Source organism: Methylomonas subterranea (assembly GCF_024505185.1).
Lineage (GTDB): Bacteria > Pseudomonadota > Gammaproteobacteria > Methylococcales > Methylomonadaceae > Methylomonas > Methylomonas subterranea.
On sequence record NZ_JANIBJ010000032.1, the window covers coordinates 1 to 49,272 of the forward strand.

At 56.1% G+C, this 49,272-nt stretch carries 41 protein-coding genes, 1 tRNA gene, 2 CRISPR repeat arrays and 1 riboswitch; of the genes, 22 read left to right on the forward strand and 20 right to left on the reverse strand.

Going from position 1 to position 49,272, the window contains the following annotated elements:
• Positions 1-10: 10 nt before the first annotated feature.
• A CRISPR array of direct repeats spans positions 11-459; the repeat unit is 28 nt; unit sequence GTTCGCCGCCGCGCAGGCGGCTTAGAAA.
• Between the two features lie 176 nt (positions 460-635).
• The 4 genes from NP590_RS15590 to NP590_RS15605 all read left to right on the forward strand — a co-directional run bounded on the left by NP590_RS15590 (position 636) and on the right by NP590_RS15605 (position 3,382).
• The gene (locus NP590_RS15590; protein WP_256603544.1) at positions 636-1,421 is read left to right on the forward strand and encodes a dienelactone hydrolase family protein; all 786 of its coding nucleotides are present in this window, start codon (positions 636-638) and stop codon (positions 1,419-1,421) included.
• 205 nt (positions 1,422-1,626) lie between these two features.
• Positions 1,627-1,995, forward strand: a complete 369-nt coding sequence (locus NP590_RS15595; RefSeq protein ID WP_256603545.1) for a DUF4186 domain-containing protein — start codon at positions 1,627-1,629, stop codon at positions 1,993-1,995.
• A 68-nt stretch (positions 1,996-2,063) separates the two neighbouring features.
• Complete coding sequence (locus NP590_RS15600) at positions 2,064-2,666, forward strand: carbonic anhydrase (RefSeq protein WP_256603546.1); 603 nt, start codon at positions 2,064-2,066, stop codon at positions 2,664-2,666.
• Positions 2,667-2,968: 302 nt separating this feature from the next.
• Complete coding sequence (locus NP590_RS15605) at positions 2,969-3,382, forward strand: hypothetical protein (protein ID WP_256603547.1); 414 nt, start codon at positions 2,969-2,971, stop codon at positions 3,380-3,382.
• Between the two features lie 54 nt (positions 3,383-3,436).
• Here the strand turns inward: NP590_RS15605 and NP590_RS15610 are convergent, their stop codons facing one another.
• Positions 3,437-4,099: a class I SAM-dependent methyltransferase gene (locus NP590_RS15610; protein WP_256603548.1), complete on the reverse strand. Its 663-nt coding sequence runs from the start codon at positions 4,097-4,099 to the stop codon at positions 3,437-3,439.
• A 259-nt stretch (positions 4,100-4,358) separates the two neighbouring features.
• Between NP590_RS15610 and NP590_RS15615 the strand changes: the two genes are divergently transcribed.
• The 4 genes from NP590_RS15615 (at position 4,359) to NP590_RS15630 (ending at position 10,266) form a co-directional block, all read left to right on the forward strand.
• Complete coding sequence (locus NP590_RS15615; RefSeq protein ID WP_256603549.1) at positions 4,359-4,937, forward strand: beta-class carbonic anhydrase; 579 nt, start codon at positions 4,359-4,361, stop codon at positions 4,935-4,937.
• Between the two features lie 150 nt (positions 4,938-5,087).
• Positions 5,088-5,174: riboswitch (cyclic di-GMP riboswitch) on the forward strand.
• A gap of 247 nt (positions 5,175-5,421) precedes the next feature.
• Positions 5,422-6,534: an SGNH/GDSL hydrolase family protein gene (locus NP590_RS15620; protein WP_256603550.1), complete on the forward strand. Its 1,113-nt coding sequence runs from the start codon at positions 5,422-5,424 to the stop codon at positions 6,532-6,534.
• A gap of 656 nt (positions 6,535-7,190) precedes the next feature.
• Positions 7,191-8,948, forward strand: coding sequence for a bifunctional alpha/beta hydrolase/class I SAM-dependent methyltransferase (locus NP590_RS15625; protein ID WP_256603551.1), 1,758 nt, complete (start codon positions 7,191-7,193; stop codon positions 8,946-8,948).
• Complete coding sequence (locus NP590_RS15630) at positions 8,941-10,266, forward strand: phosphatase PAP2/dual specificity phosphatase family protein (protein ID WP_256603552.1); 1,326 nt, start codon at positions 8,941-8,943, stop codon at positions 10,264-10,266. The genes NP590_RS15625 and NP590_RS15630 overlap by 8 nt, the downstream gene beginning before the upstream one ends.
• 19 nt (positions 10,267-10,285) lie before the next feature.
• Here NP590_RS15630 and NP590_RS15635 read toward each other — a convergent pair whose 3' ends face one another.
• The 3 genes from NP590_RS15635 to NP590_RS15645 all read right to left on the reverse strand — a co-directional run bounded on the left by NP590_RS15635 (position 10,286) and on the right by NP590_RS15645 (position 14,083).
• Positions 10,286-11,206 (reverse strand): phosphatidate cytidylyltransferase, encoded by a 921-nt coding sequence (locus tag NP590_RS15635; protein WP_256603553.1) that lies wholly within the window; start codon positions 11,204-11,206, stop codon positions 10,286-10,288.
• A gap of 82 nt (positions 11,207-11,288) precedes the next feature.
• Positions 11,289-11,549 carry a hypothetical protein gene (locus NP590_RS15640; protein WP_256603555.1) on the reverse strand — a complete coding sequence of 87 codons (261 nt, stop codon included), beginning with the start codon at positions 11,547-11,549 and terminating at the stop codon, positions 11,289-11,291.
• A gap of 11 nt (positions 11,550-11,560) precedes the next feature.
• Positions 11,561-14,083 carry an AMP-binding protein gene (locus tag NP590_RS15645; protein WP_256603556.1) on the reverse strand — a complete coding sequence of 841 codons (2,523 nt, stop codon included), beginning with the start codon at positions 14,081-14,083 and terminating at the stop codon, positions 11,561-11,563.
• A 598-nt stretch (positions 14,084-14,681) separates the two neighbouring features.
• Between NP590_RS15645 and NP590_RS15650 the strand changes: the two genes are divergently transcribed.
• Positions 14,682-15,566: a LysR family transcriptional regulator gene (locus tag NP590_RS15650; RefSeq protein ID WP_256603557.1), complete on the forward strand. Its 885-nt coding sequence runs from the start codon at positions 14,682-14,684 to the stop codon at positions 15,564-15,566.
• On the opposite strand, the gene NP590_RS15655 is transcribed toward NP590_RS15650, so the two are convergent.
• A complete protein-coding gene (locus NP590_RS15655) occupies positions 15,563-16,474 on the reverse strand; it encodes a carbohydrate kinase family protein (protein ID WP_256603559.1) in 912 nt (303 codons plus the stop codon). The two genes, NP590_RS15650 and NP590_RS15655, sit on opposite strands and share 4 nt — an antisense overlap.
• A 183-nt stretch (positions 16,475-16,657) precedes the next feature.
• Here NP590_RS15655 and NP590_RS15660 point away from each other — a divergent pair, with 183 nt between their 5' ends.
• The 3 genes from NP590_RS15660 (at position 16,658) to NP590_RS15670 (ending at position 19,995) form a co-directional block, all read left to right on the forward strand.
• Complete coding sequence (locus NP590_RS15660) at positions 16,658-16,897, forward strand: OadG family protein (protein ID WP_256603560.1); 240 nt, start codon at positions 16,658-16,660, stop codon at positions 16,895-16,897.
• Between the two features lie 94 nt (positions 16,898-16,991).
• Positions 16,992-18,809, forward strand: a complete 1,818-nt coding sequence (gene oadA, locus NP590_RS15665) for a sodium-extruding oxaloacetate decarboxylase subunit alpha (RefSeq protein ID WP_256603561.1) — start codon at positions 16,992-16,994, stop codon at positions 18,807-18,809.
• A 58-nt stretch (positions 18,810-18,867) separates the two neighbouring features.
• Positions 18,868-19,995: a sodium ion-translocating decarboxylase subunit beta gene (locus NP590_RS15670; protein WP_256603562.1), complete on the forward strand. Its 1,128-nt coding sequence runs from the start codon at positions 18,868-18,870 to the stop codon at positions 19,993-19,995.
• Between the two features lie 245 nt (positions 19,996-20,240).
• Here the strand turns inward: NP590_RS15670 and NP590_RS15675 are convergent, their stop codons facing one another.
• Positions 20,241-20,756, reverse strand: coding sequence for a DUF2062 domain-containing protein (locus NP590_RS15675; RefSeq protein ID WP_256603563.1), 516 nt, complete (start codon positions 20,754-20,756; stop codon positions 20,241-20,243).
• 106 nt (positions 20,757-20,862) lie between these two features.
• The gene (locus NP590_RS15680) at positions 20,863-22,152 is read right to left on the reverse strand and encodes a PepSY-associated TM helix domain-containing protein (RefSeq protein WP_256603564.1); all 1,290 of its coding nucleotides are present in this window, start codon (positions 22,150-22,152) and stop codon (positions 20,863-20,865) included.
• A 114-nt stretch (positions 22,153-22,266) separates the two neighbouring features.
• Here NP590_RS15680 and NP590_RS15685 point away from each other — a divergent pair, with 114 nt between their 5' ends.
• The gene (locus NP590_RS15685) at positions 22,267-24,540 is read left to right on the forward strand and encodes a DNA internalization-related competence protein ComEC/Rec2 (protein ID WP_256603565.1); all 2,274 of its coding nucleotides are present in this window, start codon (positions 22,267-22,269) and stop codon (positions 24,538-24,540) included.
• 2 nt (positions 24,541-24,542) lie between these two features.
• On the opposite strand, the gene NP590_RS15690 is transcribed toward NP590_RS15685, so the two are convergent.
• The 4 genes from NP590_RS15690 to NP590_RS15705 all read right to left on the reverse strand — a co-directional run bounded on the left by NP590_RS15690 (position 24,543) and on the right by NP590_RS15705 (position 26,931).
• Entirely contained in the window at positions 24,543-24,995 is a 453-nt protein-coding gene (locus NP590_RS15690; RefSeq protein ID WP_256603566.1) for a roadblock/LC7 domain-containing protein, read from the reverse strand.
• Between the two features lie 20 nt (positions 24,996-25,015).
• A complete protein-coding gene (locus NP590_RS15695; RefSeq protein ID WP_256603567.1) occupies positions 25,016-25,426 on the reverse strand; it encodes a roadblock/LC7 domain-containing protein in 411 nt (136 codons plus the stop codon).
• A gap of 194 nt (positions 25,427-25,620) precedes the next feature.
• Entirely contained in the window at positions 25,621-26,169 is a 549-nt protein-coding gene (locus tag NP590_RS15700; protein WP_256603568.1) for a V4R domain-containing protein, read from the reverse strand.
• 21 nt (positions 26,170-26,190) lie between these two features.
• The gene (locus NP590_RS15705) at positions 26,191-26,931 is read right to left on the reverse strand and encodes an OmpA family protein (protein ID WP_256603569.1); all 741 of its coding nucleotides are present in this window, start codon (positions 26,929-26,931) and stop codon (positions 26,191-26,193) included.
• Positions 26,932-27,358: 427 nt separating this feature from the next.
• On the opposite strand from NP590_RS15705, the gene NP590_RS15710 reads away from it, so the two are divergent.
• Positions 27,359-28,870: a methyl-accepting chemotaxis protein gene (locus NP590_RS15710; protein ID WP_256603570.1), complete on the forward strand. Its 1,512-nt coding sequence runs from the start codon at positions 27,359-27,361 to the stop codon at positions 28,868-28,870.
• 2 nt (positions 28,871-28,872) lie between these two features.
• Here NP590_RS15710 and NP590_RS15715 read toward each other — a convergent pair whose 3' ends face one another.
• The 3 genes from NP590_RS15715 to NP590_RS15725 all read right to left on the reverse strand — a co-directional run bounded on the left by NP590_RS15715 (position 28,873) and on the right by NP590_RS15725 (position 32,305).
• Entirely contained in the window at positions 28,873-29,757 is an 885-nt protein-coding gene (locus tag NP590_RS15715) for a fructosamine kinase family protein (protein WP_256603571.1), read from the reverse strand.
• Positions 29,754-30,362 (reverse strand): Uma2 family endonuclease, encoded by a 609-nt coding sequence (locus NP590_RS15720; RefSeq protein ID WP_256603572.1) that lies wholly within the window; start codon positions 30,360-30,362, stop codon positions 29,754-29,756. Before NP590_RS15720 ends, NP590_RS15715 begins: the two co-directional genes overlap by 4 nt.
• 281 nt (positions 30,363-30,643) lie before the next feature.
• Positions 30,644-32,305: a glutamine--tRNA ligase/YqeY domain fusion protein gene (locus NP590_RS15725; RefSeq protein ID WP_256603573.1), complete on the reverse strand. Its 1,662-nt coding sequence runs from the start codon at positions 32,303-32,305 to the stop codon at positions 30,644-30,646.
• Positions 32,306-32,515: 210 nt separating this feature from the next.
• Between NP590_RS15725 and rpoH the strand changes: the two genes are divergently transcribed.
• Together rpoH and NP590_RS15735 are read left to right on the forward strand one after the other, a co-directional pair.
• Positions 32,516-33,370 (forward strand): RNA polymerase sigma factor RpoH, encoded by an 855-nt coding sequence (gene rpoH / locus NP590_RS15730; protein ID WP_256603574.1) that lies wholly within the window; start codon positions 32,516-32,518, stop codon positions 33,368-33,370.
• 55 nt (positions 33,371-33,425) lie between these two features.
• Positions 33,426-33,510: transfer RNA gene (locus tag NP590_RS15735), tRNA-Leu, on the forward strand.
• Positions 33,511-33,760: 250 nt separating this feature from the next.
• Here NP590_RS15735 and NP590_RS15740 read toward each other — a convergent pair.
• Positions 33,761-35,074, reverse strand: a complete 1,314-nt coding sequence (locus NP590_RS15740) for a TRZ/ATZ family hydrolase (protein ID WP_256603575.1) — start codon at positions 35,072-35,074, stop codon at positions 33,761-33,763.
• Between the two features lie 70 nt (positions 35,075-35,144).
• Between NP590_RS15740 and mtnA the strand changes: the two genes are divergently transcribed.
• Entirely contained in the window at positions 35,145-36,182 is a 1,038-nt protein-coding gene (gene mtnA / locus NP590_RS15745; RefSeq protein ID WP_256603576.1) for an S-methyl-5-thioribose-1-phosphate isomerase, read from the forward strand.
• The gene (gene cysZ / locus NP590_RS15750; RefSeq protein ID WP_256603577.1) at positions 36,176-36,937 is read left to right on the forward strand and encodes a sulfate transporter CysZ; all 762 of its coding nucleotides are present in this window, start codon (positions 36,176-36,178) and stop codon (positions 36,935-36,937) included. The genes mtnA and cysZ overlap by 7 nt, the downstream gene beginning before the upstream one ends.
• Here cysZ and fae read toward each other — a convergent pair.
• The gene (gene fae / locus NP590_RS15755) at positions 36,934-37,482 is read right to left on the reverse strand and encodes a formaldehyde-activating enzyme (protein ID WP_256603578.1); all 549 of its coding nucleotides are present in this window, start codon (positions 37,480-37,482) and stop codon (positions 36,934-36,936) included. The two genes, cysZ and fae, sit on opposite strands and share 4 nt — an antisense overlap.
• 444 nt (positions 37,483-37,926) lie before the next feature.
• Positions 37,927-38,058: a hypothetical protein gene (locus tag NP590_RS15760; RefSeq protein WP_256603579.1), complete on the reverse strand. Its 132-nt coding sequence runs from the start codon at positions 38,056-38,058 to the stop codon at positions 37,927-37,929.
• Positions 38,059-38,359: 301 nt separating this feature from the next.
• Between NP590_RS15760 and NP590_RS15765 the strand changes: the two genes are divergently transcribed.
• Entirely contained in the window at positions 38,360-44,767 is a 6,408-nt protein-coding gene (locus NP590_RS15765; RefSeq protein ID WP_256603580.1) for an alpha-2-macroglobulin family protein, read from the forward strand.
• Between the two features lie 34 nt (positions 44,768-44,801).
• On the opposite strand, the gene NP590_RS15770 is transcribed toward NP590_RS15765, so the two are convergent.
• From NP590_RS15770 to greB, 3 genes are read right to left on the reverse strand one after another with little or no spacing between them, the layout of a single operon-like run.
• Positions 44,802-45,242, reverse strand: coding sequence for a gamma-glutamylcyclotransferase family protein (locus tag NP590_RS15770; RefSeq protein WP_256603581.1), 441 nt, complete (start codon positions 45,240-45,242; stop codon positions 44,802-44,804).
• A gap of 5 nt (positions 45,243-45,247) precedes the next feature.
• Complete coding sequence (locus tag NP590_RS15775; RefSeq protein WP_256603582.1) at positions 45,248-45,418, reverse strand: hypothetical protein; 171 nt, start codon at positions 45,416-45,418, stop codon at positions 45,248-45,250.
• A complete protein-coding gene (greB, locus tag NP590_RS15780) occupies positions 45,418-45,909 on the reverse strand; it encodes a transcription elongation factor GreB (protein WP_256603583.1) in 492 nt (163 codons plus the stop codon). The genes NP590_RS15775 and greB overlap by 1 nt, the downstream gene beginning before the upstream one ends.
• Positions 45,910-45,962: 53 nt before the next feature.
• On the opposite strand from greB, the gene NP590_RS15785 reads away from it, so the two are divergent.
• From NP590_RS15785 to hflC, 3 genes are all read left to right on the forward strand, one after another.
• Positions 45,963-46,439, forward strand: coding sequence for an FKBP-type peptidyl-prolyl cis-trans isomerase (locus tag NP590_RS15785; RefSeq protein ID WP_256603584.1), 477 nt, complete (start codon positions 45,963-45,965; stop codon positions 46,437-46,439).
• 134 nt (positions 46,440-46,573) lie between these two features.
• Complete coding sequence (gene hflK, locus NP590_RS15790; RefSeq protein WP_256603585.1) at positions 46,574-47,551, forward strand: FtsH protease activity modulator HflK; 978 nt, start codon at positions 46,574-46,576, stop codon at positions 47,549-47,551.
• Positions 47,548-48,519 (forward strand): protease modulator HflC, encoded by a 972-nt coding sequence (gene hflC / locus NP590_RS15795; protein ID WP_256603586.1) that lies wholly within the window; start codon positions 47,548-47,550, stop codon positions 48,517-48,519. The genes hflK and hflC overlap by 4 nt, the downstream gene beginning before the upstream one ends.
• Positions 48,520-48,669: 150 nt before the next feature.
• Positions 48,670-49,211: direct repeats of the CRISPR family, unit length 36 nt; unit sequence GCTTCAATGAGGCCCCGGCGTTTGGCCGGGGAATGC.
• The last annotated feature ends 61 nt before the right edge of the window (positions 49,212-49,272 follow it).

Genomic DNA, 49,272 nt, shown 5'->3' on the forward strand with positions numbered 1-49,272 from the left:
TATATCCGGCGTTCGCCGCCGCGCAGGCGGCTTAGAAAACTACCCCTAGTTACACTAAAGTTCTTGATTGGTTCGCCGCCGCGCAGGCGGCTTAGAAATAGCGAAAATATGCTATTTAATCCAGCCGCCAGTTCGCCGCCGCGCAGGCGGCTTAGAAATTATTATTGATAAACCGCTGAAGACGATCAGCGTTCGCCGCCGCGCAGGCGGCTTAGAAATCGCAGCATCGGTTGGTAAACCTTCACCGACCGTTCGCCGCCGCGCAGGCGGCTTAGAAACTTGCTAATCAAGGCTTGGAAGTTGGCCTAACGTTCGCCGCCGCGCAGGCGGCTTAGAAACAAACGGGGGGCACGTTGATGTACCGCGCGAAAGTTCGCCGCCGCGCAGGCGGCTTAGAAAATGGCCAGCAACAATGCTGTTGTCGCCACCTAGTTCGCCGCCGCGCGGGCGGCTTAAAAATTCCCGCCGCATGACATTTTACCGGGTTGATGAAGGCGGCATGCCAAGCTTATCCTTACGCCAAGCGTTAAGCTTATGTATTATGCCCGCTGTGCGGGAAGTCGTGCGGCCGTCAGCATTCTGGCCGCCGGTGTCGGTCATCCTTTTAGATTTTTAGACAAGCATTTGGAGTTGTCATGAAACTGGTTCTGTTATTGATTTCTTTTCTGGTCAGTCCGGCGTTGCTGGCGGCGTTGCATGAAGAAAACGTCGAATACCGGGCCGGCGATACGGTCATGAAGGGTTATCTGGCTTGGGACGATGCCAAGGGCGCCAAGCAGCCGGGCGTGCTGGTGGTACACGAGTGGTGGGGCTTGAACGATTACGCCCGCCAACGGGCCCGCATGCTGGCGGAACTGGGTTATACCGCGCTGGCGGTGGACATGTACGGCGATGGCAGGCACAGCGAACACGGCAAGGATGCGGCGGCTTTCATGAATGCGGTAACGGCCAAGGCCGGATTGGCGCAACAGCGTTTTGAGGCGGCCAGGGAATTGCTGGTTGGCAGGCCCAATGTGGACGCGGCAAAAATTGCCGCCATAGGCTACTGTTTCGGCGGCGCGACGGTTTTGAACATGGCTCGACAGGGCTTGGATTTAGCCGCCGTGGTCAGTTTTCACGGTAATCTGGTCACCGAAACCCCGGCCCAACCCGGTAAGGTCAAAGCCAGGGTTTTGGTGTTGAACGGGGCGGCGGATAGCTTTGTCAGCCCCGAAAGCATAGATGCATTCAAGCGGGAAATGACGGGGGCCGGCGCGAATTACCGTTTCGTCGACTATCCGGGTGTGATCCACGGCTTTACCAATCCGGATGCCGACCGGTTGGGCAAGGCCAACGGTTTGGCGGTTGCCTACGATGCGGAAGCCGACCGGAAATCCTGGGCGGCGATGCGTGAGTTGTTTGACGAGGTATTCAAACCTTGAGGATTTCGATATAGATAACCTCCCGCTTCGAAAAAGGCGGATCGCTAGGGATTGTTAAAAAGTCTCCAGCGTCTCTTGTTCAAAGGGGGGCTTTTACGACAGCCTCCGGAGGGAGAAGGGACTGATCGGCTTTTACGATAGCCTCTTGAGGGAAGGGGAACAAAATGCGAAAGTTATTGCGGACGGAATTCCAAGCGAATTTGACATGAGAGATTTGGAGCAACTGTTCGCCGCGCTGGGTAAGTCGGCTTTTCGCGGTAAATTTCATTTGCGGGCCGGGGATATGCAATATCTGCGTGCCAAGGGCCTGCCGACCATGCGCCGGCACGCGCGGGATTTCGTCGGCAAACGTCTGGCGCCGGCGCTGATTCCCAACGACGGCAAGCAGACTCCTTATCGCGGCCATCCGGTGTTTGTTGCGCAACATGCCACCGCCTGCTGTTGCCGGAGCTGTCTGCACAAATGGCACGGCATAGAGCAGGGCAGAATGTTGACCGAGCAAGAGCAACACTATATTGTCGAGGTATTGCTGCGTTGGTTTCAGCGGGAAATGCGCGGGTTGGCCGATTCGTAGTTGTTTGAGCCGCTTTTTGGAGTTTTTTCGGCGGGCTGGGTTTGTCCATAACAATCAGGAGGTCGCATATGCATCGATACAAAGCACCAGATCCGGGTTTCAGGCATGCGCCGCCGCGTAAGCATGTACTTTTGCTGAGCTGCATGGATCAGCGCCTGCTTGATGACACGGTGTCGTTTATGAATGGCTATAATTTGGCAAACCGATACGATCAAGTGATTTTTGCTGGCACCGCGCTCGGTGTGATGCACCTTGATAGCCCGCCGGCAAATTCAGCGTGGAACGACGTGTTTTTCCATCACCTCCAGGTAGCCATTGACGTGCTGGGGCGCAAAATCAAGGATATTTTTATTCTTGAGCATCGCGACTGCGGAGCCTATAAACATTTTCATCCCAGTCATAATGACTATTATGGCGATGATCCGTGCGGGCAGAACCTTGAAAGGGATCACCATTGCGAGCAGGCGTTTTTGCTGGCAAACAAAATCCGCGAGTATTGCCTTGTACAACAAGGCCAAGCGAAAAAGGCCATGGCGGATGCCACGTGCGAGGTTTATCGCCTCAAAGCCGAAGAGCGTTTGAAGGCGTGGAAAGATATTCATGTGAAGTGTTTTTTGATGGATTTGGAAGGCAAGGTCGAGCACCTTTCCGAAGCTCATTGGAAGCCATAGCGGGACGCGGAAAGGCGGCGAGGTGGCGTCGCGCATCCCGCGCGGCAAGACCAAACGGAATCGTCCGCGGCGTGATTCGATGCTCGGCTTGGCTTTATGTTAGCCGCAGACCCATAAATCAGCGATTAAGATAGAGAATTGGGTGTCGGCAATGTTGCACTGGCTTACGTGTCAATCCCAAGCTTCGACGTAGGGCTCGGCATGGCTATATCGGTAAGGCAGGTTATCAGAATGTATAGGCGCTTTGAGAGAAGCTTCTTCGTTACCGCCAACGCCTTGGCTTGTGCGCCAAGGCAAACGGTATGAGTTCGCTCAAGGACATCGCTCGGTTCAAGTCGGCGCTGTTCAGTCCGTTATTGCCGGAGCATTGTCAGGTCAATCCCGAGGTGTATGGCGCGGAATTGGCGTTTTGGTTGTGTAGCGAACTCGCGCGCCGTGGCATTGCTACCAGCTATCCCAACTCGGAAGATTGGGGTTGGTTCATCGAGTTTCTGCCTGGTAGCGGTGCAGAATTTGCCGTGCACTGTTGCAATGTGGAAGGCAGGCGCGACGAATGGCTGCTGTCCTTGCGCCGTCACGCCCGAAAGATGTTCGGACGGGACAAACCTCCCTTTGCAGAGGCGGCAACTCTGGTAGAAGGCATACGGGAACTGCTCGTTGGTAGCCCCGGCATTGCCGAACTTGAATGGTTGTATCGGGGCGAAGATGCGGCTTGACTTGGAATTCCACGGGCTCCGGCCGTTACCGCCGGTGTCGGTCCGGAAAAGTTCCTAGCGTTTTAATGCCAGTGTCAAACCGTCGGCCACCGGCAATAAGCTGATGCCGACCCTGGAATCGGCGTGTATTTTTGCATTTAGGGCCCGGATGGCCGCCGTATCCTCGTCGTCAAATGTCGGATCGGCCACTTGGCCGTTCCACAGCACGTTGTCCAGCATCAGCAAGCCGCCTCGGCGCAGCAGGCCTAGGGCCCGTTCGTAATAGCCGTCGTAATTGGCTTTGTCGGCATCGATAAAGGCCATGTCGTAGCTGGCGGCCAGTCCCTCGGCCAGCAGATTGTCCAGCGTATCCAAGGCCGGCCCCACGCGCAGGTCGATTTTGCGGCTGACGCCGGCCAGTTCCCAGTAACGCTGGGCCACGTCGGTGTGTGTTTTGCTGATGTCGCAGGCGGTGAGCTTGCCGTCCTCCGGTAGCGCCAGCGCCAGGCTGGTGGAGCTGTAGCCGGTAAATACGCCGATCTCCAAAATCTTGCGCGCGCCGGTCAGTTCGACCAGCAAGGCCATGAATTGGCCCTGTTCCGGGGCGATTTGCATGTTGGCCAGCGGATGGGCGGCGGTCTCCGCGCGCAGTTGCCGCAAGGCGGCGGGTTCTCGCAAGGAGTTGGTCAGTAGATAATCGTAAATATTGTCGGTGATCAAAGTGCGTTTAGTGGACATGGGCAAGGATATTTTTTGGGGTTAAGGACGGCGGAGACTGACCGGTAATGATAAAAGCATAGCGCCAAATGACTAAACCGGTCCACGCGGTTTGCTTGGAATCGGGGGAGTTTTTAAACCAATGGTTTATATTTTATAAACTAAACAATGTCTTTAAACCGTTGGGCGGCCTGTATACAATCGGTGGTGGAGATAGTAATCCCTACAATTACCGGCTTCGATGCGTCGAGCCGGGTTTTTTCGCACACCGAGGTTCATTATGAGCAAAATTCTAAACGAAGTACTGCTGGCTAACCGCGATTACGTTGCCGGTTTCGATAAAGGCGGTCTGGCGATGCCGCCCGCCCGCCAATTCGCTATCCTCACCTGCATGGATGCCCGCCTGGACCCGGCCAAATACGCCGGCTTGTCGGAAGGCGACGCCCATGTTATCCGCAACGCCGGCGGCCGCGCCAGCGACGACGCCATCCGCTCGCTGGTAATTTCCTACAAATTGTTGGGCACCAGGGAATGGTTCGTCATTCACCACACCGATTGCGGCATGGAAACATTCACCAACGAGATTATGGGCGACCTGCTCGCCAGCAGCCTGGAAACCGCCAGCGTCGATGCCTCGGGCTGGCATGACCACGGTGCCGGACCCGGTTCCACCGACGGCAAATTCATCAATTGGTTGACCATCAAAAATCAGGCCGAAAGCGTATTGGAAGACGTCCGCCGCATCAAGGGCCATCCGCTGGTACCGTCCAACATACCGGTGTACGGCTATGTCTACGACGTTAAAACCGGCGGTCTGATCGAAATACCGGAAGCCAGCGCGGCGGGACGCGCGGGTTAATTCAAGCTATAAAACCGGCAACCGGATCGGCGGCCCTTAAGCCCGGGGCTGCCGATTCCGGGTTGGCTAAATCTCGCGTAACGCTAGCGGTTATGCATAAAAATTGACAAAAACCCTCGGTTGAAACCCTAAAACTAATATGCTATATATCGACTTAACAGCTAAATCTATCGGAAGGTAGATGCGGAAAGTCGCGGATCCCGAATAAATGAGATTCAGGAAAGCCGGATCGCCGAATATGACGTCGTTAATGTCAAATCGGTGGTCCGGCTTTTTTTGTGTTCAATCACTTGCATCGGTTTACCATCGAATTGGCAATGCTGCGATGAAATACAAAAAAATCCGGGCTGAATTTGGCCGCTTAAGTACCATCATGCCGGTGGTGAGCTGTTCGACTGGCTTGCTCGGGACGGGATTACATCTCGCCCGCAACAATGAAGTCAGTTGTCTGAAATAAAATTACAATCGAGATATGGAGGTGGTTATGCGAGTAATCAATAAAACCAGCACGATTAAAATTTGTATGCTGGCATTGAGCTTGGTTTGTTCGTCAGCGGCTTTCGCCCAAAAATCCGCTTTTGATCGGCTGGTGGTGTTTGGTAGCAGTTTAAGCGATTCGGGGAACGCATTTGTGCTGATTAATAACCCAAGTGAGTTTGGCTTGGAGGATTGTCCTCTGGGTACGCCGTTGAATGTGCCGCCCTACGATCAAATGGATAAACTGTATTTAACGGATGATTTGTATGTTGAATTACTGGTTCCGGACGGGGTTTACGCCAGAGGCGGGCACCATGTCACAAACGGCGCTACCTGGATCGAGCAATATGCGCTCGGCCAGGGCTTGTCGGGAACCGTTAGACCCGCTCTAAGAAATCCGGGACTCCGAGCCAGCAATTACGCGGTAGGCGGCGCCAGAGCCCGTTTAGTGACAGACGAAACTCCGGTCGACGATGTGATCCGTTGCCGGTTCAACTTGTCCGATCAGGTTTCCGCGTATTTAACGGATTATCAAATAGATGCCGCTACCAATCCAATTTCCGCCAATACCTTGTTTGTAATCGAAATTGGCGGTAACGATGTCAGGGATGCTTTAAACGCGGCAAATCCTTCAGCCGTTCTTGGCGCGGCAATTGGCAATATTTCACAGACAATGCAAACGTTATACGGTTTTGGGGCGCGGAATTTTCTGTTGATGAATGTGCCGAACATAGGCATTACACCGACGGTAAGATTGCTGGATGGAATTCTTACGCCTCCACCCACACCGCTGGAGTTCACTGTTGCCTATAACGCCAATCTGTTGGCTGTGGGATTTAATACTGCACTGGGGCAGGTTCAGGAGGGGTTGTCAGCGTTGCCGGGTATCCATATCAGAACGCTAAATTTATATGGTTTGCTGGAGGAAATCGTCTTGGATCAAGAAAACAATGCCTCAAACCTATTCGGTATCACCAACGTGACCGATGCCTGCATTAACCCCAATAAACCACCATTTACCTGTAAAAAGCCGGACACCTACCTATTCTGGGACGGTATACACCCGACCAAAGCGGTTCACGGCTGGATAGCGCAAAGAGCGATTGCGGTTTTGCAATAAATTCTACTGCGCAAAAAGGTTGCTTTACTATCTGAGTAAAAAATTTTTCAAAATCCCCAGCGGATTTCAGGGGGTATATTAGCCGATGTGGTTAATTCCAGACTAAGTCTGATCTACACCATATTACAGTCTTTCTTTTCATCGTAGAGAGTAATGATTTGGATGTTCAACTTGGAAAAGCACCTCGCTGTCTGAGCACCTCGGTGTCGATTTAGCCAAGCGACCTCATTCAATGTCGTTGCTTGGGGCGAGGTCGGATGGACTCACGAAAAAAGGTCATTCGTAAAGAATTCCAAATATTCGTCGACGGGCTGGATAACCTGGGAAAACGAATCGACTTTCACGTAGGAACTTTATGTAATTTGCAATATGAATGGATTAATTCTTCTTTGTCAGATTCTTAAAGGAATTCGTCATTCCGGCAGGGATTGCCGGAATCCAGGCGCCATGGATGGACCGAAGCCTGCCATCCATGGCGCTGGATGCCCGCTTCCAAGCGGGCATGACGGCGGTTTTTTAAATGTGACAAAGAATTAAGTTCGGCCATTAGGCTGGTCAGTAAGGATACAGCTCAAAATAACTTCCCTATTTGCTAGGGGCGGAATCCTAAGTTAGATAAACGCGTATTTAATCAACGTCCACTACAGGGGGATTACATGCCAAAAACCAAACGTCCCGTAGAAGAAAAAACCTTCACCACCCACGATGGCCTCGCCTTGTTTTATCGCCATTGGCCTGCGCTAGAGGAGTCCAAAGGCGCTATCGTGTTGGTTCACCGCGGCCATGAACACTCCGGACGCATGGCCCATCTGGCCGAAGAACTTGAGTTACCGGAGTTTGCCTTTTTTGCCTGGGACGCACGCGGTTACGGGCGTTCTCCCGGCGTGCGCGGCTATAGTCCAAGTCTGGGTACATCGGTACGCGATATACAAACCTTCATCGACCATATCGCCGAGACCTATCGCTTTGCCGTCGAAAATATCGCGATTGTTGCGCAGAGTGTCGGCGCCGTAGTTGCCGCAGGTTGGGTACACGATTACGCGCCGAAGATCCGCTGCATGGTACTGGCATCGCCGGCGTTCGACGTGAAGCTTTATGTGCCTCTCGCCAAACCGTTTTTGAGGTTGATGCTGAAGCTGCGCGGTAATTTTTTCGTCAACAGCTACGTCAAAGCCAAGTTCTTGACTCACGATCCTGAACGAATTGCCAGTTACAACAGCGACCCGCTGATTACCCGGCCGATTTCGGCCAACATCTTACTGGAGTTGTATTCGACCTCGGAACGTATCGTCGCCGATGCCGAAGCCATTCACGTTCCCACGCAGTTGCTGGTTTCCGGCGACGATTGGGTCGTTAGGCCATTGCCGCAATACGAATTTCTGGCTCGAATCGACTCAAAAACCAAATCGTTGTATTTTCTGCCGGGATTCTTCCACGATACCTTCGGTGAAATCGACCGGGCATTGCCGATCAGCAAATGCCGTTCATTCATCAAAGATAATTTCGCTCGCGCTCGCCAAAATCCCCATCTGCTGAACGCCCACCACGACGGATACACGCAACGCGAAGCGGCGGCGTTGGCGGCGCCGTTGCCGGCCCATTCCTGGCGCTTACTCTATTGGAATCTGACTCGAGCACTGTTGAAATTATGCGGCTATCTCTCGGACGGTATCCGCCTGGGCCACCAAACCGGATTCGATTCCGGCGGCACCCTGGATTATGTCTACCGCAACCAGCCGTCCGGAACCACCCCGCTCGGCCGCATAATCGACTGGTTTTATTTAAACTCCATCGGCTGGCGCGGCATACGCCAGCGCAAGGTAAATATCGAAGAATTGCTGCAAAAAGCGCTGGCATTGTTGAGTCGGAACAATCAAGCAATACGCATCGTCGATATTGCTGCCGGCCATGGCCGATACGTATTGGAAGCATTAACCGCAAGCGAGATACAGGCGGACTCGATCCTGCTGCGCGATTATTCCGACATCAATGTCGAGGCAGGTAACGCCCTGATACGCGAGAAAAATTTACAACACATCGCGCGTTTCGAGATCGGCGACGCCTTCGACAAAGACGGTCTGGCGGCTCTAACACCAAAGCCGACGCTGGCTATCGTTTCCGGTCTGTACGAATTGTTTTCGGACAACGCTTTGATTCGGCGTTCGCTGGCCGGTTTGGCGGAAGCCGTGCCTCCGGGCGGTTATCTGATCTATACCTGCCAACCCTGGCATCCGCAACTGGAATTCATTGCTCGCGCCCTAACCAGCCACCGCAAAGGCGCGGCATGGGTCATGCGCAGACGGACGCAAATGGAAATGGACCAATTGGTGGAAGCCGCCGGCTTCAGCAAATTGGAACAACGGATCGACGACTGGGGGATTTTCACGGTCGCTTTAGCGCGGCGTAATGCCTGAAAATACGGCCGAGTCGGTCGCCAGCCGCCGCCCTTGGCGGCGCGGCCTGCTCTGGCTGGGGTTTCTCGGCCCGTTTTTTTTCGCCAGTTACGGTTTAAGCAATTGGCTGGCCGCCCGGCGCGACGACGTGGGATCCATCGTCTTTAACTGGGAATACCAAATACCTTTCCTGCCTTGGTCGATTCTGCCGTATTGGTCTATCGACCTGTTCTACGGGCTGTCTTTTGTGGTGGCGGGTAACCGTCAAGAACTGGACGCGCACGCCAAACGCCTGCTATTCGCGCAATTGGTTTCCTGTATCTGTTTCATCGCCTTTCCGCTGAAATTCAGTTTCGATCGCCCGCAAACCAGCGGTATTCCCGGTTGGTTGTTCGACGTATTGTTGGGTTTCGACAAACCGTTCAACCAAGCGCCTTCATTGCACATCAGCCTGCTGGTCATTCTGTGGACATTTTATGCCCGATATTTGTCGGGCATCCGGCTTTGGTTGCTCCGCGCCATTGCGATAGCGATCGGTTTGTCGGTACTGACAACCTACCAACATCACTTTATCGACATTCCTACCGGCGCTTTGGTCGGTTGCATCGCGGTCATGCTGTTTCCGTTGACGCCTCAAACCGGGCTAAAACAACGCGATCCGGCGCGATTCCGCATCGGCCTGTACTACTTCGCCGGCAGCCTGGCACTTGCCGCGACGGCTTGGACGCTGGCCGGCGCCTGGCTTTGGCTAATGTGGCCCGGATGCGCCTTGGCGGCGATGGCCGGTATTTATTGGCTGGGGAACGCTGCGCTGTTCCGCAACATTGGCGGACACATGGATGATGCGGTCAAGGTGCTGCTGGCGCCCTATTTGATTGGCGCATGGCTGAATTCACGCTTGTGGACTTACAGAAATCCGGCGCCGAGCGAAATTACCCCGGATCTATGGCTGTCCCGCTGCCCTTCGTCCGCTGACATACGGCAATTCAAACTCCAAGCGCTAGTTTCTTGCTGTCCGGAAATCGCGATCGATGCCGGAAAGGCACCGATTTACTCGATAGCGATGTTGGATTTGCTGGCACCGGAAATCCAGCAAATTGAGCAAGGCGTTGCGGCAATCGACGCAGCCGGACGCCATGGCAAAACCTTACTGTTTTGCGCCTTGGGTTATTCGCGCAGCGCCACCGTTGCCGTAGCGTGGCTGTTGGCCCATGGCCTGGCCGATTCGATCGATTCGGCGGTGGCCCGATTGCGCGGCGCACGTCCGGGGTTAGTCGTATCGCCCAAACATATCCGGCAATTGGAGTCCTGGCAGGCATGGCGGGAGTCGGCTCGTTAAAAGCCATGGCCGAACTGCCCTACAGCATTAGGCGCAAAAAATAGTAACTGAGCGGCGCCACCAGAATCAGACTGTCGATCCGGTCCAGCAAGCCGCCGAAGCCGGGCAGCCAACTGCCGGCGTCCTTGACTCCGGCTTCGCGTTTGATCGCCGACTCGAACAAATCGCCCCACACCGAACCGACCGCAATCAGCGGCGGCAAACCGATCAACAGAAGCCAGTAAAGGTGCTCCGGCAGCGCAAAGCTCATCAGCCCGGTACCGAGGTAGGCGCCGAGCAGGTTGCCGCCCACGCCTTCCCAGGTCTTGTTCGGGCTCAATGCCGTCAGTTTGTGTTTCCCGAACAGCGAACCGACCGCAAACGCCATGTTGTCGCTGAGCGCCACCGCCGCGCCAATCACCAGCAATACCCCGTCGCCGCCGGGAATATAGCGGCCGATCAACACCAGATGCGCCAACAGCCAGGCGATGTAAGCCCAACCGAACGACGACAAGGCCAATTGGTGGATGCCGGCGCTGACCGCCTGAAACGCCAGCGGTTGCGCCACGGCGACCAGCAACAACAACGGCGCCAGCAGATAAAACCCGTCCAGCGAGGCCAAGCCGACCGGCACCGCGGTAATGCCCATGATTTTCAATACCCACCGGTAATGGCTGACCAAGCCGACCATCTCGGCATATTCGCGCAAACCCTGCCAGGTCATGCCCAGCACTAGGATGCCGACCGCCAGCGGGCCGCCGAATACCGCGCCCAGATAAATCGGCGCGATGATGGCCCAGGTGCGCCATTTCAGGAACAAACCCTGGCGCAACAAGGCGCGGCCGTGCTTGCGCAGTACCCACAGAATCAATAGCAGCGACAGGCCCAGCAACAGCCCGATACGCTCGGCGGCGGGCGCGAAGAATGGGTTTAATATTGGATTAGTGACGAGCTCGGACAAAATTGCCTCTCATAAAACCAGTGTTCTGACCCATTGCTGCAAGCATTAACAGGCAAATACCGCCTAGCGCATTAACCGTAGTTCAATAACCCAAAATTTCATGGCCATCCGCGCCGAATCCGGCCTCAACCAAAATCAGCTGATCCGCTACCCGGTCCGGGGTTTCGTTGCATAGGGCGCCGACCAGCGAATCCTTGGTCCATTCGACAGCCACCATGCCGGTCAGAGAAATCGCATTGGCCGAATTATTGGCTTGTGCCAGCGGGCGAACCAATAATTCGGACCAGCCCAACTCCCTGGCGGCTAGATGGCGACGGTTGAAGTTACGGTGGACTTGGTTCATGCCAGTGCTTCCTATGCGTGGGAAAGACTGAGTTGTTGCTCGGCAATCAGGTTCGCCAAACAGGCGTGCAAGAAGTCCGTCGCTTGCTGTTTATCCATATTGGCGGCGATATGAATCGCCGCCCCGAAGTGAACCCGCACCGGACTGCGTACGGGCCAGTTTGTACCTTTCGGCAGGATTTTGTGGCCGCCGGAGATCGCAACCGGAATTACCGGCACCCCAAGCTCGGTCGCCAGATAACCGATACCGGGCTTGAACCGCAACAACTGGCCGTCGGGCGAACGTGTGCCTTCCGGGTAAATTAATAGGGACCAACCGTTGTCTATCAGTTCGCCGCAATGCTCCAGGCTGCCGCGTATCGAGCCGTCGCGACTGAACGCAAAGGCGTTGATCGATAAGCTTAGCAGGCCGGCAATCAGTTTTTTACTGAAAAAATAGTCGGCGGCCGCCGCGATACACAAGCGGCGGCGAACCGTCCAGGGCATCGCCCGTAAAATCGACAGAGTATCGACGTGGCTGGCGTGATTGGCGATGAACATGACCGGGAACCGCGCCTGCGTTAGATGCTCCAGGCCTTTGATTTCGAACGAGCTAGTGACCAGCCCTTGCAGTACCGGCAATAAAACGCCCTGGATCTGTCCGCGCAAAGCCACGGCAAGCTCGGACAACGGCCACCTCGGAAAGCGCATCTTTTTCGCCGTGCGTTCGCTACGACCAAGCAAAGCTTTCAGCTCGCCGACTTCACGGATTGCAATCAGCTCGGCGTCATCGCAAATAATGCCGAGCTGCGCTTCGATCAAGCCGGCCAGTTCGACCCGAGTCAGCGAATCGCAGCCCAAATCCAGCACCAAATCGGTTTGGTCATTGATGGATTTAATGTCCACCCGGCAGACATTCGCCAGCAATTGTTCGATGCTTGCCGAGCGAGTGCGAATCGTGACCGTATCGGCAACAGCATCCTGAGTAGATTCGGTATCGACAAACCGGGATTTGACTTTCCAGCGCTGAATTTTCAGCAAGGGCGTGCGTGGAAAATCGCCCGTCCAATACCGAATGTCGGAAATCCGTTGATGCGGCGCCAGCGCCGCGTTCGCATTGCGCACCGCTTCCTGGGCGCGGCGCTGCCGCTCTTCTTCCGGCATCGGTTCGGGAAAACACAGGATCGCGGCAATACATTGCCGGCCATGGCGGTCGAGCAGATCGGTGACCATGCAGGCACCGATGCCGGGCTGTTTGCCCAGTTCCAGTTCGATGTCTTCCGGAAATACATTCAAACCGTTGGCCAGCACGATCATATCTTTACTTCGGCCCTTGATATACAACTCGCCGCGCGCGCCAAACGCGCCCAAATCGCCGGTGCGGTATCCTTCCGCATCACTAAAAACCTGCCGCGTCGCTGCCGGATTTTGCCAATAGCCGCGGCTGACGTTGGGGCCGCGCACCAGGATTTCGTCCTGTTCCGACAAGGTCACCGTGACGCCGGCCACCGGCCAGCCGACCGATCCCGCTATCCTGTCGTCATAGCGATTAACCGAAATCACCGGCGCGCATTCGGTGGTACCGTAACCTTGAATCACCCGCACGCCGAGCAATTCCCAATGCCGCTCCAAATTGACCGGCAACGACGCGCCGCCGCTGACGAAGAACACCGGTGTGCCGGCCATCGCCGGAAACAGACCCTGCGCCAGTACCCGCCGCCAGGCGAACGGCAAGCGCTCGGCAAACCGCCGCCACAGCCGCCACCGCGTCTGTCCACCGCTTTCGACAATCTGGTTTTCCAATGCATGCCAGATCATCTCCAACATCTGCGGCACCGCGATGACGCCGTCGATGCACTTGGCCTCCAGCTTGCGCATTACAACTTCGGACTGAAAATTACCGGAAAAATAAATCGTCGCTCCCAGCAGCAAGGGCGCAAATAAACCCGCCGTCTGCTCGAACAGGTGCGACAGCGGCAGTAGCGACAGAAACCGCAGCGAGCGTTGTTTGGGGTAAATGTCTTGAATAGCGTTGACGCTACTGAGAATGTTGCGATGACTGAGTACCACGCCTTTCGGGTTGCTGGTGGTTCCTGAGGTGAAGACGATTTCGGCTATGTCGTCCGGCTGCGGTCGATAGTTAAAATCCGCGTGTGCCGATGGAGTATCGGCTAAAGCAGCTACGGATAACTGCGGTAAGGCGTCGAATCCAGGGAGTTGGTCATTACCCAGCATGGCTCCGGCTTGGGTGGATTCGGCTACGCGGGTGATAAAGTCAATGGATAAATGCGGGTCAATCGGCACCACTACAATGCCAGCTTTGAAACAGGCAAAATATGCGGCCACCAATTGCGGATTGGGTCGGCCACGCAGCAGTAGGCAGGTGCCTGGGCGAAAATCGTACCCGTAAACCAATTGCTCGGCCATTCGGTCCGCGACCTGATTTAGGTGGCGATAACTCCAACGTTCATCGCGCAGTTGAATCCTCTCAACCAAGGCAATGCGTTCCGGAAAGACAACGGCCGCTTGTTGAAGTAGGGCATAAATATTTTTCAAAATTGATATTGTATCCAGAAAAATGTATTTAATAACAATAACTTAACGATTGAAATGAAAAATCAACTTTTTCCCGAATTTCGGCTGTCGATGTTCGTTTTTCCATGGTGGAGGGCAGCTTACATTCATATTTCATGTATGACTAGATGCCCCATATCAAGTCCAGGACAATATCTAGAATCTTACAACATTCACTTTTGGCCGAAGACAGCAGTGTACCCGTAACACGAAGCCGACGAGATGTTTACTATTTGGCTGTATTTGACGGACAGCCGCGGGTCGTCAGCTGGCCTTTTCAGTTTCAAATAACGGCCGCTTAGAGCGAACGATTGCAGCTGACTAAACCGCTGAGCACGATACATTTCAATATTGGCGGCTCAAAAAGTCGGGGGGTAAAGTGAGCTTGATGTGCGAGATCAAAAATGACATAAAGCCTCAACATCAACGGATCATTTTTCGAAAAATTACGACTTCCGACATGGGGTCTAATATTAATGGTCTTCGAATAGTGGCATGAAATGCCCGTTGCGGTTTGAATCGCTCCCCTTTCGGATAGCGTATGCCGAAAATATAAACTTTGGGTTTATAGTAGGCGCCCATGGATAAATTCAACAACATGCAAGTGTTTTGCCGGATTGTCGAGCTGGGCACGTTTTCCGCCGTTGCCAAGGAAATGAAGCTGTCGACCATGATGATCAGCAAATACATGGCGCAACTGGAAACGTCGTTGGGGGTGGTGCTGTTGAACCGTACCACGCGCAGTTTGAATCTGACCAGCGCCGGCGAAGCTTATTACAATCGCGGCAAGCAACTGCTGGAGGATTTGGCGGAGTTGGAGGCTTCAACCGCGCAATTGGGCGAGCGGGTCAAGGGCCAGATTAAAATCAGCGCGCCCATTGATTTTGGCGGCATATACATGGTGCCGGCCATTGAGCGGTATTTACAGCAATTTCCGGAAGTCAAGGTGTTGATGAGTCTGGATAACAAGCCGCCGAATTTGCGCGACGGCAGTTTCGACGTCTCTCTGCTGGTGACCGATAAACTGGATCCCGGGGTAGTGGCGCGCAAGATAGCCGAGACCGAACTGGGTATCTATGCCGCGCCGGCCTATCTGGACGAAAAAGGTTGCCCCAATACTCTGGAGGATCTGAGCCGGCACCAGTGTCTGCATTATATGGACACCCCGCACGGCGATTTCTGGTTGTTTAACGTGGACGGCGAGGCGAAGAAGATCAAAACCGAATGGGTGCTGGCTTCCAACAACGGCAGGGCCTTGTGTCAGGCGGCGGCGCTGGGCATGGGTATCGTGCAGGCGCCGCGCTTGTCGGTAGTGTCTTATCTGCAGAGCGGTGAACTGGTGGAAATATTGCGCGATTACCGGCGCCCGGCCTTGGCGATTTATGCCACTTATCTGCAACGGCGGTTTTACCCGGCCAAGCTGACTACCTTTATCGATTTTTTGTTGACTTATTTCGAGCGTTAACATCCTGTGTGCTTGCGCCAGTGGGACAGTAAACCTTGCAGTTGCTCCCGGTTGGGCAGGCCGGGTCTGGCGCCCATTTGGCTGCAGCAAAAGGCGCCGGCCGCGCTGGCGAAATGCAATATATCCGGCCAAGCCATTTGCGCCGCGAGGGCGGCCGCAAAAGCGCCGTGAAAGGCGTCGCCGGCCCCGGTGGTATCGACCGCCGTGATGGGCGGCGCCGGTAGGGCGCCCTTTTCCGCGCCGCGTTGCCAGATCAGGCCGCGTTCGCCCAGGGTGACTACTACGTTGGGCGATAGCGCGGCCAGCAGGTATAAGGCGGTTTGTTCGTCGCCGGCATATTGCAGGGCGAATTTCTCGGAACAGACCAGATAATCGACCCTATCCAGCAAGGCCTGGGTGCCGGCGTGCAGGGAGCCCGCGTCCAGCACGCTTGGAACGGCTCCGCCGAGTTTTGCCAGTAAAGCTAGCGACAGTTGGGGTTCGTGGCCGTCGAATAACACGGTTTTTGTCTTGACGTCACTGAAATCGATGGCGTCGGCCGGCAGGACGATGGTATCGCCCTTGTAATTGAGCAGGGCGCGCTTGCCGTCGGGTTTGACCAGAATAACGGACAGCGGCGTCGGCGATGTGCCGCGGACAATCAGGTCCGTTGCCACTCCGGTCCGTTCCAATTCGGCGTGATGGCTGTCGCCGTAGACATCGCGGCCAAGGTAACCCGCGAAGGCGGAGCGATAGCCCAAACGGGCCGCGCAGACCGCCGCATTGGCGGCCGGTCCGCCGCCGCAGCCCAATAAATGGTCGGCAAACAGTTTTTCATCTTCGCCGGGATGGCGGGGTACCGAGAATACCAGATCGTAACTGGCGTGGCCCAGGCAGAGTACGTCCAGGCAGGGGCGGGTGGTGGGCATGCGGGATTTCCGTAAATCGCGGTTAAGGGGGGGAATCGTTCAAGCTCGGCATTTTAGTCCCGAATCCTCTGCCAGCGGCGATAATTTTGCCGGTTGCCGCGTCCGTGGCGGACTTGGCCGATTGTTTAATCGGGTGCTTTTGGGGATAATGGCCGCGGGTTAATAATTTACGGTTGAATCATAATGAATGAACTGATGTCGTCCGGAATCGAGCTGATGCTGCTCGGCATGGGGATAGTCTATAGTTTCTTGGCGATGTTGATCGTTGCCATCAAGCTCATGTCCGCGTTGGTGTTGCGGTTTTTCCCGGAAATGTCCGCCGGCCGGCACGCCGGTACCCATCATGGCGACGATTTGGGCACCATCGCCGCCATCAGCGCGGCAGTGCAACAATACCGTAAAAAATATCAAAAGAACGATTAATCCGTGCCGGGGGCAATTCCGGCTGAAGGGTAAAACAAATCACCCACCAGTCAAGCGCATCCCGATCCAAAAGGCAGCTTAAGGAGAAACAAGAGTGGCAAAGGTAACAAAACCTTTAGGAATTACAGAAGTCGTGTTACGCGACGCGCATCAGTCTATTCTGGCAACCCGTCTGCGTATCGAAGATATGCTACCGATCTGCGACCAGATCGATCAAATCGGTTATTGGTCCGTCGAATCCTGGGGTGGCGCGACGTTCGACGCCTGTATCCGCTATTTGGGTGAAGATCCCTGGGAACGCCTGCGTTTGCTGAAAAAAGCCATGCCCAACACCCGCCAGCAAATGCTGTTTCGGGGCCAGAATATTCTGGGTTACCGGCATTATGCCGACGATGTGGTCGACAAGTTTGTCGAGCGTTGCGTGGTCAACGGTATTGACGTGTTCCGGATTTTCGATGCCATGAACGACATGCGCAATATCGAGCGGGCGGTCAAGGCCGTGCTGAATACCGATGCCCATGCCCAAGGCACCATCTCTTACACCACCAGTCCGGTGCACACGATTGCCAAATGGGTCGAACAGGGCCGCATCATCGAAGACATGGGCGCGCATTCGATCTGCATCAAGGACATGGCCGGCTTGTTGACGCCTTACGATGCCTATGAACTGATCAGCAAGCTGAAAAAAGCCGTCTCGATTCCGATACACATGCAATGCCACGCCACCACCGGCTTGAGCGTCGGCACCTATATCAAGGCCATAGAAGCCGGTCTGGACAATGCCGATACGGCGATTTCGTCCTTGAGCATGACTTACGGCCACAGCCCCACGGAGACCATAGTCGCCAGTCTGCAAGGCCAGCCCAACGATACCGGTCTGGATTTGGTCAAGCTGGAAAAAATCGCCGCCTACTTCCGCGAAATACGTAAAAAATACGCGCAATTCGAAGGCAGCCTGAAAGGCGTGGACGGTCGTATTCTGGTCTCGCAAGTACCCGGCGGTATGTTGACCAACATGGAAAGCCAGTTGAAAGAGCAGGGCGCGGCGGATAAATTCGACGAAGTATTGCTGGAAATACCCCGCGTGCGGGAAGATTTGGGTTTTATTCCGTTGGTGACGCCCACCTCGCAAATCGTCGGCACCCAGGCGGTATTGAATGTATTGGCCGGCGAACGCTATAAAAATATCAGCAAGGAAACCGCCGGCATTTTGAAAGGCGAATATGGCGCGGCTCCGGCCCCGGTCAACAAGGAATTGCAGGCCAGGGTACTGAACGGTGCCGAGCCGATTACCTGCCGGCCGGCGGATTTGTTGCAGCCTGAAATGGACAAACTGGTGGCCGAAGTCAAGCGTAAAGCCGAGGCGGAAGGCGTCAAACTGTCCGAGTTCGTCGAAGAGGACGCCTTGATCGACGGCATGTTTGCCCAAGTGGGCTGGAAATTTCTGCAAAATCGCGGAAATCCCGCCGCGTTCGAGCCGGCGCCGAATCCCGATGCCGCCGCTGCGCCCGCCGAGGCGGCCAGCCCGAAGACTACGGCAGCTCCCGTTTCCGGTCCCACCGAAATGTATACGGTCAACGTGGATGGCCGCAATTACAATGTCGCGGTCGGCCCGGCCGGGTCCAATATTTCCGTACAGGCAGCGGCGCCTAGTACGCCGGTCGGTCCGGATCTGGTCATCACGCCGCCGATTATCAGCGGCCACGGCGTGGTGGTATCGCCCTTGGCCGGCGTGGTATTGAAAGTGAATGTCAATGTAGGCGCCCACATCGATGAAGGCGATGTAGTGATGGTGATGGAGGCCATGAAAATGGAAACCGAGATTCGCGCCAAGGTGGGCGGCATCGTCAGCGCCGTCAATGTCAAGCAGGGTGACAGCGTGGCGGTTGGCGACGTGTTGGTCACCTTATGACAATGCATGCGGCGGACTTCCGGTTCGGCGTTTCGACTGAAATAAACAAAGATCATTCATGGAAAATTTAATACTGTTGTGGGAAAGCACCGGTCTTTACAACTTTACCGGGCCGCAAGCCATCATGATGGCGGTGGGTTTTCTGCTGCTGTTTTTAGCAATTAAAAAAGGTTTCGAGCCCTTGCTGCTGTTGCCTATCGGTTTCGGCGCCATATTGAGCAACATTCCGGTGGCCGGCATGACCGAAGAAGGCGGTTTGCTCTATTACCTGTACGGCGGCATTAAATCCGGCATGTTCCCCTTGCTGATTTTCATGGGCGTGGGGGCAATGACCGATTTCGGTCCCATGCTGGCCAATCCAAAAACCCTGTTTTTAGGTGCGGCGGCTCAATTCGGCATCTTCGCCACGCTGTTCGGGGCGCTGGCCTTGAACGTGATACCGGGCATGGATTTCAACTTGAAGCAGGCGGCGGCCATCGCCATCATAGGCGGCGCCGACGGCCCCACGGCCATTTACGTGGCGTCGAAGCTGGCGCCGGAGTTATTGGGGGCGATTGCGGTGGCGGCCTATTCTTATATGGCCTTGGTGCCGCTGATTCAGCCGCCCATCATGCGGGCCTTGACCACGGTTGAAGAGCGCAAGATCGAAATGCAGCAACTGCGTTCCGTCAGCAAGACCGAAAAAATCATCTTTCCGTTGATGCTGATCGTACTGACGGCTTTGCTGCTGCCGTCCGCCGCGCCCTTGATCGGTATGTTTTGCCTGGGCAATCTGATGAATGCGTCGGGCGTGGTGGATAGGCTGAGCAAGACCGCCCAAAACGAATTGATCAATATCGTTACCATCTTTCTGGGTCTGTCGGTGGGTTCAAAGTTGAGCGCCGACGCGTTTTTGCAAATGGAAACCCTGGGTATTCTGGGTCTGGGTGCCGTGGCATTTTCGATAGGCACCGCCAGCGGCGTGATCATGGCCAAAATCATGAACCGTTTCAGCAGCACGCCCATCAATCCGCTGATCGGTGCCGCCGGCGTTTCGGCCGTGCCGATGGCGGCGCGGGTGGCGAATAAAGTCGGCCAGGAAAGCAACCCCTACAACTTCTTGCTGATGCACGCCATGGGCCCCAACGTGGCCGGCGTAATCGGCTCGGCAGTCGCCGCCGGCGTTTTGTTGAGTCTGATTCGTTAAGCTGAAATTCCTTGACTTGAGGCAGGGTGGGCAAATTTGCCTATCCTCCTAGCGGTCGTTATCACGGAGGTTGTCGTAAAGGACAAATGTAGGTTGGTGTAGCGTAACCCAATAAAATCAAAATCTTGGGTTCATGCCGCGCTTTTCGAAATCCTCTTCGGGCGGAACATGAATATAAGGATCCATGCATGGTCGCGATGACGGCCGCGTAGTCCCAGACAAAAACGGATTTCGTATTGGCTGCCTCAACTTCCGGCCCGGGCCTGTTTTCTGGCATTCCAGCGGTGGGCTACATGCCAGCGCCAGAATGACTTCATGCCGAAATAACCCAACGTCGAACAGGTAACGCCCAGTACTAGGCAGCCGAACAGAAAGGGACCGCCGATATCAGCCATGCTGGAAAATACCGTGTCCAAGGAAAATTCGCCGTCGAAGTGGGGTTTGTTCAATAGCCAGATGCCGACCCGGTAGGCAAAATAGAACAAAGGTGGCATGGTGATGGGATTGGTGATCCATACCAGCGCAACCGAAATCGGCAGGTTGGCGCGCACGAACAAGGCAACCGCGGCCGCCATGGCCATTTGGGTAGGGCTTGGTACCCAAGCGAAAAACAATCCGACCGCAAAAGCCAGCGATACGGAATGCCGGTTCAAATGCCACAGGTTGGGATCGTGCAACCTGTCGCCCAAAAAATGCAGGCTTTTGATGGTTTTGATTTTTTCAGGGTCTGGCAGGTATTTTTTTATTATTTTTTTTGGCATTGAGCTACTCTGTTAGTCGAACTGTGCGCGGATTCTAACAGGTTTTAGCCCAGTGGGATTTCCAGCGCCGTAATATTTGCCGCCGCGCTTCAAGGGGGCGGGGCGGTCATTTTTTCGCCCGGTCAAGATATTCGGCCAATTTCCGAATGGCCAGAATCACCAGGGGTTCCAGCGTTCGCATCAGCTTGGTATGCAGACGATTTGAAAACGCGGTCAGCGTTTTGCCGGCCGCGCGGCAGAGTTCCGGGAGATCGATGTCTCTGTCCGCTATCAGTCCCTTGCGGAACAGCCAATAGCTCAGGCCGCTCAACCAAAGTATTAGTGGGGTCAGGCCGGCAAAAAACAAGAGCGGGCGGCCCCAGTCGCCGAATGCTTCGCCGGTGTGTAGCGGCCATTGCCAGCTGGTAAAGGTTTGGCCGGCGCTGAACAGGCTGGGATTGCTGACGCTTCTGATCTGGCCGCTCCAGCGGTCGACCCAGACATTGGTGAAGGGGTGATGCTGATTGAGCTCGCGATGTTGGCGCAAGTTAATGCGATAGGTTCCTAGTTCACCGGCCGGAGTGCTAACCCGGCGTACCTCGGAACTGGGAAATAGGCCGCGCGCCACCAACACTGCTTCCTCTATCGAAATAGGTCTGTCGTTGGGCTTGGAGGTACTGGCGACATTGGGACCGGCATCGCCGTGCCCCATGCCGCTGGATGCGGTCAGGGTTTCCAGCAGTTTGGGGTAGGCCAGATGAAAACCGGTGAAAGCCAGCAGCAGCAAAAAGCCGGCGCTGAACAGGCCCAGCAGGCGGTGCATGTCCTGCAACAAGCGCATCAGGCCGGCATTGTGCCGCAAGGCAAAGGCTTTAGATAAACGGCTGAAACCCGGCCACCAGAGATATAAACCGCTGGAAACCGATAGCATCAATAGAACCGCCAGTGCCGCAACCGCGTTACGGCCGAAGGCTTCCGCCCGTAGTTGGGTATGTAAATCGAGCAGCCAAGTGGTCAGCGTTTTACCCCAGAAGCGGCTGTTGATGACCTCGCCGGTGTAGGGATTGACGGCTACCATCAGTGGGGCGTAATAGGCGTCCACGCTTTCGGCGGGCTTTTCGAACCAGGCGGTGATGGTGCCGCGTGGGGTACGGGGCATTTCCAGGGTCCAGGCCCCATGCCGGTTTGGATGGTGTTTGCGAACTTGAGCCAGAATTTTGTCCAGGGACAGAGCTTGGGCTTCGGTTTGCTCAACCGCCAAGGCCGGGTTAAGCAGGAGGTCGATTTCTTCCCGGTACACACTGAGGCTGCCTGTTAAACCCATCAGGGCAAAAAACAAACCGAACGATAAGGCCAGATACAGATGGCATTTGAGCCAGATGGCCCGGGATAAACTAAAACGGAAACGTGATGGCATGAATGGCGACGGGATAAAAATAAGCGGTAAGCAAGGCAATAGTGCCGCTCAGTTTACAGCGGCGGCCGGGCAAGTACAAAATCCAGGGCCGGAATTTAAACGGTTGGTACCGGCATGCAAATCCTGAGTTTCATTGCCGGTATCGCCTGGGTGCAGCAATGGATCAGGCTGCCCAACGCTTGGGAATGGGGATGTTTGCTAGGGTTGGCGGCATTGTTGGCACGCCGTCGCCACTGGCATGCTTGCCTGTTGATTTGCGGTGCCATCTGGGCCGGCGCCTATGCAGATTGGCTGTTGTCCGACAGATTGGCGCCGGCGCTGGCCGGCAAGGATACGATAGTGCGGGGATATATCGCCGGCATACCGAAATCGGCGGATAACCGGGTCGGTTTCGATTTCAAGGTGACTCGCGCCGACCCCGGCGTGCCGGATAAATTGCGCCTGAATTGGTACTATCCGCCAGGGGATCTGAAAGCCGGGCAAGCCTGGGAATTGACGCTCAGATTGCGGCGGCCGCATGGGCGCGCCAATCCCGGCGCGTTCGATTACGAAGCCTGGTTGTTCGCCAATCATATCGGCGCCACCGGTTATGTGAGGGCCAAACCGCAGCCCGTTCGGTTCGACCCGCCGTTTTCCGTCGCCCGTTATCTGGCCCTGAGCCGGCAGGCCATTGCAGACCGTTTGGATAGTCTGTTACCCGGCAGCGAACAGTTGGGGGTTGTCCAGGCGCTGGTCATCGGTTCTCAGGATGCCATTAGCCAGCGGCAATGGCGGGTGTTCAGACAGACCGGCATTGTGCATCTGATGGTGATTTCCGGCGCGCATATTAGTCTGGTGGCGGGCGGGGTGTTCATGATAGTCCGCCGATTCTGGGCGCGCCTGGGATTTCTAGCTGTATCCCCGCAAAACGCGGCGGCCGTGTCGGCATGGTTGGCCGCGCTATGCTATGCGGCATTGGCCGGCTTTTCGGTACCGGCTCAACGCGCGCTGGTGATGCTGACGGTAGGACTGTTGGCGCTGGTTTGGCAGCGTAATGTGGCTATCGCGCGGGTGTTGTCGATTGCCTTGCTGTTGGTGGTGGCGCTTGACCCGCTGGCGTTGTTGTCGGTCGGGTTTTGCTTGTCTTTTGCGGCGGTCGGCTTGTTGGTGTATGTCTCGTCGGGCAGATTGGGCCGCGCGCGATATTGGCGCCGGACCGGCCAAGTACATGTTGCCATGGCCGTGGGCTTGGCGCCGCTGCTGATGGTATTTTTTCAACAGGTTTCCCTGGTGGCGCCCTTGGCCAACTGTGTGGCGGTGCCCATCATCGGCTTGCTGGTGGTGCCATTGTCATTGCTGGCGGCAGGGGCGGCGTTCCTTTCGGCGGATCTGGCGTATTGCTTGGCGTGGCCCGCCGAGCGCCTGTTGCATGGCTTATGGTGGGTGTTGCAACAGATGGCGGCTTGGCCGTTTTCCGCGCTGTTCACCGGCACGCCGCCCTGGTACGGCTTGCTGTTCGGCGTATTGGCCGTGCTGTTGTTGTTGGCGCCCAAAGGCATGCCGGGCAGGTATTTGAGTCCTATTTTACTGTTGCCGCTTTGTTTTGCGCCGGTGGAAAAGCCGTCCTCCGGCGAAATCCGGTTTACCTTGCTGGATGTGGGGCAGGGCTTGGCCGCGGTGGTGCAAACCGAGCGGCATGCCCTAGTGTTCGATACCGGGGCAAAATTCAGTCAGCAGGCCGACATGGGCGAATCGGTGGTACTACCTTTCTTACGTTATCGCGGCATCGCTCAACTGGATGCCTTGGTGATTAGCCATGGTGATAACGATCACAGCGGAGGCGCGGCCGCCGTGATGGCTGAAATTCCGGTAACGGCGATCTATAGCAGCGTGCCTGATTGGGCTTCGCAAGCCGGCGGAATATACTGCCGGGCCGGGCAGCATTGGCATTGGGATGGGGTTGATTTCGACATGCTGTCGCCTGGAACCGAGCCTTTCGGCAGCGAAAACGACAATTCCTGTGTGCTGAGCATAAGCAACGGTCGGTTTCGTTTTCTGTTGACCGGCGACATACAGCAAAGCGCCGAGAGCTGGCTGGTGCGGCGTTATGGTTCGAGCTTGGCCAGTTCCGTGCTGGTGGCGCCGCACCATGGCAGCAAAACTTCATCCAGTAGCGGGTTTTTACAACAGGTCAGGCCGGAGTTGATTTTGATCCCGGCCGGCCACGGCAATCGCTTCGGTTTTCCGCACGCCGCCGTGTTGCGGCGATACGCGGCGATGCATATCAAAAGTTTCACAACCGGGCAGGCGGGGGCAATCGATTTGAAAACCGACGGCGCAACGATGGAACCTGATTTGATGCGGCAACATTCCCGTCGCTATTGGACCGACGATGCGGTGGCAAAATGAATTCAGGGCGGGGCGATATTGCGTTGCAGCGCGGCGGCCAGATTGATTTCCTTGCGGCAGGAAATGCACAGTACCAACGGTCCGACGTTCAGCATGGCCAGCTTGTTCTTGGTGCCGACAATGACGATTTGTTCGACATCGCCCAAGCCGAGCAAGGCCGCGCCTTGTTGGGCCGCGCGCGCGCTTTCCTGAACCGTGGCGCCGAAGGCGTCGATGGCGGATACGTCGGCGGACCGGGCCAGAATCAAACCGTCGTGATAGGCCGCGCAACTGGAAATGCCCTTGATCTTGCCGACCTGATTGACTAAAGCCTGCACGGCATCGATAAATTCGGCGCGTTTTAAACGCATGTTTTCGCTGACATTGACAATGTTGCTGGCGGATGGCCGTTGCGCCCGGGCGTATTGGTCGGCCAGACGATTCAACGCCGCCAATTGCGATTGAAACCAATGCATAGTGTCGGTGGGGAGTGGGTTTAGTGGTTGAGGTAATTGCTAAATAATTTTTTCAGTACGGGAATGGTTTCCTTCAATTCGAAACGCACCCTGCCCAACAAGGCATCGCGTTGAGTGACCAAGGCCAGCATAAAGCCGGCTTCGACCGGCGTGGACAAGATGAATCCCTCGGCATTTTCGCAAATTACCATGTTGGTGACGTGGTGGCCGACGTGTTGGGCGGCCCGGGCGGCCGCGCCAAACACCACCTGTACCGAAGCGCCGATCGCATCGGTATTGATTTCCGAATCGCGCTGAATATGGGTGACGAAGCCGTCGCTATCGACAATGGCCGCGGCGCTGACACCTTGTATGCCCATCAAGTTGCGCAAAATGGCGTCAATTTCGCCGGATTGCGATTTGCGGGGGTCGAGCGGATGAATGTTATTCATGGGGTTCTCCTGAATGCGTTTGTTATCGTGATCCCGCTTAATTCTACTTTGTCACATTTAAAAACCGCCGTAATGCCCGCCTGGAAGCGGGCATCCAGCGCCATGAATGGCAGGCTTCGGTCCATCCATGGCGCCTGGATTCCGGCAATCCCTGCCGGAATGACGAATTCCTTTTAGAATCTGACAAAGTAGAATTAAAGTAAATCGACCCGGATCAAACAGGTTTTATCGCCGAGCGCATTGCATTTGGTTTCCGTCGCCTTCACGTTTCGGTTAAAAAAAGTTTTCACAATGCCGCCCACCATGCCGGCTTCGAAATGGCAAATCGGCGCCGAGACATGATGAATGCCGGCGCAAGAAACGCACTCGTCAACCCGCAGTTCCAATACGCCGGCACTCAAATCCACTCTATCCGGCACCACCAGACCGATGCTGAGCTGGCGGCATAACAGCTTTATTTTGCCGACGTAGCTTTCCAAATCCTTGTCGACGTTGGCCGCCGCCAACTGACCCATCGCCAGACCCAGGCTTTGACCGGAATGGTAAACCAGCGACGGCGCGCCCTGTCCCAGTATGTCTTCGACGTTGGAACCCAAGGCTACCATGCGCAAGGCTTGGAACAGCCGGATCGGAATCATCGGCCCCAGGTCGCGGCGATTTTCGATGTCAAACTCGCCGGAAATGATGCCGTCCAGAATTTGTTGCTGGGCGATTTGGTAATCGGTTTTTTGCATGTGTGGCATGGCTAGTGTCCTATGGAGTGATTACTGATCCAGGCAAATCAATTCGACCCGGCGGTTTTTGGCGGCCCCGGCGGGTGTGTCGTTAGCCTCTACGGGATTATCCATTCCGTCCGATGCGACGATTATTTGCCCGTCCGGGATACCGTTGGCGGATAACAGATTTTTAACGCTATTCGCTCTCGCCAAGCCTATTTGCCTGTTGATTTCGGCGGGGCCGTAATTACAGGTGTGACCGGTTAACTTGATGATATTGGAACAGGTTTTAGCCGCTTGGATTAAGGCTGCTTTCTCGGAATTGCCGAGCAGCCTCAGCCTGCTGGAGTCGAACTTGAAATGAACGGTAAATAAAACCGCGGATGGACTGGCGGCGCTTACTTCCCCGGCGATATTCGGGGGAGGTTCGGCTTGCTGGGCGGAACTGTTCTCGGCCAACACGGGCGGCTCCTGAGTGGCGGGTGGCGCAGCCGTTTGCGGGCCGGCCAAATTTTGCGGCGGATTTTCCGCTGCGGTGTTATCGCTTGCCGGGGCCGGGCTTTGAGTCGGCGGCGGGGAAGGAGTGGTGTGATCGGATTGCAGGGCCAACGATTGCGGAAGGTGTGCTTGCTTGAGCTCGAGAAGCAGGAAGGCGCCAATCAGAGCGGCGGCCGTTAAGGTGTAGGGCCAGCGTGAGCGGTACCATTTGGGCTCGGCTACGGAAATGTCCGGAATTTGCAAAATCCCGTCCAGACCATCGTAATCAATTGAGCGTTGCTTGTTTTCCATGCCAATCGGCCACCATTTAAAATCGGTCTCTGGAATTATAGTCTTTAATGAAAAAGTGATAAACCTCGCATTTTTGCAAGATTTTTCTGAAATTTCGCGCCTGCCTGGGCTTAAAAATAATGTTGCGACTAATGTGGTTATTATACAAGGAGTTAGCCCGTCGGCTGTTGCGCCGGATTGCCTTGGGTGACGCTTAGGCGTAAAAACGGCTTGTTGAAATGTTCGCAAAAATCGATCAATCAAGCCGGCGGCTCGACCGGGATGGGTACTATCATGCAAACCCGGAAGGCTGCGGGGCAGGCTTGAGCGGGACTATAATCCAGCCAGCGCCATGCGGCTGGTCCCGCAGGATGGCGTTGCGATAGGGCGATAGTAGTCGGGTATTAAATTTTGTTTTCCGCGCGCAATCATTTATGGAGTAAGCGAGATGAGCACGATGAAGGTCAGAACTCGTTTGGGACTGGGATTTGCCAGCGTATTGTTCTTGTTGGCGCTTATTGCGGGGTTCAGCATTTATCGCATGAACGGCTTGCTGGCCGATATCGATGATATGGTCAACGACAAATTTCCCAAAACGGTGTGGGCCAACAACGTCATAGGCGACATCAATGTGATGGCCAGAGCCATGCGCAATAGCTTGATCGTCAAGGACCGGGAAACTATAGGCAAGGAATTGGCGCGCCTGCGGGAGTCCAGGAAAAACATTGGCGCCAATCTGGTCAAGTTGAAAGAACGCATTCATACCTCCGAGGGGCTGGCGATATATCAATCCGTGGTCGCTAGTCAAGAGGCCTACCAACTTGCTCAAAACGAATTCATTGCTTTGGCCGATCAAGGCAAGCAGGACGAGGCCACCCAGTATTTATTGACCAGCATGCGCAAGGTACAAACCGATTATTTCGACAATGTCGGCAAGTTGATCGACTATCAAACCCGATTGATGGAAGATTCCGGCGCGCAAGCTCGAGAAATGGTCAGTGCCGGCGGTACCATCATCAAAATCCTTGGTCTGATGTCGTTGCTGATTGGCTGTCTGGCGGCCTTCATCATTACCAGAACCTTGATGCGGCAATTGGGCGGCGAGCCGGATTATGCCGCCGAAGTCATGAAAACCATTGCGGCTGGCGATTTGTCGGTTGATATTGCCTTGGAGCAGGACGACCGGGCCAGCCTGCTCTACGACCTTAAGATGATGCGCGATCAGCTCCGTCGGGTGGTCGAACAAGTGCTATGCAATTCGGCAGCCCTGACCAGCGCATCGAAGGAGGTCAGCGCCACCGCTCAGGCCATTAGTCAGGCCACCACCGAGCAGGCCGCCAGCGTCGAGGAAACGACCAGCGCGATTGAGCAATTGAATGCTTCGGTGCAACAAAACTCGGAAAATGCTCGAAGAACCGGACTAATGGCCGATAAATCGGCCGAAGAAGCCAAGCTGGGCGGCGCAGCCGTTACAGAGACCGTGGCGGCCATGAAGCATATCGCGAAAAAAGTCGGCTTGATCGAGGATATTGCGTATAAAACCAATCTATTGTCGCTCAATGCGGCCATTGAGGCCGCCTCCGCCGGCGAGCACGGTAAAGGTTTTGCCGTAGTGGCGGCCGAAGTCGGAAAGCTGGCTGAAAGCAGCCGCATAACGGCCGAGGAAATCAACGAATTGGCGTCCAATAGCGTGGCAATCGCCGAAAAAGCCGGCTCCCTGATTGGCAACGTCGTGCCCACCATCGCGCAGACTTCGAATCTGGTTCAGGAAATCAATGCGGCCTCCACGGAACAAGCCACCGGCGTCGATCAAATCGGCGATGCGATGCGGCAACTGGACAAGGTTACGCAACAAAATGCGGCGGCTTCCGAGGAAATGGCGGCAACCGCCGAGGAATTGAACGGGCAGGCCGAGCAGTTGCAACAAGTCGTCGGCTATTTCAAATTGGCGAGCGCTTGATCTTAACCCAGTTCGGCCAGCAAACGATCCATCATGTTCTCGGCTTGGCGCTGATAGCCGCTGCCGAACAAATTGAGATGATTCAGGATGTGATAGAGATTATAAAGCGTCTTGCGGCTGGGGTAGCCGGCATCCAGCGGATACTCGGCCTGATAGGCGGCATAAAAATCCCCGCCGAAGCCACCGAATAATTCCGTCATCGCGATGTCGGCCTCGCGGTCGCCGTAATAGCAGGCCGGATCGAACATGACCGGATTGCCGTGTTGGTCCGCCGCGGCATTGCCGCCCCATAAATCGCCGTGCAGCAATGACGGGTGGGGGCGGTAAGCGCTGAAAAAGGCCGGAATTTTTGCCAGTAATTTTTCGCCCTTGCTTTGCAATTTGCCGCCGAAGCCGTTGTTTTCGGCTATTTGCAATTGCTTGCCCAAGCGTTGCTTTTGCCAAAAATCTATCCAGTCGGCTTGTTGCGCGTTAGATTGGGGTGTGGAACCTATCGTGTTATCGATATGCCAGCCGAAAAATGGCTGACTATGGGTATGCAAACGGGCTAGTTTTTCACCGAACAATGCGGCGCTGTTTCCGCGTAAGCCGGTCAATTCGAGGTATTCCAGCACCAAATATGCTTGACCACCGCATTGGCCGTGGTCTATGACCTTGGGCACGCGGACTTCGTTAAAAGCCGTCAATTCTTGCAGGCCGGCGGCTTCGGCGGCGAACATCGTCGCTAGCGAGGCCCGGTTGGTTTTGACGAACCAATCGGCATCCTCGCTTTGCAAGCGATAGGCCGCATTGATGTCGCCGCCGCCGACGCCGGACACGCGCGGGTTACGCAGCGCTTGGCCGGTGGTTTTTTGTAAATGTTGCAATAGGTCGGCGGAGAGTGTCATGCAAGGTGGCTCCCAGGTGGCGTAATTCGGTAGCGGGATGGCGACAGCTCTAATCCCAGACTGACTCGTAAATCCTTTCGATGGCTATCTCCAATTCCACCGAATGCAGCGGAATCACGGTGCCGTCGGTGTAAATCGCCATATTCCAGCCGTCGGCGGTCCGCCGATACACGCGCACGTCCATGCAGCTTTGGGCGACCAGCACGTATTCTCAGGCTTTCCAGTGCTTGGTACATGCGGTACTTGTGTTCTCGGTCGAATTTGGTGCTGAAGTCGGAAGACACTTCGACGACCAGTTTTGGTTGTTCCCGGAAATAAATGTCTGGCGCGGTTTCGCAGGTGACCATCAGATCGGGATAAAAATAGGCATCCGCCGCCGCGACTTTCAATTTCAGATCGGACATAAACACTCGGCACGGCGTGCCGCGCAGATGTTCCCGCAAGATAAAGGCAAGGTTCTGGGAAATGGTGTTATGGCTGTCGCTGGTGCCTGTCATCGCGAAAATTTCGCCCGCCACATATTCATGCTTGATAGGGCTGGATAGCTCCATTTCCAGGTAATCTTCGGCGCTGAGGTGGTTTACTTTGAGAAGTGGGACTGACATGGCAACTCCTGAAACATTCGAAGCAAGCAAGAGGCTGAGGCTATTGTTGATGGGATTGCGGATATTTGCAATCGACGAATTAGCTTCGCGGCTTAGGCGCGATTACGCCAATAGCCTGGTTTTCGGTTATGGTGCATGACGGCGACTAAGGATATCGCGTCGGACGAATGTCGATAAATTAGCCTAGTAGGGTACGCATCGCGTACCGTTCTTTGGTGTTTGATGATCGAATACCGTCGAAAAGGGTACGCAATACGTACCCTACACAATTGTCTCCAAAATCACTTCGCCCAACTATCCCGCAACGTCACCGTCCGGTTAAACACCAATTTCCCCGGTTGGCTATCCACAGAATCCGCGCAGAAATAGCCAGTCCTCTCGAATTGGTAGCGGGTATCCGGCGAGGCGTTGGCCAGGCTGGCTTCGACGCGGGCGGAGGTTACAACTTCCAAGGAATCGGGGTTGATGCCGTCGAGGAAGTTGTCCAATGTGTCCGGGTTGGGGTGGCTGAACAAACGATCGTAGAGGCGGATTTCCGCCGGCAGCGCGTGTTGCTCGGACACCCAGTGAATCACGCCCTTGACCTTGCGGCCTTCCGGGTTCTTGCCTAGCGTGGCTGGATCGTATGAACAGCGCAGTTCGACGACATTGCCGGCGGCATCCTTGATCACTTCGTCGCATTTGATCACGTAGGAGCCGCGCAAGCGCACCTCGCCGCCCGGCACCAGGCGTTTGAAGTCTTTCGGTGGGTTTTCCATGAAATCGTCCTGTTCGATCAACAGCACTTTGCCGAACGGCACTTCCCGGCTGCCCATCTCCGGTTTTTGCGGATGGTTGGCGATTTGGTAGGTTTCGGTTTTGTCGTCTTCCCAATTAGTGATGATGACGCGCAACGGCCGCAGCACGGCCATCGCCCGCAGCGCGCGTTCGTTGAGGTCGTCGCGGATGCAGGTTTCCAGGAAGCTCATTTCGATCCAGGAGTTTTTCTTGGTCACGCCGATGCGCTCGCAAAAATCGCGGATGGCTTCCGGCGGCACGCCGGCGCGGCGCAGGCCGGAAATAGTCGGCATGCGCGGGTCGTCCCAGCCGGACACGTGTTTTTCGGTGACCAATTGCAGCAATTTGCGCTTGCTGACGATGGTGTATTCCAGTTGCAGGCGGGCAAATTCGATTTGCTGCGGATGGCAGGGTGTTTTCAGTTCGTCCAGCACCCAATCATAGAGCGGGCGGTGGTCTTCGAATTCCAGCGTGCAGATCGAGTGGGTGATGCCTTCCAGCATATCCGACAAACAATGGGTGTAGTCGTACATCGGATAAATGCACCAGGCGTCGCCGGTGCGGTGGTGGTGGGCGCGGCGAATACGGTAAATCGCCGGGTCGCGCATGTTGATGTTGGGCGAGGCCATGTCGATCTTGGCCCGCAAGACATACTGGCCGTCGGCGAATTCGCCGGCCCGCATGCGTTGGAACAAGTCCAGGTTTTCCTCGATGGGGCGGTTGCGGTCGCGGCTTTCCTTGCCGGCCTCGGTCAGGGTGCCGCGGTCCAGGCGCATTTGCTCGGCAGAAGAACCGTCGACGTAGGCTTGGCCTTGTTTGATCAATTGCACCGCGTAGTCGTACAAGGTTTCGAAATAGTCGGAGGCGTGGTATTTGCCGGCCCATTGGAAACCTAGCCAGGCCACGTCGCGCTCGATGGATTCCATGTATTCGACGCTTTCCTTCTCCGGATTGGTGTCGTCGAAACGTAGGTTGCAAGTGCCGTTGTTTTCGGCGGCCAAGGTAAAGTTTAGGCAGATCGATTTGGCGTGACCGATATGCAGATAGCCGTTGGGTTCGGGCGGAAAGCGGGTGGCGACTTTGCCGTTATTTTTGCCGGAGGCTAAATCCTCGGCGATGATGTGTCTAATAAAGTTGGCTGGAACGACGGTTTCGTTGCTGGACATGTTTGGTTTTTTGTTATGAGGAAGGTATGACGCGAGATGTGTTCGCTGTTGCCGCATTTTACGAGTTTGGCCGTGGGTCGTAAAGCCGCGGCCCGGTCGCTTGAAGGAAGCCAAGTTTTGCGGAAGGCCGCAAAAAAAATTAAGCCAATTGTTAGCACTCTTGTATGGAGAGTGCTAGAATCGGCCCAACGATATTTTAGAGAGGTGGATATGAATAATATGTTGGCTTTGCCGATCAATTTGTCGGTCGGGACTTTTGACAGTTATTTGAGTCTGGTTGCCCGCATGCCCAAGTTGTCCGCCGAGCAGGAATACGACTTGGCCGTGCGTTATCGCGACGAGGGCGATCTTTCAGCCGCGCGTGAACTGGTCATGGCCAACCTACGCTTTGTGGCGCACGTGGCGCGTGGTTACGCCGGTTACGGCTTGCCGTTGGCGGATATCGTGCAAGAGGGCAACATCGGTTTGATGAAGGCGGTAAAACGCTTCGACCCCGACATGGGGGTGCGTCTGGTGTCTTTTGCGGTGCATTGGATCAAGGCCGAGATTCACGAATTCGTCATCAAAAACTGGCGTATCGTCAAGGTTGCAACCACCAAGGCTCAAAGGAAACTGTTTTTTAATTTGCGTAAACTCAAGAAGGATTTGAGTTATTTATCCGCGGATGAGGCACAGGCGATTGCCGAAAATCTTGATGTTGACGTGAAAACCGTTCTTGAAATGGAACGGCGCCTGGATGGTCGCGATGTGGGCCTGGAACCCGGCGCGGATGATGGCGATGATAACAGCGTCGCGCCGATTGCCTATCTGGAACAGCAAAATGCCGATCCGGCCTTGTTGCTGGAGAACAGCGATTGGCAGGATAGAAAAGAAGACTTGTTGATGAACGCCATGTCCGAGCTCGACGATAGAAGCCGGGATATTTTGGCCAGTCGCTGGCTGGTCGAAGAAAAGGCAACCCTGCACGAATTGGCGGATCGTTACAGCGTCTCGGCCGAACGTATACGGCAGTTGGAGCAGAATGCCATGAAGAAACTCAAGGCTGCGGTGGTATTGGCGGCCTAAACTTAAAAAAAATGTTGCAAAATTCCAGAAAGCATTTATAATGCACACTTTCTTTGCCGGGGTGGTGAAACTGGTAGACGCGCCGGATTCAAAATCCGGTTCCTTCGGGAGTGTCGGTTCGATTCCGACCCTCGGTACCATCTACTCTTCCAGAGTAGTCCAAAGAAATTTAAAAACCCGCTAGCCGCAAGGCTTAGCGGGTTTTTTATTGTCCGAAGGTTTGTCAATTCCGTGAAGCAAGCCGTACAACGAGGTGAATATGCCGCTCCGTTATTTTGCGAACGGGTTTTGGATCGTTGCCAATAAGCTTTCGCTTCCCAAGAAATTCGCCAAATGATGTTGTTCCGGGTCATTAAAACCGCGCATCACCAGATTTTAATCCACAGCCTCTCAAAACTCCGCCAGCCGCTGTTGCCAAATCGCCGCGCGTTGACGCAGGTCTTGTAAATCCAGCGTGGTCAGCTGGCGTTTGTTCAACAGCCGTTTGCCGGCTACCCAGACATCGCTGACTTGGTGGCGGCTGGCGGCGTAGACCAGTTGCGCCAGTGGGTTGAAGACCGGTTGGGTTTCCACCTCGCTCAAGTCCACCGCCACCACATCGGCGGCCTTGCCGACGGCCAGCGAGCCGATTTTGTCATCCAATCCCAAGGCTTTGGCGCCGTTGAGGGTAGCCATTTGCAGGGCCTGCATGGCCGATACCGCGCTGGCGTTGCCCGATACACCCTTGGCCAGCAGCGCGGCGACGCGCATTTCCGCCAGCATGTCCTGATCATTATTGCTGGCGGCGCCGTCGGTGCCCAGCGCCACGTTGATGCCGGCATCCAGACAAGCCGCCACCGGACAAAATCCGCTGGCCAGTTTTAAATTGGATTCCGGGCAATGCACGATGTGGCCGCCGGTTTCGGCGTAAAAAAGGATTTCTTCCGGGCTCAACTGCGTCATGTGTACCGCCATGAACGACGGCGTCAACAAACCCAATTCGTGTAAGCGCCGCAGCGGGGTGTGGCCGGTTTTTTGCCGCTGCTCTTCAACCTCATGGCGGGTTTCATGCACATGCATGTGTATGGTGGCATCCAGCTCGTCGGCAAACGTCAACATTTTCCGTAGCGGTTCGTCGGAAACAGTATACGGCGCATGCGGTGCAAACGAGGTGCTGATCAGGCGTTCGTGGCGCAAACCATCATGCAAATCCAGCGCCTTGCTCAAATACACATCGGCGTTTTCCGCCCACACAGTGGGAAAATCGAACACGATCAGACCGATATTGGCCCGGATGCCATGCGCTACTGCCTGCTGCGCGGCGATATCCGGAAAAAAATACATGTCGTTAAAACAAGTGGTGCCGCCGCGCAGCATTTCCGCAATCGCCAAATCGGTACCGTCGCGCACGAAGGCTTCGCTGACCCATTTCTGCTCGGCCGGCCAGATGTGGTTTTGCAGCCAGTCCATCAGCGGCAGATCGTCGGCTATGCCGGACAATAGCGACATGGCCGCATGGGTGTGGCAATTGATCAGGCCGGGAATCAGTACGTGGCTATCCAGATGCTCCACCGCGCGCGCTTGGTATTTTTCCGAGGCAGCGGCAGATTCCAGCAAATCGACGATTTTGCCGTCATCGACCACCAGACTGTGGTTTTCGTGGATTACCCCGGCCGGTTCAACGGGTATAATCCAACGCGCTTGAATAATGAGATCGACTTGCATGTGTCCGCCCGAAAAAAATGCCGATTATACCTATTCATCCCTTTCTATCCTTAGCAGTGAATTTCATACCATGAGCAATCCCAAGCAATTATCCGTACAAGCCCTGCAATGGAGCGGGCACAGTCTGAAGGTGCTGGACCAGCGCTTGTTGCCGGAAACCATCCGTTACGACGAATACCTCGATGCCGCCGGAGTTACCGAGGCGATTGCCTCCATGCGGGTGCGCGGCGCGCCGGCCATCGGTATTGCGGCGGCTTACGGCGTGGTGCTTTCCGCCATGCGGCATTATCCTTCCGCCGACTGGCAAGCAGCGGTCGAACGGGATATTGCTCAATTGGCGGCCTCCAGACCCACGGCGGTCAACCTGTTTTGGGCTTTAGACAAAATGCGCGCGCAATTGGCAACAACCGACGCCGATCCGCTCGCCGCACTGACGGAACTTGCTAAGCAAATCCACGCCGACGACATGGCCGCCAACCATGCCATGGGCGAACGCGGTGCCGACATCATCGGCGCGGCCAAGGCGGTATTGACCCACTGTAACGCCGGCGCCCTGGCCACCGGCGGATACGGTACCGCCCTGGGGGTGATTCGCAGCGCGCATAAGCGTGGCCATTTGCAACACGTATATGCCGATGAAACCCGGCCCTGGCTGCAGGGTGCCCGCCTGACGGTATGGGAACTGGCGCAGGACGGCATCCCAGCCACTTTGATTGCCGATTCCGCCGCCGCCTGGTTGATGAAATCCGGCAAAATCGACTGGATCATCGTTGGAGCGGATCGTATTGCCGCCAACGGCGATGTGGCCAATAAAATCGGCACCTATTCCTTGGCGGTATTGGCCAGGCAACATGGCGTCAAAGTCATGGTGGCCGCGCCTTCTTCCACCTTCGATTTTACTTTGGCATCCGGCGACAGTATTGAAATCGAAGAACGCAATCCCCAGGAACTGTTGGCGGACTGTTATTTGCGCGACGACTCGCTGGTGACGGCCTGGAATCCGGTATTCGACGTTACGCCGGCCGAATTGATCAGCGCCATCGTCACCGAGCGGGGGGTGGTGATAGACCCCGGCAAGAACGGGGTCGGGAGTTTACGGGCATGTTAAACATCCAACCCGGCAACAATCCCTTATTCGCCTTGAGTTGCTTGCTGCAGGGCGCGAAACTGCTGAACCACCCGCAACTGCGCAAATATCTGTTGATACCGTTGTTCATCAACATCGTGCTATACAGCGGCGCCTTCGTGTTGGGTTACCATTCGGTATCCGCGCTGATCCATGAGTTCATTCCGGATTGGTTGAGCTGGCTTAACTGGATTTTATGGCCGCTATTTTTTATCAGCTTTCTGGTGGTGGGCTTTTTTACCTTCACCTTGCTGGCTAACCTGATTGCCGCGCCGTATTACAGCGCCTTGTCCGCCAAGGTTTTACAACTCATTGGCGAGCCGGAGGCGCCGATTGTGGAACAGGCCTGGGACACGGTGTTCGTGGGCGAGTTGAAACGTCTGGGCTATCTCGCGGCCAGAATGGTGCCGTTGTTGGTGTTGTTCATGATACCGGTAGTCAATCTGCTGGCGCCGCTGCTGTGGGCCCTGTTTGCCGGCTGGGGAGTGGCCATGGAATACATGGCCTATCCGTTGGAAAGTCGCGGCATGGCGTTTCCGGCCCAAAAACAGTTTCTGCGGCGGTCGATTTGGAGCGCCTTGAGTTTTGGCGGCGTCACCAGCCTGGGACTGACCTTGCCGGTGGTCAACCTGTTTATCGGTCAGGCCGCCGTGATAGGGGCGACGATTTACGTGCAGAGGCTGGCCGAAGCGGGCTTGTCCGATTTCCCGGTCGGCCCGGCGCGGATGAAAGACTAAATTTTTCCGTCCAGTCCCATCTGGAAATACTTATGGGTGATTTTGTCCTGGTTTTCCAGCAGCCAGTCGATGTCCGGGGTGTTGGTCATGGCTTTATGAATGGCTTGGGCCATGGCCTTGCGGTGAATATCGAACAGAATCCGGTGATCCAGATTGTCGTCCTTGATCACGCTGGGATTCAGCCATACCGAGCAGATGATACCCAACTCATTGGCTTTTTCCTTCGGGATGTCGCCGGCCCGCACCGCATCCAGCACGCCGTTGGCAATCGCCGCCTGCACCGTGCCCATCAGAATATTGGTATAGCGGCTGTTTTTGACGGTGACTTTGCTGACCATCAGCGTCACCGGCCGCACTTGAATGTCGGTATTTAAAATCGCAAACACCCGTGTGTGGCCCTGCACCTGATCGCCTGTCAGGGTAGCCAAGGCCGTGCCGACCGGGCCGTCGAGTTCGCCGATAATCACTTCCGGTTCCGCGGCGGTACCGGCCGGTCCGCCGGCTACCAGGGCTTCGCCGGTGCGCATGACGATTCGATTGCTCATGATGTTCTCCTGGGATAAAAGTACCAGGATATAAAAACTCGCCCTGTTCTGCAAAGCCTAGCTGAAGCACGTTGCAGGTTTGGTGCAAATTACTCTGAAAGTAAAATATTTAGGTTGGGTGGGATTGCTTGCCGGACAGGACGCCGTGAATACGTCCGTGTAGGCTCGCGGCGGCATCCTTGCCGCCAACGCCTGTCCAACAAGCAACCGCGCCTTGGAAGACTGCTTTCATGGGCCGGGGCGCTGCACCGGCTTCATGATCGTTAGTGGGGATTTAACCCAAAGCTATTCGAAGCCGTTTAAAAGTCGGGATGTCGGGTGACATAATTTGTGAAAGATGAATGGCCGCTTTCGTCCAAAGCAAATTCATTTCTTACCGTTGCCAATTACTTTGCCGGACTGGGCCGCAGCTTTGGCAATCTTGCCGGTCGCCGCCGATTTTCGCTACCAATCCTTAAATTTGAACTGCTTCAGGCGTTGTATGAATTTTTCCTTGTCCATGAAGTAAAAAATCAGCAGAAACATTGCCGGCCATAACAGGAACAGAAACAATTGGCTCAAGGTGGCAAAACTCATGACTGCGCTCCTCCGATATCTGTGTTGGCATAATGACATTGATTCCGCCGGGGTCCAATATTATCCGCAAAAGCCTTGGCGACGGACGGAATGACGGTCAACGCGGGTCATTTTTCAACGGATTGTCGAGCAAGGCAAGGCGAATTTGTTTCGCGCCGACCTGAGTCGAGCTCCGTTCCGCCGTGAATAAGCGGTGGTTGGCGGCGGCGTCTTGGGCTATGCTTGCACCGACCGCTGCGGCCCGTTTGTCTCGCCATGCCGAAAATCATCGCATTCCAGCCGGATGCAAGGGAAAGTCTTTATGATCATGCCATCGCGCCACGCGTTAATCGCAAGATTGGCCGTCCTGATATGTTTGATGTTGATGCTGCCTGCCTGCCGGGAGCAAACTCGAAGCGTGGCCGCGCCGTCCATCTATCTGCTGAACCATCAGCACTGGACCACTGTATTGGTGTTGAATTTTACCGATGCCATCGCTCCGCCGGAAGACAACGGGGAAGTCCTCGCTCAAAACATGCCGCAACTGCAGCCGGCCATCGAGGGCGACTGGCGCTGGCAGGATCCGTCCCGGCTGGTGTTTTATCCCAAGCAGCTGACTCTGGCTCCCGACACCGAGTTAAAGATTTCCCTCGCCGATTTGAAATTGCACCCCAGTTTTAGCCTGGATAAGACCTCGTTGAAATATCGCACGCCCGAACTGCGGGTAATACGCCAACAGTGCCGCTGGACGGACATTGACGATGCGCCGCCGCGCCGCGCGCTGGAGTTTGCGCTGGAACTGAATTACCCCGTGATGAGGCCTGTGTTCAGCGCCGCGTTGGCGAACGGTACGGCCGTGGCGATGCATGCCGGCGAGGGTGCCCGCATCACCGCACTCAGCGAGCCCTTGCCGCGCCCCGCCGAGGACGCCAGTATGAAGGCGCTATTTGCCGCCGGCGTGGTGCGTTTGCTGACCGCCGACCGCAATGTCGTGCAACAGGCGGAACTGGCGAACGGCGCCGAATGCGCATTAGCGCTTAAACGCGCCGACTGGGATAAAACCGTTGTCGAAGCCACGCCCACCGTTAACGGCTTAGCGGTCGAGCGGGCGGAGGACAAACTGTTGGTTTCGCTACAAGGTCAAGCCTTGCACGAATCGGCCACCAAAGCCAATGCCGGCAAACCGGTCGAGAGCGGCGTCGCGATCAGTCCGGCCGTGGAGGGCAACTGGCATTACGGCGAAGCGGCCGGCGGAGCCGACTTAGTATTCACGCCGAAATCGGCGGATGCACTCAAACCCGGCACGCGTTATCGAATAAAACTGGACAAGGCGGCATTTGCGAATCTGCAGTTCGAAAAACCTCAATTCAGCGCCGAACTCGATATGCCGGAGATGAACGCCAATATACTGTCGACGCAGCTTTACAGCGACCCGCAACAACCCAACATCAAACGCCTGATCGCTACGCTGGAATTCAGCTATCCGCCGCAACGCGACAGTCTGGCCGCCAAGACGGCGCTGTGGACGCGGATTTTACCGGCCAAAAACTTCGATAAGGCCTTGGCGTTTGAAATCAGTTACGACGACAAACACCCCAAGCTGGCGTATCTGAAATCGGCACCCGTTACCATAGGCGAAGCGCCCAGCGAAATCAGGCTGGTGCTGGACAAGGGTATAGTCGCGGCCATGGGCGGCGAAGCCGGCAAACGCGAAACCTACAGCACGCTGGTTATCCCCAGCGCCGGGGATTATCTGCAAATCAGCGAACTGGAGCTGAACAGCGTCGTCAAGGAAGACGACAGCATAGAGCGCTTGATTGTGCTGACTACCACGGTGCCGCTGAAAGAGCCCGCCGCGCTGGAGCAAGCGGTGCGGGTTTATATCCTGCCGGATTGCGGGCTTAACAATCCCGAACGTCCCGGGTTTTGCGCCAAGAAGGACTTGACCGAGTGGCAAAGCGCCAATCAGGTCGATGCCGAGGTGTTGCGGGCCGCCGCGCCGGTGGCGGTGCAGTGGCGCGATTCCGGCAGCGAGGATAAACGCGAGCAGCACCTGAACTTCACGGCGCCCGAGAACAAGCAACTGCTGATTACGGTCGGCAAGGGCCTGGAAAGCGTGGACGGTTTTCGCTTGCATAAAGACGCCCGTTATCTGAAAGAGTTGGGCGCCAATCAACGGGAATTGAAAATCCTGCACGAAGGTTCTCTGCTGAGCCTGAGCGGCGATAAGAAACTGGGCGTCAGTGCGCGCGGCGTCAATCAGGTCAAGGTGCAATTGCAACGCATTTTGCCGCACAACATGCACCATCTGGCCCAATTCACCTCCGGCAGTTTTCAGAACCCGGATTTCAATTTGCCGATAGAACACTTCGCCGAGAGCTTTGCTTACGACGAAATTTTACCGGCCGGCCCCGAGATGCAGCGGCAATATTTCGCGGTGGACTTCGCCCGCTTTGCCAAAAACAACGGTTATCCGCCGCGCGGCCTGTTCATCCTGTCGGTGGCGGAGAAAAAACCCGAGCCGGCCGAGGAATGCCGGGATGATGAGGCGGCCGGCGAGGAAACAGCGGAAAACGGGGAATATGCGGACGGCGAAACGGACGATGCGGCGGCGGACGATTGCGCCGGCGAAGGCGATTCCGATGTCGGCAAGGACAAGCGGCTGGTGTTGTTGACCGATATGGGGTTGCTGGTCAAAACCGCCGCCGACGGCAAGCAAACGGTATTCGTGATGTCGTTCCGTAGCGGTCAGCCGGTGGCCGGCGCCCAGGTCTCGCTATTGGGTATGAACGGCGTACCGGTGTTCAGCGGCAAAACCGATGCCCGAGGCCAAGTCGATTTCCCGATCACGCAAGGCCTGAAGGCCGAAAAAACTCCCAGCGTGTATTTGGCCGAGAAAGACGGCGACTTGTCGTTCTTGCCGTTCAATCGCGACAACCGCCAGCTGGACGTGTCGCGCTTCGATATCGACGGCTTGCACGACAGCGCCGATAGTCTGCAGGCCTATTTGTTTTCCGACCGCGGTATTTACCGGCCGGGCGATACGGTCAACATAGGCCTGATTTTGCGCAAGCGCGATTGGTCGGCCTTGCCGGCCGGCTTGCCGCTGAAAGCCGTGATTCGCGACCCGGAATTGCAGGAAGTTTGGAGCCGCACCGTCGGTTTCGGCCCCGAAGGCTTCGAGGAAATCAGCTGGACCAGTCCGGCGGCCGGCAAGACCGGGACCTATCGGATAGAACTGATCGTGGCCGATAAAAGCAAAAAATCCCTGGGCGGTACCCGGGTGCGGGTGGAGGAGTTTCAGCCCGACCGCCTGCAGGTCAAAACCGAGCTGTTGACCGCTCCGGCCCAGGGCTGGATCGCACCGGACGGTGCCAAGGCCAGGATCACGGTGCGCAACCTGTTCGGCACCGCCGCCGCCGGCAATGTCGCCAAGCTGGAATTGACCGCCCGGCCGTGGGCGGGGCAGGTGCCGGGCTACGCCGATTACCGCTTCCGCCGCTCGGCGCCGGAAAATATTCCCGATACCCCGCAAACCCTGGGCGAACAGACTACCGATGCCCAGGGCGAGGCGGTCTTCGAACTGCCCTTGGCCGGCATAGCCGAGCCGGTGTATGAAATTTCCCTGGCCGGGGAAGGCTTCGAGAAAGGCGCCGGCCGCTCGGTGGTGGCCATGGCGTCGTCTCTGGTCTCCAGTCAGGCTTATCTGTTGGGATATAAAGCCGACGGCAGTCTGGACTACATCGCCAAGGACAGCGCCCGCAAGTTGAGTCTGCTGGCCTTGGGTGCCGATTTTCAACCGCGCCGTAGCGAGAATCTGACGGTGGATATTTTCGAACTCCGCTATGTGTCGACCCTGGTCAAGCGCGAGGACGGCCTGTACCAATACCAGTCGGTACAGCGGCGGGAATTGCTTAAAACCGAGCCCTTGACCTTGAGCGAGGGCAGGGCGGAGTTCACCCTGCCCAGCGCCAATCCGGGCCGTTTTTACGCCCAGTTCAAAAATGCCGACGGCGAAGCCTTGAACCGGGTCGATTTCACGGTGGCCGGCGAGGGCAATGTGACTCGTAATGTCGAGCGCAACGCCGAATTGAATCTGACCCTGAACAAAACCGAATACCAGCCCGGCGAAACCCTGGAGGTGCAAATTGTGGCGCCTTATCAAGGCGCCGGTTTGATTACCGTCGAACAGGACGGCGTACTGACCAGCCAATGGTTCAAGACCACCACCACCGCCTCCAGCCAGAAAATCAGCCTGCCGGACAACATCAGCGGCAACGCCTATCTGTCGGTGGCCTTCGTGCGATCCCTGGATTCGCGGGAAATCTATATGAGTCCGCTCAGTTACGGTGTGGTGCCCTTCAGCATTTCCAGGCAGCGCTATACCCAGAACATTAGCTTGAAAGTGCCCGAGAAAGTGCAACCCGGCACAAACCTGCGGGTAGCCTATCAGGTCAAGGAAGCCACCAAACTGGTGCTGTACGCGGTCGACGAGGGCATTTTGCAATTCGCCCATTACAGCAACCCGGCGCCGCTGGATTATTTCTTCCGCAAGCGGGCCTTGCAGGTCAAAAGCCATCAGATCCTGGATTTGATTCTGCCGGATTTCGCCCTGGTGCATAAATTGTCCGCGCCGGGCGGCGACGAGGATGCCTTGCTGGGTAAATATAAAAATCCCTTTGCCCGCAAACACAAGGCGCCCATGGCGTTCTGGTCCGGCATTATCGCCGCCGAGCCGGGCGAACACAGTCTGTCGATTCCGGTGCCGGATTATTTCAACGGCAAGATTCGGGTGATCGCCGTGGCCGTCAATGCCGGCAAACTGGCCGTGCCGGTTTCGCATAGCGTTGCCGCCCAGGCTTACGTGATCCAGCCGCAACAGCCCTATGTGGCGGCGCCGGGCGACGAATTCGACATGGGCGTGCTGGTGGCCAACAACAGCGGGCAAGCCGGCCAACAGGACTTGCAGGTCAGTGTGGCCGCCGACGAGGTGCTGGAATTGTTGTCGCCCAACCCGCAAACCCTGTCCCTGGCCCAAGGCCGGGACGGCACGGTGCGTTTCCGTGCCAAGGTCAAGGATAAACTGGGGCCGGTAAAGGTAAACTATAAGGTCTCCGGCGCTGGCGAAAGTGCCGCTTACAGCGAGGAAATCAGTATCCGTCCCGCCCAGCCCTTGCTAACTACCTTGCAAGGCGGCGTACTGACCGTGGAGCAACAACGACAGGGCGAGGCGCGCAAACTGGATTTGCAACGCGACATGTATCCGGAACAGCGGCAAACCGAACTGGCGCTGTCGCTGACGCCGGCGGCCTATTTGCGCGGCATCGTCGAGTTTTTGAAAAACTATCCCTACGGTTGTACCGAGCAAATCGCCAGTCAGGCTTTCCCGGCGGTGGTGTTGGGCGCCAATCCGGAATTGGGCTTGTCGGCCAAGGACGTGCAAAAACTGTTGGAACGCGGTATTCACACCCTGCAAACCCGGCAAAAACACGACGGCAGCTTCGGGTATTGGACCGCGGCCGACGACGGCATGCCGTTTTATTCGATGTATGCCACGCACATGCTGCTGGAAGCTCGGGAACGCGGTCACAACGTGCCGGAAGCCATGCTGCAACGGGCGCTGGGGTATGCCGACGAGTTCGCCCAGTCCCGTCAATACGCCCGGGATCAACACGACGCCAAGGCCTACGCCTTTTATTTGTTGGCCCGCAACGGTCAAAACGTGGCCGAACGGCTGCGAGCTTTCGAAACTGATTTGCGGGAACAAAGCCAAGGCAGCGGCCAACCGATTTCCAGCCGCAGCCGCTTCTTCATCGGTGCGGCCTACAAGCTGCATCATTTGGATCAGGATGCCGACCGTCACATGGGCGACATTCAGCGGCAATGGCAAGCCGGCGGCCTGTTGCCCGAGGATATGCGGAACAATCCGGAAGACCTGAGTCTATATCTGTTTCTGGTCGGCAAGCATCTGCCCGAATTGCTGGATGGCAAGGATCCGAAATTCGGCGGCTATCTGCTGGAATTGGGGCAGGACTTGGTCAAACAGCGCATGAACTCCTTCCGGGGTTCCATGGCCTTGTTGGGTTTGGGCAGTTTGTGGAGTCGTTTCGAGCAGGATCAACAGCAAAGTTTTAGCGTGCTGGCCGGCACTCCGCTGGCGCAACTGGAATTGCAAGGCAAATCCATCAAGACCGCGTTGCTGACTCCGGCGACCCGGCCGCTGGAGCTACGCGGCGATGGTAAATGGAGCTTGTATTATCAGTTGGGCGAAACCGGTTACGACCGCGCGCCGCCCCAGGCCGCCATTGCCCAAAAGCTAACCGTCAACCGGCAACTGTTGAACGAGCAGGGCGAAACCATCAAGCGACTCGCGTTGCGGGATAAATTGCATATCCGCATCGCCCTGCATCCGGATCGGCCCATGCGGGATGTGGCGGTGGTGATGCTGATGCCGGGCGGTTTCGAAATCGACCTGGGCGAACAGGGTCTGGCCGAGCGTAAATCCTTGCCCATAGACAAGAAACCCTTGTGGCAACCGCAATACATTGACGTGCAGGAGGACAGGCTAGTGTTGTTCGGCCATCTGGACGGCGGCGAAAAGTATTTCGAGTTTCGCCTGAAACCTTTAAATTCCGGTACCTATCAGGTACCGCCGGTATTTGCCGAAGGCATGTACGATACGGAAATAATGTATCGCGGTCTGGGAGATACTATTGTGGTCGACGAATGACCCCGGCGGCGCCGTCATGCCGACCGGACTGGCGTTATTCGATCCGCCGGACCGATCGGCGCTTGACATGGGTATCGGGCAGAAAGGTTGAAAAATCTCCACTGTCCAGCGGACACAGTTTATCGGTGGCGTATTGGTAAATATAAGCCCAGGCTTGGTGCCGACTGTTATCCGCCAGAGTCAAACCGACCCGTTCGCGCCGGTATTCGCGCGGCTCCGGGAAGGACGCCGAGCATTCTTCGTAGTCGTCCAGTTGCGCCAGGGTCCGGCGCGGATGTAACAGGCGGTAAAGTTCTCCATGAATCACCTGTCCGGCCGCCGGCCGTAACACGGCGCCGGGGTAGGTGTCTATCAGGTAGAGCCCGCCGGGCAGTTGGGCGTAAGCCATGAATTCGGCTTGCCGGCGCAGAAAAGGATGCAGGCTGCCGTCGCGGGCCTTGCGCAAGGTGCCGTAAACAAAAAGCAGCTCCGGCATCGCGCTTAGTCAGCCGAGTAAAGCCGCTCTACAAAGCGTTTGAACCATCGGGGGCGGGCCAGAAAAATATAGACGCAGGCGGCGCCCGAAAATGGAATCGGGCTAATATCGAGCACCATCATGAGCAGCAGCAAACACAGCCATTTCAAGCGCCAGAACAAACCGGGCCCGGCCATCAGTATGCTATCCCCACGATGTAATAGCGGCTTTGCCGGTCGCCTTGGTTAAACATTACTTCATCGTCCAGGTTTTTTTTGAGCAAGGCTTGGGCCAGCGGCGAATCCAGGCTGATCAGGCCGCCGCTGCTGTCGATTTCGTCGGCGCCGACTATTCGGTAGGTGATTTCCTCGCCGTCTTCATTTTCCAGGGTAACCCAGGCGCCGAAAAATACCCGGTTTCGGTCGGCGGGTTTCTCCGCCACCACGGTCAGGGCGGGCAGGCGTTTTTGCAGATAATGAATACGGCGGTCGATTTCGCGCAATTCCTTTTTGCGGTAAATGTACTCGGCGTTCTCGGAACGGTCGCCTTCCGCGGCGGCGGCGGCCAGGGCGGCGGTGACGTGCTTGCGTCTGTCCCACAGTTGCGCAAGTTCCTTCTCCAGGGTTTTGTAGCCCGCCTGGGTGATGTAAGGGGACGATTTGGGCCGGGGTGGTCTCCAACGTGACATGCTGTTCCGGGATAAGGTTATAATGGCACTTTAATTCAAACTACAAGGCAGTCATGCAAATTACTGATAAAACAGCTGTTTCGTTTCATTATACCTTAACCAATCCCAGCGGCGAGCAACTGGACAGTTCGCGCGGCGAAGAACCGTTGTTGTATCTGCATGGCGCCGGCAACATTATTTCCGGCTTGGAAGCCGCATTGGCGGGCAAATCGGCCGGCGATACCTTCAGCGTCACCATTCCGCCGGCGGAAGGCTACGGCGAATTGGCGCCGGAGATGGTGCAGGTGGTATCCAAAAAGATGTTCGAAGGCATGGATGTGGAAGTGGGCATGCAGTTTCATGCCGACGTCAGCCACGGTTCCGGCATCATCACGGTGACCGAAATCGATGGCGACGATGTCACCATAGACGGCAATCATCCCTTGGCCGGCGAAACCCTGGTGTTCGATGTCGAGGTGGTCGATGTCAGAGCGGCCACCGACGATGAACTGGCGCATGGCCATATCCATGGCGCGGGCTGCCATCACTGATGGTTGGATAGAATAGGCGAATTCCTTGCGCGGCTGGGCGGGAAGAGTGGCTTAAGCCTGTTCCGCTCGTCGGGAGTGTTTTTCTAAATGGGACTGGCCGCCGTGCCTTGTCGAATTTTATGCCGGAGGTTGACGTGGATGATACTAAGCTGTTTATCGAGCGGATAGCGGCGGCATTGCCGCTATCGCCCGTCAATCTGCTGGCGGCGGTGTTGCTGTTGACCGGCCTCAATATGTCGGTTTATACCATCCCGGCCGAATCCGAAGGCATCGTGCTGCGCTTCGGCAAGTACATCGACAAGGTGCCGTCCGGCCTGCATGCCAAATTGCCGTTCGGGGTCGATGAGGTCGTCGAGGTGCCGACTCAGCGCCAGCAGAAACTGGAATTCGGTTTTGCCACTACCGGCTCGACCAATCCGGATCAGATCGGCGCCGATCCGGCCCTGGAAAAATCCATGGTGACCGGCGATCTGAATTCGGCGCTGGTGGAGTGGATCGTGCAGTACCGGATCACCGATCCGGAAAAATATTTGTTCGACGTGCGCGCGCCCGGCATCACGCTCAGGGATATTTCCGAAGCGGTCATGCGGGAAGTGGTGGGCGACCGCACGGTGGATGAAATCATCACCATAGGCCGGCAGGAAATCGAGGAATCGGCATTGATTCGCACCCGGGAACTGGCCCAGCGCTATCATCTGGGGGTGACCATCAATCAGGTACAACTGAAAAACGTCAATCCGCCGGTGCCGGTGCAACCGTCGTTCAACGAGGTTAATCGGGCTCAACAGGACAGGGAGAATGTCATCAATATCGCCAACGGCGAATACAACAAGGCCGTGCCGCGCGCCCGCGGCGAAGCCGATCAAAATATCCGCGCCGCCGAGGGATATCGCTTTAAACGCATCAACGAGGCCGAAGGCGACGCGGCCGCCTTCAATCAGGTGCTGGAACAATATCTGAAAGCCCCAGAAGTCACGCGGGCCAGAATTTATCTGGAAACCCTGGGCGATGTGTTGCCGCTGGCCAGACAGCAAATCATCGTCGACGACAGCGTGCGGCAAATCATGCCCATGCTTCCGATGTCGTCCAAACTGCTGGAGGCCGCGCCATGAATATTTCCGGAAGATTCGGCTTGGCGCTGGGCCTTTTGATCTTGCTAGCCGTCGCCTTGTATATATCCGCTTTTACCGTAAATCAGGCGGAACAGGTCATCATTACCCAATTCGGCCGGCCCATCGGCGATCCCATCACCGAGCCCGGCCTGCATTTCAAACTGCCCTTCGTCCAGCAGGTCAACAGCTTCGACAAACGTTATCTGGCTTGGGACGGACCCATGGTGGAAATGTCCACCAAGGACAAAACCTATGTACAGGTCGATACCTTTGCCCGCTGGCGCATCACCGACCCCATGCGCTACTACCTGCGCTTGCGCGACGAACGTAGCGCCCAATCCCGCCTGGAAGACATATTGGGCAGTGAAACCCGCACCGCTATCGCCCGCCACGAATTGATCGAAGTGGTGCGTACCGAAAAAAATCGCAAACCGGTCCTGGACGAAACCTTGGGCGACTTGGCGGCTGAAAGTACCCTGGGCCAGTTGCGGCCTATCCGGGTCGGTCGGGTCGCCATCGAAAAAATCATATTCGAATCGGCGGCGCCCAAGCTGGAAGAATTCGGTATCGAACTGCTGGATGTGCGCTTCAAGCGCATCAACTACAACCAACAGGTTCTGGAGCGCATCTATCAGCGCATGATCAGCGAGCGCCTGCAAATTGCCCAGCGTTTCCGCTCGGAAGGCGAGGGTGAAGCGGCCCGCATCAACGGCAACCGGGAACGAGACATCAACGAAATTCAGTCTACGGCCTACAAGCGGGTGCAGGAAATCCAGGGCGAAGCCGACGCCAGGGCCGGCGAGATTTACGCCAAGGCCTACGGGCAAAGACCGGAAGCGGCCAAGTTTTATAAGTTTCTGAAAAGCATGGAAACCTACCGCAAAGTCATCAACGCCGATGCCACTATCGTATCGTCGACTAACAGCGAATTATTCGGGCTTTTGAAACGGGCTGAGCAAAAAGACTGATCGACAAGTAGAGATTTTTGCCTCGCCGTGGGTTAACGGCGCAATGGAGCGGTAAACCTGGTTGGCGTCTATTTTGATGCGCATTTCCAGATGACAGCATTTGGCCGGGGAATGCTTTCGTTCAATTCGTTCCCATTGCCTTGCCACCCTGCTTCAATGAGGCCCCGGCGTTTGGCCGGGGAATGCGTCTGTCGGCTACATGATCCACGAAGCAGTGCTGGAGCTTCAATGAGGCCCCGGCGTTTGGCCGGGGAATGCCGCAGCGGTTCGTTGATTTTGTCGAAAATTCGTCGCGCTTCAATGAGGCCCCGGCGTTTGGCCGGGGAATGCGTCGGCAAACGCAAGCGGCAGGGAGGCGTGCGCATAGCTTCAATGAGGCCCCGGCGTTTGGCCGGGGAATGCCTCAAAATCATCGCGTTGGGTTTTAGGCTGAGGGTTTCGCTTCAATGAGGCCCCGGCGTTTGGCCGGGGAATGCGCGTTTGACAAAGCCAACCGCGTCGGCAATTTCGCCGCTTCAATGAGGCCCCGGCGTTTGGCCGGGGAATGCATCGGCATGCACGCCCAGCCCTTTGCCGTCCAGCCGAGCTTCAATGAGGCCCCGGCGTTTGGCCGGGGAATGCCCGAATGCGGCAAAAGCAACACCAACGCCAACGCAGCTTCAATGAGGCCCCGGCGTTTGGCCGGGGAATGCACAACTAGACGCGCTAAAACCAGACACAGAAACAAAAAGCTTCAATGAGGCCCCGGCGTTT

Bases quoted from the DNA above. Each gene is read 5' to 3' on its own strand.
- NP590_RS15605 (WP_256603547.1), top strand. From the start codon at position 2,969: ATGAGTTCGCTCAAGGACATCGCTCGGTTCAAGTCGGCGCTGTTCAGT.
- cysZ (WP_256603577.1), top strand. From the start codon at position 36,176: ATGTTAAACATCCAACCCGGCAACAATCCCTTATTCGCCTTGAGTTGC.
- NP590_RS15685 (WP_256603565.1), top strand. From the start codon at position 22,267: ATGCAAATCCTGAGTTTCATTGCCGGTATCGCCTGGGTGCAGCAATGG.
- NP590_RS15595 (WP_256603545.1), top strand. From the start codon at position 1,627: ATGAGAGATTTGGAGCAACTGTTCGCCGCGCTGGGTAAGTCGGCTTTT.
- NP590_RS15705 (WP_256603569.1), bottom strand. From the start codon at position 26,931: ATGGAAAACAAGCAACGCTCAATTGATTACGATGGTCTGGACGGGATT.
- NP590_RS15720 (WP_256603572.1), bottom strand. From the start codon at position 30,362: ATGTCAGTCCCACTTCTCAAAGTAAACCACCTCAGCGCCGAAGATTAC.
- greB (WP_256603583.1), bottom strand. From the start codon at position 45,909: ATGTCACGTTGGAGACCACCCCGGCCCAAATCGTCCCCTTACATCACC.
- NP590_RS15785 (WP_256603584.1), top strand. From the start codon at position 45,963: ATGCAAATTACTGATAAAACAGCTGTTTCGTTTCATTATACCTTAACC.
- mtnA (WP_256603576.1), top strand. From the start codon at position 35,145: ATGAGCAATCCCAAGCAATTATCCGTACAAGCCCTGCAATGGAGCGGG.
- NP590_RS15695 (WP_256603567.1), bottom strand. From the start codon at position 25,426: ATGAATAACATTCATCCGCTCGACCCCCGCAAATCGCAATCCGGCGAA.
- NP590_RS15765 (WP_256603580.1), top strand. From the start codon at position 38,360: ATGATCATGCCATCGCGCCACGCGTTAATCGCAAGATTGGCCGTCCTG.
- NP590_RS15725 (WP_256603573.1), bottom strand. From the start codon at position 32,305: ATGTCCAGCAACGAAACCGTCGTTCCAGCCAACTTTATTAGACACATC.
- fae (WP_256603578.1), bottom strand. From the start codon at position 37,482: ATGAGCAATCGAATCGTCATGCGCACCGGCGAAGCCCTGGTAGCCGGC.
- NP590_RS15650 (WP_256603557.1), top strand. From the start codon at position 14,682: ATGGATAAATTCAACAACATGCAAGTGTTTTGCCGGATTGTCGAGCTG.
- NP590_RS15775 (WP_256603582.1), bottom strand. From the start codon at position 45,418: ATGGCCGGGCCCGGTTTGTTCTGGCGCTTGAAATGGCTGTGTTTGCTG.
- NP590_RS15680 (WP_256603564.1), bottom strand. From the start codon at position 22,152: ATGCCATCACGTTTCCGTTTTAGTTTATCCCGGGCCATCTGGCTCAAA.
- NP590_RS15625 (WP_256603551.1), top strand. From the start codon at position 7,191: ATGCCAAAAACCAAACGTCCCGTAGAAGAAAAAACCTTCACCACCCAC.
- NP590_RS15640 (WP_256603555.1), bottom strand. From the start codon at position 11,549: ATGAACCAAGTCCACCGTAACTTCAACCGTCGCCATCTAGCCGCCAGG.
- NP590_RS15610 (WP_256603548.1), bottom strand. From the start codon at position 4,099: ATGTCCACTAAACGCACTTTGATCACCGACAATATTTACGATTATCTA.
- NP590_RS15600 (WP_256603546.1), top strand. From the start codon at position 2,064: ATGCATCGATACAAAGCACCAGATCCGGGTTTCAGGCATGCGCCGCCG.
- NP590_RS15740 (WP_256603575.1), bottom strand. From the start codon at position 35,074: ATGCAAGTCGATCTCATTATTCAAGCGCGTTGGATTATACCCGTTGAA.
- NP590_RS15660 (WP_256603560.1), top strand. From the start codon at position 16,658: ATGAATGAACTGATGTCGTCCGGAATCGAGCTGATGCTGCTCGGCATG.
- rpoH (WP_256603574.1), top strand. From the start codon at position 32,516: ATGAATAATATGTTGGCTTTGCCGATCAATTTGTCGGTCGGGACTTTT.
- NP590_RS15770 (WP_256603581.1), bottom strand. From the start codon at position 45,242: ATGCCGGAGCTGCTTTTTGTTTACGGCACCTTGCGCAAGGCCCGCGAC.
- NP590_RS15590 (WP_256603544.1), top strand. From the start codon at position 636: ATGAAACTGGTTCTGTTATTGATTTCTTTTCTGGTCAGTCCGGCGTTG.
- NP590_RS15630 (WP_256603552.1), top strand. From the start codon at position 8,941: ATGCCTGAAAATACGGCCGAGTCGGTCGCCAGCCGCCGCCCTTGGCGG.
- NP590_RS15715 (WP_256603571.1), bottom strand. From the start codon at position 29,757: ATGACACTCTCCGCCGACCTATTGCAACATTTACAAAAAACCACCGGC.
- NP590_RS15620 (WP_256603550.1), top strand. From the start codon at position 5,422: ATGCGAGTAATCAATAAAACCAGCACGATTAAAATTTGTATGCTGGCA.
- NP590_RS15670 (WP_256603562.1), top strand. From the start codon at position 18,868: ATGGAAAATTTAATACTGTTGTGGGAAAGCACCGGTCTTTACAACTTT.
- NP590_RS15675 (WP_256603563.1), bottom strand. From the start codon at position 20,756: ATGCCAAAAAAAATAATAAAAAAATACCTGCCAGACCCTGAAAAAATC.
- hflC (WP_256603586.1), top strand. From the start codon at position 47,548: ATGAATATTTCCGGAAGATTCGGCTTGGCGCTGGGCCTTTTGATCTTG.
- NP590_RS15690 (WP_256603566.1), bottom strand. From the start codon at position 24,995: ATGCATTGGTTTCAATCGCAATTGGCGGCGTTGAATCGTCTGGCCGAC.
- NP590_RS15700 (WP_256603568.1), bottom strand. From the start codon at position 26,169: ATGCCACACATGCAAAAAACCGATTACCAAATCGCCCAGCAACAAATT.
- NP590_RS15710 (WP_256603570.1), top strand. From the start codon at position 27,359: ATGAGCACGATGAAGGTCAGAACTCGTTTGGGACTGGGATTTGCCAGC.
- NP590_RS15615 (WP_256603549.1), top strand. From the start codon at position 4,359: ATGAGCAAAATTCTAAACGAAGTACTGCTGGCTAACCGCGATTACGTT.
- NP590_RS15760 (WP_256603579.1), bottom strand. From the start codon at position 38,058: ATGAGTTTTGCCACCTTGAGCCAATTGTTTCTGTTCCTGTTATGGCCG.
- NP590_RS15655 (WP_256603559.1), bottom strand. From the start codon at position 16,474: ATGCCCACCACCCGCCCCTGCCTGGACGTACTCTGCCTGGGCCACGCC.